Origin of the sequence: Ruegeria arenilitoris (genome assembly GCF_013035315.1) — a bacterium.
GTDB classification, from domain to species: Bacteria; Pseudomonadota; Alphaproteobacteria; order Rhodobacterales; family Rhodobacteraceae; genus Ruegeria; species Ruegeria arenilitoris_D.
In genome coordinates this window covers 340581-398117 of record NZ_WQHP01000003.1, presented here as the reverse complement: position 1 = coordinate 398117, position 57537 = coordinate 340581, and the positions used below count along the sequence as shown (strand labels likewise).

Annotated in this window: 53 protein-coding genes (1 of these 53 cut by a window edge); 37 read left to right on the top strand and 16 right to left on the bottom strand. The window is 59.8% G+C overall.

The features are described 5' to 3' along the window. Window positions 1-381: 381 nt before the first annotated feature. Window positions 382-846, bottom strand: coding sequence for a MaoC family dehydratase (locus GOV53_RS09265; protein WP_170426761.1), 465 nt, complete (start codon window positions 844-846; stop codon window positions 382-384). 143 nt (window positions 847-989) lie between these two features. Here GOV53_RS09265 and GOV53_RS09260 point away from each other — a divergent pair, with 143 nt between their 5' ends. From GOV53_RS09260 to GOV53_RS09240, 5 genes are all read left to right on the top strand, one after another. Further along, window positions 990-1871 (top strand): LysR family transcriptional regulator, encoded by an 882-nt coding sequence (locus GOV53_RS09260; RefSeq protein ID WP_170465648.1) that lies wholly within the window; start codon window positions 990-992, stop codon window positions 1869-1871. An 85-nt stretch (window positions 1872-1956) separates the two neighbouring features. After that, window positions 1957-3660, top strand: a complete 1704-nt coding sequence (locus GOV53_RS09255; RefSeq protein WP_170465645.1) for an NAD(P)H-dependent oxidoreductase subunit E — start codon at window positions 1957-1959, stop codon at window positions 3658-3660. A gap of 13 nt (window positions 3661-3673) precedes the next feature. After that, entirely contained in the window at window positions 3674-6457 is a 2784-nt protein-coding gene (gene fdhF, locus GOV53_RS09250; RefSeq protein ID WP_170465642.1) for a formate dehydrogenase subunit alpha, read from the top strand. A gap of 107 nt (window positions 6458-6564) precedes the next feature. Continuing rightward, entirely contained in the window at window positions 6565-7371 is an 807-nt protein-coding gene (locus GOV53_RS09245; protein ID WP_170465640.1) for a cyclase family protein, read from the top strand. Then, window positions 7355-7885 carry a thioesterase family protein gene (locus GOV53_RS09240; protein WP_254439243.1) on the top strand — a complete coding sequence of 177 codons (531 nt, stop codon included), beginning with the start codon at window positions 7355-7357 and terminating at the stop codon, window positions 7883-7885. Before GOV53_RS09245 ends, GOV53_RS09240 begins: the two co-directional genes overlap by 17 nt. Here the strand turns inward: GOV53_RS09240 and GOV53_RS09235 are convergent. The 3 genes from GOV53_RS09235 to GOV53_RS09225 form a co-directional block, all read right to left on the bottom strand. Then, window positions 7882-11916 carry a translocation/assembly module TamB domain-containing protein gene (locus tag GOV53_RS09235; RefSeq protein ID WP_367648767.1) on the bottom strand — a complete coding sequence of 1345 codons (4035 nt, stop codon included), beginning with the start codon at window positions 11914-11916 and terminating at the stop codon, window positions 7882-7884. The genes GOV53_RS09240 and GOV53_RS09235 overlap by 4 nt on opposite strands. A gap of 41 nt (window positions 11917-11957) precedes the next feature. After that, window positions 11958-13706 carry an autotransporter assembly complex protein TamA gene (locus tag GOV53_RS09230; RefSeq protein WP_254439242.1) on the bottom strand — a complete coding sequence of 583 codons (1749 nt, stop codon included), beginning with the start codon at window positions 13704-13706 and terminating at the stop codon, window positions 11958-11960. Between the two features lie 215 nt (window positions 13707-13921). After that, window positions 13922-15145, bottom strand: a complete 1224-nt coding sequence (locus tag GOV53_RS09225; protein WP_170465633.1) for a urate hydroxylase PuuD — start codon at window positions 15143-15145, stop codon at window positions 13922-13924. A gap of 96 nt (window positions 15146-15241) precedes the next feature. Between GOV53_RS09225 and GOV53_RS09220 the strand changes: the two genes are divergently transcribed. Further along, window positions 15242-16165, top strand: a complete 924-nt coding sequence (locus tag GOV53_RS09220; RefSeq protein ID WP_170465630.1) for a LysR family transcriptional regulator — start codon at window positions 15242-15244, stop codon at window positions 16163-16165. A 206-nt stretch (window positions 16166-16371) separates the two neighbouring features. Here the strand turns inward: GOV53_RS09220 and uraH are convergent, their stop codons facing one another. Then, a complete protein-coding gene (gene uraH, locus GOV53_RS09215) occupies window positions 16372-16728 on the bottom strand; it encodes a hydroxyisourate hydrolase (RefSeq protein WP_170465628.1) in 357 nt (118 codons plus the stop codon). A gap of 161 nt (window positions 16729-16889) precedes the next feature. Here uraH and puuE point away from each other — a divergent pair, with 161 nt between their 5' ends. Continuing rightward, window positions 16890-18308: an allantoinase PuuE gene (gene puuE, locus GOV53_RS09210; RefSeq protein ID WP_170465624.1), complete on the top strand. Its 1419-nt coding sequence runs from the start codon at window positions 16890-16892 to the stop codon at window positions 18306-18308. Then, window positions 18305-18793 (top strand): ureidoglycolate lyase, encoded by a 489-nt coding sequence (locus GOV53_RS09205; protein ID WP_170426751.1) that lies wholly within the window; start codon window positions 18305-18307, stop codon window positions 18791-18793. Before puuE ends, GOV53_RS09205 begins: the two co-directional genes overlap by 4 nt. 93 nt (window positions 18794-18886) lie before the next feature. Here the strand turns inward: GOV53_RS09205 and GOV53_RS09200 are convergent, their stop codons facing one another. The 3 genes from GOV53_RS09200 to GOV53_RS09190 all read right to left on the bottom strand — a co-directional run bounded on the left by GOV53_RS09200 (window position 18887) and on the right by GOV53_RS09190 (window position 21174). Further along, window positions 18887-19873 (bottom strand): type I glyceraldehyde-3-phosphate dehydrogenase, encoded by a 987-nt coding sequence (locus GOV53_RS09200; protein WP_170465620.1) that lies wholly within the window; start codon window positions 19871-19873, stop codon window positions 18887-18889. A gap of 54 nt (window positions 19874-19927) precedes the next feature. Continuing rightward, complete coding sequence (locus GOV53_RS09195) at window positions 19928-20251, bottom strand: hypothetical protein (protein WP_170465617.1); 324 nt, start codon at window positions 20249-20251, stop codon at window positions 19928-19930. Window positions 20252-20340: 89 nt separating this feature from the next. Further along, window positions 20341-21174 carry a bifunctional allantoicase/(S)-ureidoglycine aminohydrolase gene (locus GOV53_RS09190; protein WP_170465615.1) on the bottom strand — a complete coding sequence of 278 codons (834 nt, stop codon included), beginning with the start codon at window positions 21172-21174 and terminating at the stop codon, window positions 20341-20343. 175 nt (window positions 21175-21349) lie between these two features. Here GOV53_RS09190 and GOV53_RS09185 point away from each other — a divergent pair, with 175 nt between their 5' ends. After that, window positions 21350-21706 (top strand): hypothetical protein, encoded by a 357-nt coding sequence (locus GOV53_RS09185; protein ID WP_170426747.1) that lies wholly within the window; start codon window positions 21350-21352, stop codon window positions 21704-21706. A gap of 7 nt (window positions 21707-21713) precedes the next feature. Here GOV53_RS09185 and GOV53_RS09180 read toward each other — a convergent pair whose 3' ends face one another. Continuing rightward, the gene (locus GOV53_RS09180; protein WP_170465612.1) at window positions 21714-22649 is read right to left on the bottom strand and encodes a 2-hydroxyacid dehydrogenase; all 936 of its coding nucleotides are present in this window, start codon (window positions 22647-22649) and stop codon (window positions 21714-21716) included. Window positions 22650-22777: 128 nt separating this feature from the next. On the opposite strand from GOV53_RS09180, the gene GOV53_RS09175 reads away from it, so the two are divergent. From GOV53_RS09175 to GOV53_RS09160, 4 genes are all read left to right on the top strand, one after another. After that, window positions 22778-24013, top strand: coding sequence for an acyl-CoA dehydrogenase family protein (locus GOV53_RS09175; RefSeq protein WP_170465609.1), 1236 nt, complete (start codon window positions 22778-22780; stop codon window positions 24011-24013). Between the two features lie 11 nt (window positions 24014-24024). Continuing rightward, window positions 24025-24828 (top strand): thioesterase family protein, encoded by an 804-nt coding sequence (locus tag GOV53_RS09170; protein WP_367648766.1) that lies wholly within the window; start codon window positions 24025-24027, stop codon window positions 24826-24828. 74 nt (window positions 24829-24902) lie between these two features. Next, complete coding sequence (locus tag GOV53_RS09165; protein WP_170465607.1) at window positions 24903-25550, top strand: DUF1007 family protein; 648 nt, start codon at window positions 24903-24905, stop codon at window positions 25548-25550. Then, complete coding sequence (locus GOV53_RS09160; protein ID WP_170465605.1) at window positions 25535-26482, top strand: nickel/cobalt transporter; 948 nt, start codon at window positions 25535-25537, stop codon at window positions 26480-26482. The genes GOV53_RS09165 and GOV53_RS09160 overlap by 16 nt, the downstream gene beginning before the upstream one ends. On the opposite strand, the gene truA is transcribed toward GOV53_RS09160, so the two are convergent. Beyond that, window positions 26479-27246 carry a tRNA pseudouridine(38-40) synthase TruA gene (gene truA, locus GOV53_RS09155; protein WP_170465603.1) on the bottom strand — a complete coding sequence of 256 codons (768 nt, stop codon included), beginning with the start codon at window positions 27244-27246 and terminating at the stop codon, window positions 26479-26481. The genes GOV53_RS09160 and truA overlap by 4 nt on opposite strands. A 107-nt stretch (window positions 27247-27353) precedes the next feature. Between truA and GOV53_RS09150 the strand changes: the two genes are divergently transcribed. The 8 genes from GOV53_RS09150 (at window position 27354) to GOV53_RS09115 (ending at window position 37975) form a co-directional block, all read left to right on the top strand. Continuing rightward, window positions 27354-28769, top strand: coding sequence for a YcjX family protein (locus tag GOV53_RS09150; RefSeq protein WP_170465601.1), 1416 nt, complete (start codon window positions 27354-27356; stop codon window positions 28767-28769). Then, on the top strand, window positions 28769-29221 hold the full coding sequence (locus tag GOV53_RS09145) for an N-acetyltransferase family protein (RefSeq protein WP_437436792.1): 453 nt from the start codon (window positions 28769-28771) through the stop codon (window positions 29219-29221). The genes GOV53_RS09150 and GOV53_RS09145 overlap by 1 nt, the downstream gene beginning before the upstream one ends. Continuing rightward, window positions 29214-30203: a YcjF family protein gene (locus GOV53_RS09140; protein WP_170465597.1), complete on the top strand. Its 990-nt coding sequence runs from the start codon at window positions 29214-29216 to the stop codon at window positions 30201-30203. Before GOV53_RS09145 ends, GOV53_RS09140 begins: the two co-directional genes overlap by 8 nt. A gap of 54 nt (window positions 30204-30257) precedes the next feature. Then, the gene (locus tag GOV53_RS09135) at window positions 30258-30968 is read left to right on the top strand and encodes a VIT1/CCC1 transporter family protein (RefSeq protein ID WP_170465595.1); all 711 of its coding nucleotides are present in this window, start codon (window positions 30258-30260) and stop codon (window positions 30966-30968) included. Between the two features lie 179 nt (window positions 30969-31147). Next, complete coding sequence (locus GOV53_RS09130) at window positions 31148-33817, top strand: DUF2339 domain-containing protein (protein ID WP_170465593.1); 2670 nt, start codon at window positions 31148-31150, stop codon at window positions 33815-33817. 164 nt (window positions 33818-33981) lie between these two features. Further along, the gene (ileS, locus tag GOV53_RS09125; protein WP_170465592.1) at window positions 33982-36894 is read left to right on the top strand and encodes an isoleucine--tRNA ligase; all 2913 of its coding nucleotides are present in this window, start codon (window positions 33982-33984) and stop codon (window positions 36892-36894) included. 81 nt (window positions 36895-36975) lie between these two features. Further along, entirely contained in the window at window positions 36976-37431 is a 456-nt protein-coding gene (locus tag GOV53_RS09120) for a methylated-DNA--[protein]-cysteine S-methyltransferase (protein WP_170465590.1), read from the top strand. Between the two features lie 76 nt (window positions 37432-37507). Further along, window positions 37508-37975, top strand: a complete 468-nt coding sequence (locus GOV53_RS09115) for a hypothetical protein (RefSeq protein ID WP_170465588.1) — start codon at window positions 37508-37510, stop codon at window positions 37973-37975. Between the two features lie 3 nt (window positions 37976-37978). On the opposite strand, the gene GOV53_RS09110 is transcribed toward GOV53_RS09115, so the two are convergent. From GOV53_RS09110 to fsa, 4 genes are all read right to left on the bottom strand, one after another. Next, a complete protein-coding gene (locus GOV53_RS09110; protein ID WP_170426733.1) occupies window positions 37979-38674 on the bottom strand; it encodes a CDP-alcohol phosphatidyltransferase family protein in 696 nt (231 codons plus the stop codon). Window positions 38675-38760: 86 nt separating this feature from the next. Further along, entirely contained in the window at window positions 38761-39681 is a 921-nt protein-coding gene (locus GOV53_RS09105; protein ID WP_170465586.1) for a tyrosine recombinase XerC, read from the bottom strand. After that, complete coding sequence (locus GOV53_RS09100; RefSeq protein WP_170426731.1) at window positions 39678-40385, bottom strand: DUF484 family protein; 708 nt, start codon at window positions 40383-40385, stop codon at window positions 39678-39680. The genes GOV53_RS09105 and GOV53_RS09100 overlap by 4 nt, the downstream gene beginning before the upstream one ends. Window positions 40386-40579: 194 nt before the next feature. Further along, entirely contained in the window at window positions 40580-41233 is a 654-nt protein-coding gene (gene fsa / locus GOV53_RS09095; protein ID WP_152457215.1) for a fructose-6-phosphate aldolase, read from the bottom strand. 59 nt (window positions 41234-41292) lie between these two features. Here fsa and GOV53_RS09090 point away from each other — a divergent pair, with 59 nt between their 5' ends. From GOV53_RS09090 to GOV53_RS09075, 4 genes are all read left to right on the top strand, one after another. After that, window positions 41293-43518 carry a primosomal protein N' gene (locus GOV53_RS09090; RefSeq protein ID WP_174823387.1) on the top strand — a complete coding sequence of 742 codons (2226 nt, stop codon included), beginning with the start codon at window positions 41293-41295 and terminating at the stop codon, window positions 43516-43518. 79 nt (window positions 43519-43597) lie between these two features. Then, entirely contained in the window at window positions 43598-44830 is a 1233-nt protein-coding gene (locus GOV53_RS09085) for an MFS transporter (protein ID WP_170465584.1), read from the top strand. A 66-nt stretch (window positions 44831-44896) separates the two neighbouring features. Next, complete coding sequence (locus tag GOV53_RS09080; RefSeq protein ID WP_170465582.1) at window positions 44897-45769, top strand: 50S ribosomal protein L11 methyltransferase; 873 nt, start codon at window positions 44897-44899, stop codon at window positions 45767-45769. 103 nt (window positions 45770-45872) lie between these two features. After that, a complete protein-coding gene (locus GOV53_RS09075; protein ID WP_170426728.1) occupies window positions 45873-46217 on the top strand; it encodes a hypothetical protein in 345 nt (114 codons plus the stop codon). A gap of 105 nt (window positions 46218-46322) precedes the next feature. On the opposite strand, the gene GOV53_RS09070 is transcribed toward GOV53_RS09075, so the two are convergent. Then, entirely contained in the window at window positions 46323-46535 is a 213-nt protein-coding gene (locus tag GOV53_RS09070; RefSeq protein WP_170426727.1) for a DUF1127 domain-containing protein, read from the bottom strand. A 333-nt stretch (window positions 46536-46868) separates the two neighbouring features. Here GOV53_RS09070 and ruvC point away from each other — a divergent pair, with 333 nt between their 5' ends. The 4 genes from ruvC (at window position 46869) to GOV53_RS09050 (ending at window position 49751) form a co-directional block, all read left to right on the top strand. Next, a complete protein-coding gene (ruvC, locus tag GOV53_RS09065; RefSeq protein ID WP_170426726.1) occupies window positions 46869-47366 on the top strand; it encodes a crossover junction endodeoxyribonuclease RuvC in 498 nt (165 codons plus the stop codon). Beyond that, the gene (gene ruvA, locus GOV53_RS09060) at window positions 47363-48040 is read left to right on the top strand and encodes a Holliday junction branch migration protein RuvA (RefSeq protein ID WP_170426725.1); all 678 of its coding nucleotides are present in this window, start codon (window positions 47363-47365) and stop codon (window positions 48038-48040) included. The genes ruvC and ruvA overlap by 4 nt, the downstream gene beginning before the upstream one ends. Window positions 48041-48044: 4 nt before the next feature. Next, window positions 48045-49064 carry a Holliday junction branch migration DNA helicase RuvB gene (gene ruvB, locus GOV53_RS09055; protein WP_170465580.1) on the top strand — a complete coding sequence of 340 codons (1020 nt, stop codon included), beginning with the start codon at window positions 48045-48047 and terminating at the stop codon, window positions 49062-49064. A gap of 63 nt (window positions 49065-49127) precedes the next feature. Continuing rightward, window positions 49128-49751 (top strand): hypothetical protein, encoded by a 624-nt coding sequence (locus GOV53_RS09050; protein ID WP_170465578.1) that lies wholly within the window; start codon window positions 49128-49130, stop codon window positions 49749-49751. An 11-nt stretch (window positions 49752-49762) separates the two neighbouring features. Here the strand turns inward: GOV53_RS09050 and GOV53_RS09045 are convergent, their stop codons facing one another. Continuing rightward, on the bottom strand, window positions 49763-51469 hold the full coding sequence (locus tag GOV53_RS09045) for a SulP family inorganic anion transporter (RefSeq protein WP_170465576.1): 1707 nt from the start codon (window positions 51467-51469) through the stop codon (window positions 49763-49765). A 201-nt stretch (window positions 51470-51670) separates the two neighbouring features. Here GOV53_RS09045 and ybgC point away from each other — a divergent pair, with 201 nt between their 5' ends. The 8 genes from ybgC to tilS all read left to right on the top strand — a co-directional run. After that, on the top strand, window positions 51671-52078 hold the full coding sequence (ybgC, locus tag GOV53_RS09040; protein ID WP_170426721.1) for a tol-pal system-associated acyl-CoA thioesterase: 408 nt from the start codon (window positions 51671-51673) through the stop codon (window positions 52076-52078). Between the two features lie 111 nt (window positions 52079-52189). Next, complete coding sequence (gene tolQ, locus GOV53_RS09035) at window positions 52190-52885, top strand: protein TolQ (protein ID WP_170465574.1); 696 nt, start codon at window positions 52190-52192, stop codon at window positions 52883-52885. A 1-nt stretch (window position 52886) separates the two neighbouring features. Then, on the top strand, window positions 52887-53363 hold the full coding sequence (gene tolR / locus GOV53_RS09030) for a protein TolR (RefSeq protein WP_170426719.1): 477 nt from the start codon (window positions 52887-52889) through the stop codon (window positions 53361-53363). Window positions 53364-53372: 9 nt separating this feature from the next. Next, window positions 53373-54473 carry an energy transducer TonB family protein gene (locus GOV53_RS09025; protein WP_170465572.1) on the top strand — a complete coding sequence of 367 codons (1101 nt, stop codon included), beginning with the start codon at window positions 53373-53375 and terminating at the stop codon, window positions 54471-54473. Next, entirely contained in the window at window positions 54470-55789 is a 1320-nt protein-coding gene (tolB, locus tag GOV53_RS09020) for a Tol-Pal system beta propeller repeat protein TolB (protein WP_170465570.1), read from the top strand. Before GOV53_RS09025 ends, tolB begins: the two co-directional genes overlap by 4 nt. 89 nt (window positions 55790-55878) lie before the next feature. Next, window positions 55879-56382, top strand: coding sequence for a peptidoglycan-associated lipoprotein Pal (pal, locus tag GOV53_RS09015; protein ID WP_170465568.1), 504 nt, complete (start codon window positions 55879-55881; stop codon window positions 56380-56382). A gap of 4 nt (window positions 56383-56386) precedes the next feature. Next, the gene (gene ybgF, locus GOV53_RS09010; protein WP_170465933.1) at window positions 56387-57217 is read left to right on the top strand and encodes a tol-pal system protein YbgF; all 831 of its coding nucleotides are present in this window, start codon (window positions 56387-56389) and stop codon (window positions 57215-57217) included. Between the two features lie 17 nt (window positions 57218-57234). Further along, a protein-coding gene (gene tilS / locus GOV53_RS09005) for a tRNA lysidine(34) synthetase TilS (protein WP_254439240.1) crosses the window boundary here: on the top strand, window positions 57235-57537 show its 5' end (the start). It continues 930 nt past the right edge of the window; 303 of the gene's 1233 nt are visible here — the first part of the coding sequence; its start codon is at window positions 57235-57237; the stop codon falls past the right edge of the window.

Below are 57537 nucleotides of genomic sequence, written 5' to 3'. Positions count from 1 at the left end.
GCCCGTTTCGTTCAGACTGCAGTGAGTGATCAGCCAGCTTCCGTCTGGCTGTTCATACAACACGTTAAGCGATGTCCCGTGATCGGCTGCACCCTCGCTGAAACGGGCAAGACACCAGCCAATGTGGCCGTTGATATCGGCCTGTACGACCTCAATGGCTTTGGTCTCCGCCCCTTCGTCGATCCACTCGGCATGCGTCGCTTAGATGGCCTTTCGACCCTTTGCCGCTGGCCCATAAGGTGAGAAGATTTCTGCGTTGTCAGAGAAAAAAAACGCACATCCTGCAGGGTCATTTGATCGATAGCATGCGACATAACCGTCGAACAATTTCTGAAATTCCAATATCGCGGTCATCTTACGTCTTTTGGCCTTCCTGCTGCGTCATGCTGACTCGACGGGTTTCCGTCGCGCCATGACGTGGTCAATGGCGTAGCTGAGCACCTCGACTTCTTTTTGGTTGTATGAACGATAGCGGAATCGGACCGTACCCCTGTCAGGCTTTGAACGGGATGGCTTGATGGATTCGACCGTGACACGTGCGCGGATTGTATCGCCCGAGAAGACTGGAGCGAGCCACCGCACCTCGTCCATACCATGGCCGCCAAGATTTGTGCCGTTCAGCACACCGGTGTCGCGAAACAGCCGGAAGGTCAGAGCAATGGTTTGAAATCCACTTGCGACAAGGCCTCCAAAAATTGACTGCGCCGCTGCGTCTTTATCCACATGGAAGGGTTGTGGGTCGTGTACCAGGGCAAAGTCTACAATTCCGCCCTCGGTGAGTGTGATGCCCCCGGTTTCGAAAGTATCCCCCACAGCCAGATCGTCGAGATATTTGCCGTTCGTCATACTAATACCCGCATAAACTCTGATTTTCACGATACCGTCGCGTAATCCAATAAGATACGGTATGCCGATTTTGGGCAGTGCGCACTTTTATACGCTGAAAAAAGCGATAATCTGACGCCTGCCTTTCAGCTGGACAAATCCAAATGATCGAAATCCGCGACCTTCAATTGCTCAACGCCCTGGCGCGGCATCAGCACTTTGCAAAGGCAGCTGAAGAGTGCGGGATTTCTCAGCCTGCCTTTTCGATGCGCATTCGCAACCTTGAGGATCGTTTGGGCGTCTCGATCGTTCGGCGGGCCAACCGCTTTCAGGGCCTGACGGAAGAGGGCGAGATGATCGTTCAGCGTGCACGGCGTATTCTGGACGACGCCAAAGCGCTTGAGCAGCAAGTGCTTGCTTCAAAAGGTGAAATCACGGGCACATTGATATTGGGAGTGATCCCTACTGCGATTGCCTTCACCGGACGTTTGACCAAACGTTTACGCGATGCGCATCCCCGCATCATTACACGGATCGAAACCATGTCCGCCACGGCAATCCAGCACCGGTTGGACGAGGGCAGTTTGGACGCAGGTATCACGTACGGCGACAGCATCGGGACCGATCTGCGGCAGGTGCAACCGCTTTATGAAGAGACCTACGTGCTGCTGGTTCCGTCTCATATGACCGATGAGACTGGCCCGATCCCTTGGGCGCGCGTGGCAGAGTTTCCGATCAGCCTGCTAGAGCCTCAGATGCAAAACCGGCGCATCCTTGACCGAATCTTTGCCGAACAAGGTCTGCATCCGGATGTTGTCGCCGAAACCAGCGGGTTCACCGCCTCGATGGTCATGGCGCGGGAAGGTTTGGCAGCCACTGTTGTCCCACGTGTACTGGTCCGTGCGCTGGGGGACTTGAAAGGCACGAAGGTGTTGCCGCTGGTCGACCCTGTCGTCAGCAAACCGATCTGCCTGGCAACCCTAAGCCGGGATCCCGAATTGCCGACCGTCAAGGCGCTGCGTGCTGTGATGACGTCTTTACGGTGATAAACTGTCGTTATCGTGTGATTGCGATATGCGATTTGACGATATGCTAATCTGATGAGACACGGAGCCTCAATCGGAGGGCATCATGGCACCACTAGACACCAAGCCATCAGGCGCGCCAAAGGGCGTCTGGAAGTCAGGTAAAGGCAAAGGGCGGCATACGCCCAAGGGCCGTCAGTTCACGGATGAGGCGCAGGCTGAAATCGCTCGCCTGCTGGGCGACCGCCCGCGCCGCCGTGACCTGCTGATCGAATTCCTGCATTTGATTCAGGACGAGCACGGCCATATCAGCGCCGACCACATCGCGGCATTGGCGGTCGAAATGCGGATCGGTCAGGCCGAGATTTACGAGACCGCCACCTTCTATGCCCATTTCGACGTGGTGAAAGAGGGCGAGGCACCTCCGCCCGCGCTGACGATCCGTGTTTGCGATTCCCTGTCCTGCGAAATGGCCGGTGCCCAGCAACTGCAGAAGGCTTTGGAGGACGGTCTGGACCCATCCGAGGTCCGCGTTGTCCGCGCGCCTTGCATGGGCCGCTGCGACACCGCTCCGGTGCTGGAAATTGGCCACAACCACATTAACCACGCGACCCCTGAAAAGGTGCAGGCCGCGATTGCCGCTGGTGACACCCACGCGCATCTGCCCGACTATGAAACTTTTGCCGCCTATGAGGCAAACGGCGGCTACGCCAAACTGAAAGAGCTGCGCGACGGCGGCGATTGGGAGAAGGTGCAGGAGGACGTCCTGTCCTCGGGTCTGCGTGGTCTGGGTGGGGCCGGCTTCCCGTCCGGCAAGAAATGGGGCTTTATTCGCATGAACGAAGGTCCGCGCTACCTGGCCGTTAACGGCGACGAAGGCGAACCGGGCACGTTCAAGGACCGCTACTATCTGGAGCGCACGCCGCATCTCTTCCTCGAAGGGATGCTGATCGCAGCATGGGCGGTCGAGGCGGAAACCTGCTTTATCTACATGCGCGACGAATATCCCGCGGTTCTGGAAATCCTGCGCCGCGAGATTGCGGCGCTGGAACAGACCGGGATTGTCGAGCAGGGTTACATCGACCTGCGCCGGGGTGCCGGTGCATACATCTGCGGTGAAGAATCCGCGATGATCGAGTCGATCGAAGGCAAGAAAGGCCTGCCGCGTCACCGTCCTCCGTTCGTGGCGCAGGTTGGGGTCTTTAATCGCCCGACCTTGGTGCACAATGTTGAGACGCTGTATTGGGTCACCAAGGTTTGCCGTGAGGGGCCGGAATGCCTCAACAGCACCGAAAAGAATGGCCGCAAGGGCCTGCGCAGCTACTCGGTCTCGGGCCGTGTGGCGAAGCCGGGCGTCTACCTGCTGCCTGCAGGCTCGACCATTCTGGACGTGATTGAGGCTGCTGGTGGCATGGCCGAAGGCCAGACCTTTAAGGCCTATCAGCCGGGCGGTCCGTCCTCGGGCCTGTTGCCTGCATCTATGAACGACATCCCGCTGGATTTCGACACGTTGCAACCGCATGGAACCTTCATCGGGTCTGCTGCTGTGGTGGTCCTGTCCGATCAGGACACCGCCCGCGACGCGGCGCTGAACATGCTGCGGTTCTTCGAGGATGAAAGCTGCGGTCAGTGCACCCCCTGCCGGGCGGGCTGCGAAAAGGCCGTGAAACTGATGCAAGCCGACAAATGGGATCAGGACCTCCTGGAGGACCTGTGTCAGGTCATGGGCGATGCCTCGATCTGCGGTCTGGGGCAGGCGGCCCCGAACCCGATCCGCCTGGTCATGAAACATTTCGCTAACGAAATCTGAGGGAGACAGAGCCATGCTTGATGCAAGCCCAAACAAGACCGTCACCTTCAACCTGAACGGCGAAGATGTCACCGTGCCCGAAGGCTGGACCATCTGGGAAGCCGCCAAAGGGCAGGGGTTCACGATCCCGCACCTGTGCCACAAGCCACAGCCGGGGTATAAACCCGACGGCAACTGCCGCGCTTGTATGGTTGAGGTCGAAGGCGAGCGCACTCTGGTCGCCTCGTGCATCCGTCCTGCGGCAGACGGCATGGTGGTGAAAACCGACAGCGACCGTGCCGAGAAATCGCGCGCGATGGTCATGGAACTGCTGGTCGCCGATCAGCCCGAGCAGCCGCACGATGCCTCCAGCCATTTCTGGGATATGGCCAAGCTGAATGAAGTCAGCGACAGCCGCTTCCCGGCGAAAGAGGCCGAGAAAATCCCGCTGCTGGATGACAGCCACGTTGCCATGCGCGTCAATCTGGACGCCTGCATCAACTGCAACCTCTGCGTTCGTGCCTGCCGTGACGTGCAGGTGAATGACGTGATCGGTATGGCCGGACGCGGGCACACCGCACAGGTCGTGTTCGACCAAAACGACCCGATGGGCGATTCGACCTGTGTCGCATGCGGTGAATGTGTTCAGGCCTGCCCAACCGGCGCGCTTATGCCCGCCACCGTGCTGGACGATCAGCAGCACGGGGACAGCAAGGATTACGACTCGGAAACCGAAAGCGTCTGCCCGTTCTGCGGCGTGGGCTGCAAAGTCTCGCTGAAGGTCAAAGACGGCAAGGTCAAATATGTCGAGGGCATTAACGGCCCCGCAAACGAAGGCCGACTGTGTGTCAAAGGGCGCTTCGGCTTTGATTACATCCATCACCCGCACCGCCTGACCAAGCCTCTGATCCGTCGTGAGGATGCGCCTGCGAAGGGTCTGAACGTCGATCCCGGAGACTTGTCGACCCATTTCCGCGAAGCGACATGGGACGAGGCGATGGATCTGGCCGCCACCAAGCTGAAAGCTCTGCGCGACGAAGACCCGCGCAGCGTTGCTGGTTTTGGCTCGGCCAAGTGCACCAACGAAGAAGCCTATCTGTTCCAGAAGTTCATCCGTCAGGGCTTCAAGCACAACAATGTCGACCACTGCACCCGTCTGTGCCATGCGTCGTCGGTTGCGGCTCTGATCGAGAATGTGGGCTCGGGCGCTGTGACCGCGACCTTCAACGAGATTGAAAACGCGGATGTGGCGATCATCATCGGTGCCAACCCGATCGAAAACCACCCCGTTGCGGCTACCTATTTCAAGCAGTTCACCAAACGCGGTGGTAAGCTGATCGTGATGGATCCGCGCGGTGTTGGGATGCGGAAGTTCGCTGACGAAATGCTGCAATTCCGTCCGGGGGCGGATGTCTCGATGCTCAACGCGATCATGAACGTGATCGTCGAGGAAGAGCTTTACGACAGCCAGTATATCCACCGTTGGACCGAGAACTGGGAAGCCGAGAAAGAGCATCTGCGCCAGTTCACGCCCGAGGCGATGGCCCCAATCTGTGGCATCGAGCCGGATCAGCTGCGCCGCGTCGCGCGCACCTTTGCGCAGGCCAAGGCCGGTCTGATCTTCTGGGGCATGGGCGTCAGCCAGCACATCCACGGCACCGACAACTCGCGCTGTTTGATCAGCCTCGCTTTGATGACCGGCAATGTCGGCAAACCCGGCGCGGGTCTGCACCCGTTGCGCGGCCAGAACAACGTGCAGGGGGCCTCGGACGCGGGTCTGATCCCGATGTTCCTGCCAGACTACAAGACGGTCACGGATGACAATATCCGGGCGCAGTTTACGGATGTCTGGGGTTCGGACGATTTCTCGAACGAGAAGGGTCTGACTGTCACCGAGATCATCGACCAGATCTATGCGCGCAACATCAAGGGGATGTACATTCTGGGTGAAAACCCGGCCATGTCCGACCCAGATGTAAACCACGCGCGCGAGGCTTTGGCCAAGCTGGACCTGATGATCGTACAGGACATCTTCCTGACCGAAACGGCGAACTATGCGGATATCATCCTGCCCGCCTCGGCGCTGTACGAAAAGAACGGCACGGTATCGAACACCAACCGTCAGGTACAGCGGGTTCGCCCTGCAGTGACACCTCCGGGTGAGGCGCGCGAGGATTGGGCGATTACGGTCGAACTGGCGCAGCGTATCGGTCTGAACTGGGAGTACACCGATGTCTCGCAGGTCTTTGCAGAGATGAAGTTGACCATGGAGTCGCTGAACAACATCACCTGGGAGCGGCTCGAGACCGAGTCGATCACCTATCCCTCGCTCAGCGAAACCGACCCCGGCCAGTCCATCGTCTTTGGCGATGGCTTCCCGCGCACGGATGGTAAGGCTCGGTTCACCCCGGCCAGCATCATTCCGCCAGACGAGGCACCGGATGAAGATTACCCGATGATCGCCACCACGGGCCGTCAGCTAGAGCATTGGCATACCGGGTCCATGACCCGCCGGTCCAACGTTCTGGATGCGGTTGAGCCTGAGGCGAACTGCTCGATGAACCCGCGGACGCTGAAGCTGATGGGGATTGAGCCGGGTGAAATGATCCGTCTGACCACTCGTCGTGGTTCAATCGAGATCATGGTTCGTGCGGATCGGGCAATTGCCGAAGATATGGTGTTTATCCCCTTCGCTTATGTCGAGGCGGCGGCGAACATCCTGACGAACTCGGCCATCGACCCCTATGGGAAAATCCCCGAGTTCAAGTTCTCGGCGATCCGGGTTGAAAAGATCGAAGACGCCATCGCGGCTGAATAAATCTGCAGACGATATGCAAGATGGGCGGCCCCTGTGGCCGCCTTTTTCTTTGCTTGACAGACGCTTACCTGCAGCCAACCCTAACACCGGTTCTGAAGGAGGTGCATATGGCTCGCCGTTTTGTCGATTTGTCCGTTCCGCTGGAAACCGGGATTGTGTCTGATCCGCCGATCATGCTGCCTCAGATCGAATACCTGACCCATGATCAGACTGCCGAACAAGTGATGTCCTTCTTTCCTGGGCTAAAGAAAGACGATCTGCCGGGCGGCGAGGGCTGGGCCATCGAACGCCTGCAAATCGCTACGCATAATGGCACCCATCTGGACGCGCCTTACCACCACCATTCGACGATGAACAAAGGCGAGCGGGCCATCACAATAGACGAGGTCCCTCTGGAATGGTGCATGAACCCTGGCGTGAAACTGGATTTCCGCCATTTCGACGATGGCTATGTAGCAACCGCCGCGGATGTCGAGGCGGAGTTGAAGCGGATTGGTCACGACCTGCAGGCATTGGACATTGTGGTCGTGAACACCTCGGCCGGGACGCAATACGGGCAGCCGGACTACCTGACTAGGGGCTGCGGTATGGGGCGCGAGGCGACCTTGTACCTGACCGAACGCGGGGTGCGGGTGACCGGAACCGATGCCTGGAGTTGGGACGCACCGTTTCCCTTGACCGCGCAGGAATATGCTGAGACGCAGGACGCATCGATAATCTGGGAAGGGCACCGGGCCTCGATGGAGGTTGGGTATTGTCACATGGAAAAGCTCACAAACCTTGAAACCCTGCCGCCAACGGGGTTCGAGATTTCCTGCTTCCCGTTCAAGATCAAAGGGGCCTCAGCCGGATTTGTCCGCGCGGTGGCGATCTTTGATACCCAACAAGGAGACCCCGATGGAAATGACGCCTGAAACACGCGTTGGCCATGACGGACCATATGATGCGCCTGTCGAGTTTCGCGGGTTCACGGCGCGGCCCGAATGGATCGATTACAACGGCCATATGAACGTTGGTTACTACGGCGTGGCGTTTGACAATGCGCTCGAACTGTTGATGGTCGACCACCTTGGTCTGGGTGAGGCACAGGTCAACGCGATGGGGCAGGGGCCTTACATCCTGCAGTCGCATATGAACTTCCTGCGCGAAGTCCTCGAGGGTGAGGCGTTCAGCATCCGATTTCGTCTGTTGGATGCCGATCACAAACGCGGTCACTATTTTGCGCAGATGGTTTCGGAGAAAGATGGGGTCGTCTGCGCTACGCAAGAAGCGCTATTCATGAATGTCAGCCACACCACGGGGCGATCGGTTCACTACCCGGATTGGGCAGTGACCCGGCTACAGAAAATGGTTCAGGACCATGCCTCACTGGACCTGGCACCAGAAGTTGGGCAACCGATCGGCATTCGAAAAAAGCAGACCGTTTAGTAGTCGCGGGAAAAGAAAACCCCGACCCCGGTTTCACCCCGGCCATCCACCGTGCCTTTGACGGTGAAACTATCGGTCACATCCAGGTTCAGGTTCACTTCGGTGTCGCCCTCGGTATTGACGGTGAAGTCGGTGTAGAGGTTGTCGCTGAGGTAGGCACCGGCCCCGAACCGGCCAGCACCGCCATCGGACACCCCGATATCTACCGTGTCGACCCCCGTTGAATCGCGCAGTCCTTTTGTGGCGTCGCCGCCTGCACCGCTCAACTGGGCCAGCGAGGCCGCCATTTGCGCGATCACAAAGGGCGACAATTCCGAAAAGCGGTTGCCGAACAGCAGCATCGCCAAGGCCTCTTCGGCGGGGCGTTCCGGGTCCGAGAACACGTTGACCTCGGGCGCGTCCAAAGGCCCGGCGATTTCGATGGTGGCCGAACCGTCGGAGGTGCTGGTTGTGGATTCGAACTCGATATACGGGGTCAGGTCGCCCTGCAGCGTCACCAATCCTTTGGTCAGGGCCAGTCTGCGGCCCAGAATGTCGAAATTACCCCGGATCAGCTCAATTTGTCCGGAGGGGATAACCGAAGCTGTCGTGCCGCCGATATTGATCCGTCCGCCCAGTTCCGCATTCACCCCGCGCCCGCGTACAAACACGGCTTTGGGGGCCAGCAGACTGATGTCCAAGGCGATGCGAGAGTTGCTTTTTTGCCCGCCCTCTTTTTCAACCAGGCCCGCACGTTCACGGGTCAGGAAGCCCGCGCTGGTTTCGTTCACGTGCTGGATCTCGGGGATGGGTGCAGCCCCCAAAGCACCGGTTGCGGCTGCAAGGTTGATGTTGGTTTCGTCGAACGTGATCTGACCGGCGATTGAGCTGTTTCCGGCCAGCGCGCCGGTCATCGCAACCTGGCCGTTCAGCGTCGTTTCAAACAGCAGTTTATCCGTCAGAACCAGACTATTGAGCGCGGCAACGATGTTCGCGTTGAATGGCGGCTTAAGGTCAACTGGACCGTTGACGGTGAAGTTGCCACCGGCACGGGGACCACCGCTGAGCGATATCGTGGCGCGGCTTTGCGCCAGTTCGACGGAGCCGCTGATGCCGGTGAACGTTTGTCCCACGTCGGGTAGGGCCAGAGATGTGCCAGAGGTGGTGATCGAGCCGGACAGTGACTCAAGCGCGGGTTTTCCGGACAATTTCAGGTCATAGCGGGCGGTGCCATCAATCTTGTTGGGGGTTATGAACAGGTTGGCGATGCCCAGATTGACGCCGCCGGTTGCGGCCAGGTCTGCTTCACCGCTGCCTTCATCGAAGGTACCTGAGATGCTGCTGCTGATCTCTGCCGGGCCTTCGGCCTGCGTGTCGATTGTCCAGACACCCTTGTTGCGCTTGGCCGTGCCCGTGGCGGCGATGGTGCCGGGAAACTCGGGCGCGAACCGTTCGATCCGGTTGAACTTGGCATCAAAATCCAGATCGGCCGTCCCGTCGCTGTCTACTGTGCCCTCAAGCTTGGCATAGGAACTATCAGGGCCGTTCAGGTTCACGGTGCCCTCCAACCCGGAAGAGGTCGGGGCCACATTTCCGTCCAATGTCAGCGGGCCGGAGAGGGTGTTCAGAATGCGCGCCAGATCATCCAGCCGGACCGAGTAATCCAGCCCGCCGGACTGGCGGTCCAGTTTGCCAGAGGCGGTTGCGGTTAGGGCTGTTCCGTTCAGGCGGAAGGTTCGAATGTCGATAACCTGCGCCTCGTTCGCGGCATCGATATCCAGGGTTGTGCGACCTTGGATTAGCTTGTCGACAATCTCGATGCCGGTCTGAATGTTGTTGGCGTCCAAGTCGCCTTGAACGTCGAATTCCTTGCTGGACAGGGTGCCGTTACCCTTCACATTGGCCGAAACCGATCCGGCCAGATCACGTCCGGCCAAGCCGGATAACAGGGACAGGTTCGGCACGTTCAGTTGCGCCTGTCCATAGGCCGACAGATCACTGGTCGGGTCATCCACCACGGCCTGCAGCTGCGCAGTCAGCGCGCGGCCATTGACCGAGGCATTACGAATGTCGATGCGATCCGCGGTTCTGGCACCGTCCCATTCGATCTGCGTGCGCCCCGTCAGCAGGGGATCAATGTCGGTCAAACCGGTTTCTATGTTCTGGCCGATGACACTGGCCGTGCCATCAAATTCCAGCGTTTGTACCGTGCCTTTGCCTTGCGCGGTGGCCTGAACCGAACCGCTCAGCTCGCGCTTTGCCAGACCTGAGAAGACGGACAAATCCGACGCGCTGACCCGCGCTTGGCCGTCGATGGTCAGGTTGCCATCTGGCGTGGTCACAACACCACTGGCGACGGCCTTGGCGGCCTCACTATCCAGATCAAACTCGCGGATGGTGATGCCGTCTGTACCCCGGCTACCGTCCAATGTGATCGTGGTCTTTCCGGTGATCACGGGGTCGATATCGTCGCGGCCCGTGGACAAATCGCGACCCTCAACGATGACTTTACCGTCAAAGCTCTGCTCCAGGGGCGAGCCCTTGCCGGTTACGCTGGCTGAAACCTGTCCGGCAAGGTCCAGCTTGGCCAGATCCGAAAATCGCGACAGATCGGTGGCGTCCAGTTTGGCCGTTCCGTCAACCGTCAAACCGCTGGTTAGCCCGGCGATCAACGCGTCCAACGCCAGCGTGTAATCTGATCCCACAAGTTCGAACCCAGACAGGTTCAGCGACTGGTCGCTGCTGTATTCAAACTGACCGTCCAGCGTGATGCGCTGGCCCAACGCCGTCGTCAACGCCTGATCCGCCATGTCTATGCCGTCGACTGCAACCTGAACGTCACCATCAACGGTCAGAACCTCGCCTTGATCCAAGGTGCCTTGCGCTGTGATCCTTGCATCGTCCAAATTAGCCTGCGGGGATTCAAAATCGTTCGCAGTCAGGCTTAGATCCCAAAGGTTGCCGTTCTGGCGATCGAACAAAGCGGACAGTTGCGCCGACTGAATCGAGGTATCGCCACCCGCAACCGGCAGGACGACCGCCTCGCCATCCGGTGGCGTAATACGTCCCTGCAGGGCCGCTAGTTGCAGCGCCCCGCCTTCCGCCAACTGCAGTTCACCCTTCAGGTCCAATGCTTGTGTGGTGAGCTCAAGGTCTGAGATGTCCAACGCGCCTTCGGGCTTGGTTTGGCCGTCGACGAAGAGCCGGGATTTGGGTCCGAAGAAGGGGTCGATCTCAGGGCCTAGAAACGGGGTCAGATCACCATTCAAATCTGTCGTAAAGGCAATGCCGTCCGCCGCGCCGCCTTCGGCAGCTTGAAGTCGCACCTGCCCGGTGACGCGCATCTGGTCGTCACTGCTGAGGCCGATGTCGGCCGTGAAGTCCGTCAATGGCCCCGCGCCTTGGGCGGTCAGGCCGATCGGAGGACTGTCGGGAATGTTCAGCGCAGTAGAGATAAGCCCGCCCGAGGCCTCATTCACCTGCAGATCCAGATTGATCTCGCGCGAGGTGTTTTGAAACCCGGCTGTCAGTTTGATCTCATCGCCTGCGCGGTCCAACCGGATGATGTCCAGATTGGTGTCCAGCGCCCCGTCCGCCAAAGAAAGGTTGCCCGTTACATTGAGGTCTGCGGCGACACCAATCAGCGGCTCGCCCAGTGACAGTTCATCCACACGGATTTCGCCGATTTCGATAGAGACCGGTAGCTCGGGCAGCTGAAACGGTTGTGTTTCGACGGAAGCGGGCGGCTCTTCCTTGGTGGTTGTGCCAGGCGCGCGGGCAATGTCGATTTCCTGCGCTGTCAGAGAATTTACCGAAAATCGCCCCCGGATCAGCGCGAGGCGGTTCCAATCCAGTTCGGCATCCTTGATGGTCAGCCAGACGCCTTCGTCATCCGCCACGGTAATCTCAGCGATAGTCGCGCGGGCGCTTAGGGCACCTTGCAGACCCGTTACAGTGACGTTCTGGTCGTCCCCTGACAGCGTATCCTGCAGAAAACGCTCAAGCATGCTGCCGCCTTCTTCCTGCGCGGCAAGCGGCAGGGGGGCGGTCACGACCAGACCCGAAATCAACCAAGGATATGCGCGACGTCCAATCAAAATGCCTGTCCGATCCCGATATAGAACTGCAACCCGTTGCCCGTATCGCCCTGCACCGGGACGGCGAGGTCAAGTCTTAGCGGGCCAAATCCGCCCAGATCGTACCGGACCCCAAGCCCGGCACCCGAATGGTATTCTGCCCCGCTGCCGATGAACGAGGAGGTGTCGACCGTACCGTAATCGTAAAACCCGACCAGCGATATGGCTTCCGTGATTTTGCCTCGCACCTCGGCGGACAGTCCAAGGAACGATTTCCCGCCCGCCACGCCTGTGCCGACCGGAATCCCAAGGCTTTCATAAGGCTGACCACGCACCGTTCCGGCACCGCCTGAGAAAAACAGAAAATCCGGGGTCACACCATCGGGCGAGGGGCCTAGTACCGACCCCAGCTGGACGCGGCCAGCCAGAACCAACCTGTCACTGGATCCAACGCGCGTATATCCGCGCCCATCAAAGAACAGCCGGATGCCGCTTTCGGTTTCAGATAATCCTGCAAAAGGTGTGACCTGCGAGTCGAGGTAAAATCCGCGTGTGGCGCTGACTTTGCTGTCCCGTTGGTCCCATTCCGAACGGAACGGCAGGACGAAATAGCGGAATCGGCGGTCGTCGCCATAGGCGTCATCTGCGCTCGACCATTGGAAGCCAGCTGATGCCTCTGCGTACAGACGGTCAGAGAACGTTCTTCGTGCGCCATAACCCAGAGAGGCCACCGTCACGTTGTAGTTCTCGGTATTTCGGCGCTCTAGCAGGGCGCTCCAGAAGGTGTTGTCATCCGGGCCCAGCCGGTCGGGTTGATCCAGACGCAGGCCGATCCTGCCGTCAATGTCCTCGGCTCCGCCAATGTTGCGGATGGCGGCCTCGAAACGCAAGCGCTCTGCGCGGCGGAACACGTTGCGGTGGGTCCATGTTGCGGTCAGGTCGAGCCCGTCGCGCGATGCCAGTTCAAGCCCAAAGGTCAGTTGACGTTTTGGCATATCTTCAAACGTGGCATCGAAATCCAGCGTACCGTCGGGATTGGATGTTTCACGCTCTTCAATAGCGACAACGTTAAAGGTACCGGTCCGCCGCAGCCGGGTGCCGACCTTCTGAATTTTCTCGGGAGAATAAACTTCGCCCGCAGGAAAACCGGCGATTTTTTCGATCGATCTATGGCGCACATCCGTGTCGCCCTGGATGATCATTTTGCCAAACCGCAGGCGCGGCCCCGGGGCAAGATCAATCTGCGCATCCAGTTTGTCTTGCGCATGGCGCGCGATGACCTTTTGGCTACCGACTTCCGCCTTGGCGTGCCCGGCGTTGCGCCAGCCCTGCACACCCGCCGATGCGGCCTGCTGAATGGCACCGGTTGTGGCCACTTTGCCGACCGCAAATTCTTCGGGCAACTCTGTCTCAGGTGTAACCGGCTGAACGATTGCCTCGCCAAAGGTGAACTTGGGACCGGTCTGCACCGTTATCACCGCGCGGTTGATCTGCGCTGGTACGCTGAGCGAGCTTATCTCGGCGGCCTCTATCCCATCCAGCTTGATGCTGACGACAGGGCCAAAGTAGCCCTCATCATAAAGGATCTGCACCATTGTGCGGTAATCTGACAGCGCGGCCGACAGGATTTCCAGCGGCGTATCCAAGCCACGGGATTCAGCGGTCGCAACTGATGAGTTTTCTTCAAGCCGCTCTACAAGCTCTTTTGACCCACCCGGAGCGGTCAGTGTCGTTTCCAGCGCGGCCAAAGTGGTCGGCAAGGACATAGCAAACGCGCCGAGAAGGCAAGTCGTCAAAAAGGCGCGTGGCCTGCTCCCCGGCATGTGATAGCTCCAACTGCCCCAAGTCGAAATCTCTTTGGCCGTCTTATGGATAGCGACGGCTGCTAATATTCATGTTAGAGCATCAGAGACGTCGCAGGAAAAGAGATTATCTTGTGCCGGGAGAATTTTGCAGCGTGTGTGGTGGATCGGTCTCGGGATCAGGATCCGGCGTTGCGGAACCAGCGGATGATGGCCTCGCGGTCTTCGGGTTCCATATAGGTGACATTGGCGGGCGGCATGGCGTGGCTGACGCCGGCCTGCAGATAGATTTGCTGCGCATTTCGGGCGATGTCACCTTCGGTTTCTAATAGAACACCTTTAGGGGCCCACAGGATGCCCTCCCACACGGGTTCTCGCGCGTGGCACATGGAGCAGCGCCCCAGAACAACGTCATGCGCCTGTTCAAACCCATCCGCAGCGGCGAACTTCTGTTCGTAAGGCGTCAGCGGCTGCGCCTCGGCCTCTTCCAATGGTTTGTACATCGGGGCAGTGGACAACCACATGATCGCGATGAACAACAGCGCAGTCACAAGCCAGGTCCAGGTTGGATCCCCGGCCCGAGCGTGGCGCGTGTTGAAATAGTGCCGGATGGTTACGCCCATCAGGAAGACAAGCGCAGCGATAATCCAGTTGTATTCGGTGGCAAATGCCAGCGGGTAGTGGTTCGACAGCATCAGGAACACGACCGGCAGCGTGAGGTAGTTGTTGTGGGTCGAACGCAGCTTGGCAATCTTGCCGTATTTCGGATCAGGCGTTCGGCCGCTCTTCAGATCATCCACCACGATCCGTTGGTTCGGCATGATGATGAAGAACACGTTTGCCGTCATAATGGTGGCCGTGAAAGCCCCGAGATGCAGCATCATCGCGCGCCCGGTGAAGATCTGGTTATACCCCCAACCCATTGCCACCAGCAGCACAAACAACAGCACCATCAGCAGCGTGGGGCGTTCGCCAAGCCCCGATTTGCACAGGAAGTCATAGACCAGCCAGCCGACAGTCAGCGAGGCTGCCGAGATCAGAATACCCTGCCACAGTGCCAGATCGGCCTTTTGTGCATCAATCAGATACAGCTCTCCGCCAACCCAGTAGACGATCATCAGCAAGGCCGCCCCGCTGAGCCATGTCGCATAGCTTTCCCATTTGAACCAGGTCAGGTGGTCCGGCATGCGCTCTGGCGCGACCAGATATTTCTGGATGTGGTAGAAGCCACCGCCATGCACCTGCCATTCTTCGCCATCCGCAGGGCCTGGGACGTCGCGATTCAGGCCAAGGTCCAGCGCGATGAAGTAAAAGGATGATCCGATCCAGGCGATAGCGGTGATGACGTGCAGCCAGCGCACGGCAAAAGCCATCCAATCCCAGAACACGGCAAAGTCGTACATGCGAAAGCTCTCCGGTTGGTTGCTGCCACACTAGGCAACGGGCACTTTCTTCGGTATTCCCGGATATTGTCAAACTGTGTCAAAAAAAACGAAAAGATGTCCTACCTCGACAATATCCGAACCTTTGTCCGTGTCTATGATCTGGGCAGCATGTCCGCGGCGGGGCGTGACCTGCGAATCTCGCCCGCAGTGACGTCGGCGCGGATTTCTCAACTCGAGGACCACTTGGGTGTTCGGTTGTTCCAAAGAACAACTCGCAACCTCAGTCCGACCGAGCAGGGACGCGCGTTTTATCCCGGTGCGGTGGCGGTTTTGGATGCGGTGGATGAGGCCGAGGCGCAGGTCGTCCATCTGACCGAAGCCCCGCGTGGGTCGTTGTTCGTGGCGGCTCCGCTGGGTGTTGGTCGAAGATTGTTGGCCCCGCATGTGCCTGACTTTCTGGCGGAATACCCCGAGATCGATGTGCGCTTGCGGTTGACTGACCGATCCGTCGACCTAACCACCGAGGGGTTGGATCTGGCCTTCTTCATTGGCCAGCCCGAAGATAGTACCTTGCGTATCCGCAAGATTGCCGACTGCCCGCGCGTATTGTGCGCGGCCCCGGCCTATGTCGAACGCAGGGGGATGCCGGTGACCGGGGCCGATCTGGTCTCGCAACGGCATGAGTGCCTGAACCTGAGGTTCCCAGGCGCAACTGAGTTTCAGTGGCAATTGGAAACGCCTGACGGCCCCAAACGGTTCGCAGTGTCTGGCCGGTTCGAATGTGACGACGGTGACGTGCTGACGGATTGGGCGCTGTCAGGGCAGGGGATCGCGATGAAGCCGGTTTTTGAGGTGGCCGAGCACCTGAGTTCCGGGCGTTTGGTGCCGGTTGCGGTCGAAACGCCGCCTGTTTCGGTGCAAATGGCGTGCCTTTATACCCATCGCCGCCATCAGGACCCCAAAGCGCGGCTGTTCATGGACTTCATGATTGAACGGATCAGCAAAGTCGTGCGCGCCTCGGAAACCTCTGACTCGTAAAGCTCCCGTCGTTGTTTGCGCCCTTCGGGCGCTACACAACCTTGGGCCGGGCACCGCGGCACAGCCGCGCTGCGTTAGTGTGGTTTCAGGCGAAACGAAAATATCTGAGCGACCGCGCCACACCCGACAGGGGGTGGCGCTTGGCCCAACCGGAGGAGCCCCGTCAGGGGTGAAGGACGGGCGGGAGCCTTGCCTGACAGCTCGGGTCAGCTGCCTCGATAGGTCGAATACCCAAATGGCGATAGCAGCAGCGGAACGTGGTAATGCGCGTCCGGTTCGGACATGCCGAAGCGAATGGGCACCTGATCCAGAAACAGCGGGTCTTCATCAACCTGTCCGGTTGCGCGTAGGTAGTCCCCGGCGAAGAAAACCAACTCATAAGAGCCGGTTTCAAACGACTCCTGCGGCAGGATCGGGCTGTTGGTACGACCGTCTGCATTGGTTTCCGTTTCTGTGATCTTACGATGAGAATTCCCGGACACGCGGTAGAGTGCAATTTTTAACCCCTCAGCCGGGCAGCCGCGCGCCGTGTCCAAAACATGGGTTGTCAGATAACCAGCCACGGAGGTCTCCTTTGATTTGTCTTTTGCTTTGTTACAGTCTGGCGCAAAGTTCGAAACAGTTGAAATGCCGAAAGAACCGGAAACAGCGTTCGGATTGATTTGATAATCATTGACGCGCTTCTGGGCTAAAGCTGTTCTGAAGCACAAGAATGGAAGAAGCCATGCAGCCCCCTCGTTATACTCGTGACATGATCGGCTACGGTGCCAACCCGCCGGACGCAAAATGGCCCGGCAATGCCAAGCTGGCTGTTCAGATCGTGTTGAACTACGAAGAGGGCGGCGAGAATTGCGTGCTACATGGCGATGCCGCGTCCGAGGCGTTTTTGTCGGAAATCGTTGGGGCTGCGCAGTGGCCCGGCCAGCGTCACTGGAACATGGAGTCGATCTATGAATACGGATCGCGTGCGGGGTTCTGGCGCTTGCACCGGTTGATGCAGGATTTGCCGATCACCGTCTATGGCGTTGCCACAGCGCTTGCACGCTCACCCGACCAGGTCGCCGCGATGAAAGCGGCAGGATGGGAGATTGCCAGCCATGGGCTGAAATGGGTGGAACACAAGGACATGCCCGAGGACGAAGAGCGCTCGCAGGTCGCCGAGGCAATCCGCCTGCATACCGAGGTCGTCGGTGAACGCCCCCGCGGCTGGTATACGGGTCGGTGTTCAGAAAACACCGTGCGGCTGGTGGCCGAAGAGGGCGGCTTTGCTTACGTCGCCGACACTTATGCGGATGATCTGCCGTATTGGATGCAGGCAGGTGGTCGGGATCAGTTGATCGTGCCCTATACGCTGGACTGCAACGATATGCGGTTTGCCACACCGCAGGGGTTCAACTCAGGCGATCAGTTTTATTCATATCTCAAAGACAGTTTTGATGCGCTGTATGCCGAGGGAGAGGTGGGCGCGCCCAAGATGCTGTCGATCGGCTTGCACTGCCGCCTGATCGGGCGGCCGGGCCGGGTGATGGCCTTGAAGCGGTTTTTGGACTACGCGCGCGGCTTTTCCGATGTCTGGTTTGCCACGCGGTTGCAGATCGCCCAGCACTGGGCCGAAACGCATCCACCTGCGCAGTATCCGAAACCTTCGCAGTTGGCGCGGGATGAATTTGTGGCGGCCTATGGAGGTATTTTTGAACACTCGGCCTGGATCGCCGAAAGGGCCTATGATCTGGAATTGGGTCCTGCGCATGACACGGCGGGTGGAATGCATAACGCTCTGACCCGCATGTTCCGGTCCGCTTCTCAGGAGGAGCGGTTGGGTGTGTTGACCGCGCACCCTGATCTGGCTGGAAAGCTGGCACAGGCGAAGCGGTTGACGCAGGAAAGCACGTCCGAACAGGCGTCGGCGAGGCTGGATGCTTTGACGGATGACGAGCGCGCGGCGTTCACTGATTTGAACCAACGGTACACCGAGAAGTTCGGCTTTCCGTTCATCATCGCCGTTCGGGATCACGACAAAGCGTCGATCCTTCAGGCGTTCCAGCGGCGCATCGAGCAGGACCGCGACACCGAATTTGCCGAGGCCTGCCGTCAGGTTGAACGGATTGCCGAGTTTCGTTTGCGGGACATTTTGCCCTCATGAGTGTTCGGATCAAGACCGCGCCTTTGACAGCTGAGGCTTTTGCCCCGTTCGGGGACGTGCTGGAGGTGGCGGGCGACCCCGACAAGATCATCAATCAGGGCCAGTGCGGCCGGTATCATGATCTAGCACGGCTGGATTTCGCGGACGGGCGGGCGGGGATAAGCTTGTTTAACGCCAACCCAAGGGCGTTGCCGTATGAGCTGGACATGGTCGAACGGCATCCTGAGGGCAGTCAGGCATTCATACCGATGACACATCAGCCTTTTTTGGTCATCGTGGCCGCTGACGAGGGTGGTGGACCGGGGCAGCCGAAAGCGTTTGTCACCAAACCCGGGCAGGGTGTGAACTATTTTCGCGGCACTTGGCACGGGGTGCTGACGCCGTTGCATGGGCCGGGCTTGTTTGCCGTGATCGACCGGATTGGAGTGGGCAGCAATCTCGAGGAATACTGGTTCGAAACCCCGTTTGAGGTTGCCGAAGGCTAGGGTTCTCCCGCCCAGTCCCGGCGCATCAAAGATGCTTGTGACCCGTTGGGCTGGGCAGCGCGCGGGCAAGCCCGCCCGCTGCGGTACCGCGGGTCAATGCTGTGTCATCAGGCGGGCAACGTCCAACATGCGGGCGGAAAAGCCCCATTCATTATCATACCAGCCAAAAACCCGGATTTGATGATCCCCGACCATGCGTGTTTCGGGGCCTGCGATCACAAGTGACTCAGGCCGGGTGCGTAGGTCGGACGAGACCAGCGGCTGATCGGTCCAGCCCAGAATGGGTGATGCCAGAGCAGCAGCCCGCAGTTTTGCCTGAAACGATTCTGCTGGCATACCACGCTCTAGCGTCGCCACTAGATCGATGGCCGACACGCTGGCGGTTGGGACGCGCACTGCCGCGCCTGTGATGCGACCGGCCAGATGGGGAATGACTTCGTCTATCAGATGCGTCGCGCTGGAGGTGGTGGGTACCATCGACAACGCTCCCGCTCGGGATCGGGCCAAATCACCGCGAGGGGCGTCCACCATCGGTTGGCTGTTTGTATAGCAGTGGATCGTCGTCATATGCGCTGAGGCGATGCCGCCGATCTGGTCCAGCACCTTGACCAGAGGCGCAAGTCCGTTCGTCGTGCATGAGGCATTGGACACGATACGTGCATTGCCCAGTTGATCTTCGTTGGCACCCAGAACAACGGTGATTTCGGTCGCGGGCGAGGGGCCAGAGATCAGCACCTTGCCGGCCCCGGCGGTCAACCCTTGGCTGGCCACATCCGAGGTGCGCGCGACGCCGGTGCAATCCATCAGAACATCGACGCCTGAAAGATCGACATGCGCCAGGTTGGGGCTGTGCGTCATTGGAAACGAACGCCCATCGACGACCAAGACCCCGTCGCCTTGTTCAACGGTGCCCGGATAGGGGCCAAACGTGCTGTCGTATTTGAAAAGGTAGGCGCAGGTCTCAAGCGGGGCGATATCGTTGATCAGCACCAACTCGATATCTGCGCCCTGCGGCATAGCCAACAGCTGCCGCAAGATCGTGCGGCCGATGCGGCCGAATCCGTTGATTGCAAGTTTCATGCGCAAGCTATGGCAGCGCGCTGCCAATAGCTCAATGCCCGTTCTGACCTATGGTCAGTTGCAGCTGACCTGCGAGAAGAACTGGCCGGAAATGTTCTGATACATACTGGCCACAATGGGGCGGCATCCGGTCGCTTGCTGAATGGCAGCGATAGCCTGAAGGGTGCGCAGTCGCGGTGGCGGGCCAAACGGGTTCAGATTGTTGTTGTCGCGCGTCGCACGGTACACAACCGGAGCGTCCGAGACCTGCGTCACCGCCCAGGTGCGGCTCATGACGAACACCTGTTTGGTTTCTTCCTTTGCGGCGACAGGCGTTGCATCAAATGCTGTCAAACCAATTCCTGCTGCAAGTGCCAGCATCGTTACGCGCAGTACCATTGAACAATCTCCAGTGCTAAAAACCGCTGTTATTTCACCAGATTCAGGGGCTTCTGTGAAGCCCAGCGTGAAAAAAAGCGCTTAAAAGCCTAGCGTTTGGGCAACGTCAGCGGCATGTGCCGGTTCACATCCTTGTAAAGCAGGTACCTAAACCGCCCCGGTCCACCCGCATAACAAGCCTGCGGGCAAAACGCGCGCAGCCACATATAGTCACCGGCCTCGACCTCGACCCAGTCCTGATTCAGGCGATAAACCGCTTTGCCTTCCAGCACGTAAAGCCCGTGTTCCATCACATGAGTTTCGGCGAAGGGAATTACGCCTCCGGGTTCGAAATTGACGATGTTGACGTGCATGTCATGGCGCAAATCCTGCGGATCGGCGAAGCGAGTCGTGGACCAGCGGCCTTCGGTGCCGGGCATTTCGTTCGGTGTGACGTCGCGCTCATTTGTGATGATCGGATCGGGTGCGGGCAGCCCGGGCACAGCTTCGTAAGCTTTGCGAACCCAATGAAAGCGCGCGGTTTTTTCGGCTCGATTGTGCAAAGTCCAGTCCGATTCCGGTGGGATGTAAGCGTATCCGCCGGTGTCCAGAACATGGACCTGACCGTTCAACGTCAGGGTCACCTCGCCCTCGACCACAAACAGAACGCCTTGTGCTTGGGGGTCTGTTTCCGGGCGGTCGCTGCCGCCGCTGGGCTGAACCTCCATGATGTACTGTGAAAACGTCTCGGCGAACCCGCTGAGAGGGCGGGACAGAACCCAGAGCCGGGTGCCCTCCCAAAATGGCAGGAAGCTGGTGACGATGTCGCGCATCGTGCCTTTGGGGATCACCGCATAGGCGTCAGTGAACATGGCGCGGTCGGTCAGAAGTTGGTCTTGTCCGGGATGTCCGCCTGTCGGCGCATAGTAGGTCGGCTGTGCCATTTGATGCCTCTGGTTCGTTGTTCGGGTACTATGAGGGGATTGATCGGGCGCTCCTAGCGGCCGAGTCGCGATAGGTTTGTTCGGTATTATTTGAAGGTCGGGCGGCAGGGCTTGGCCGCAGTTCGCCCGCGGTATAGTCTTGAGGTCAAACTTATTTCAGCAAGGCGAGAAGATCATGAAAGCCTGGATTTCACCCCTGTTTGCTGCCGCCATTCTGGTCGGCGCAGGTTCACTGGCGCAAGCCAAGCCAATTTCGAGAATCATTGCCGAGATGGGCTTGACCCCCGAGGACTTCAGCGTCGTGAACGCGACAACCACCGAGATACTTGCTGGCGGAATGCCCCAGGTCGGGACCGAGCGGAACTGGTCAAATGCAGACACCGGATCAAAGGGTACGGTGCGCGTGCGTGAGGTTCGCGACAACTGCGTGCATTTTCAGCATTTCATCCAACCCGCAGGGGCCGAGCAACCGCGCGAGGTAAGAACCCGCAACTGTCGGGATGCCAGTGGCAACTGGGTTCTGGCTCCTTGATCGAAGCTCAATAGCCGCGCGTGCGATCGACCTCGTGCAGCAGCGGTGCGCCTGAGGACAAGCGACGGAAGTTCTCGGCCACGTCAGCCAAGGCCTCGCCCAGATGCCAGCCCGAGACGTGAGGCGTGATCGTGACGCCGGGATGTGCCCATAGCGGGCTGTCCGCGGGCAGCGGCTCTTTGTTGGTCACGTCCAGAACGGCGCGACCGGGCGTTCCGCGGTCCAAAGCTTCGATCAGAGCAGATTCGTCGATCAGATCTCCGCGTCCTGCGTTCAGCAATTGGCTGCCGGGTTTCATGGCCGCCAGCATGTCAGCGTCGAACAAACCAATGGTTTGCGGGGTGGATGGCAGAATGGCGCAGACATGGTCGCATTGCCCCAAGACTTTTGGCAGCGCGTCGTCCCCATGCAGGCAGGTGACGCCTTCGATTTCCTTCGGGGAACGGCTCCAACCGACGACCTGAAACCCGATGGCGCGCAGCATCCGCGCGCTGCGGGCACCGATATGGCCCAAACCCAACACGCCAACCACGGTGTCAGGTGAGAATCCCGGAGCTTTGGGCAACCATTCGGACTTGCGCTGGGCGGCTTCGTGAAACGCCATGTTGCGCTGACGATGCAGGATGTAGGCCACGAACCACTCGGCAATGCCCTGCGCCGGTGCGTCGGGCTTGAGGCGGGCGATGCGGACGTGATCGGGCAGGTTCGGGTTGCTGACAATCGTTTCGACCCCGGCACCCAGTTTCTGCACCAGTTTCAGGTTCGGCAGCCTTTTCGGGTGGTCATTCTGCAGCCCGACAACCGCGACCATCGTGATCTCGCCTGCGTCACCGATCGTGTCGGGTGTGCGTACATCCGTATCGGGGTGCATTTTTCGGATTTCATTGGCGATGTCATCGTCACTCATCCAGTCGGACAGCCCGGTTTCGATCAACAGCGCCATAACTCATCCCCCGTAGTTTCATTTTGATTGAGTTGACGTCCCGTCACACAGCTAGACATCACGTCCGCAGCTAAGTCATTCTCTGCTCAAAGGTAAAGCCCGGTCTTTGGGCCTGAGGAGGGAAACTCATGAACATGTCATTCGGCCTGCGCGAAGAAAACCGCGCTCTGCTGCAACGCGTTGCAGATATGATCCGGGACGAGATCATGCCGCTGGAAGAGGAATATCAGGCCGAAATCGACAAGGGTGACCGCTGGCAATACACCGAGCGTCAGGCAGAGATTCTGGAAGGGTTGAAAGCCAAGGCCAAAGCCGCAGGGTTGTGGAATTTCTGGCTGACGGACAGCGACAAGGGTTTTGGACTGAGCACGGTTGAATATGCCTATTTCGCCGAAGAGATGGGCAAGACGCCCCTCGGCGCCGAGGTCTTCAACTGCTCGGCCCCCGATACCGGCAACATGGAAGTGTTCGAGCGGTATGGCTCGGACAAAATGAAAGAACAGTGGCTGAAGCCGCTGCTCAACGGCGAAATCCGGTCGGCCTATCTGATGACGGAGCCGGATGTGGCGTCTTCGGATGCGACGAATGTATCGATGTCCTGCGTGCGGGACGGGGAAGACTATGTTCTGAACGGCGAAAAATGGTGGTCGTCCGGTGCGGGCGATCCGCGCTGCAAGGTTTATATCGTCATGGTCAAGACAGCAGGTGACGAGCAGCCCAAGCACAAGCGTCAATCGATGATCGTGGTCCCAGCTGATGCGCCAGGTATCGAAATTCTGCGTCCCATGCAGGTTTATGGCCACGATGACGCCCCACACGGCCACATGCACATCCGATTTACCAACGTCCGGGTCCCGGCCGACAGCATCCTGTTGGGCGAAGGGCGCGGGTTCGAGATTGCCCAAGGCCGTCTGGGGCCGGGCCGTATCCACCACTGCATGCGCGCGATTGGTCAGGCCGAGTCGGCGCTGGAACAGATGTGCAAACGCGCGTTGCAGCGCGAAGCGTTCGGCAAGAAACTGGCACAACTGGGCGCGAACTACGATATCATCGCCGAGTGCCGGATGGAGATCGAGATGGCCCGCCTGCTGTGCCTGAAAGCCGCCTGGTACATGGATCAGGGGGACGCCCGTGCGGCGGCCCCTTGGATCAGCCAGATCAAGGTCGTCGCTCCGCGCGTCGCGTTAAAGGTCATCGATGAGGCCGTGCAAATGTTTGGCGGGCAGGGGGTCAGTCAGGATACTCCGTTGGCTACGGCTTGGACCCATGTGCGGACGTTGCGGTTGGCCGATGGGCCGGACGCGGTGCACCGCCGTCAGGTGGCCCGGGCCGAGTTGAAGAAACATACTCAGGAAAAAGTCTGAGGGATACGACCGTGTTGAAACCGGATCCAAGCGAACAGACCTATTTCCACATCCGGGCAGATGGAGCCTTCATAGGCAATGATCCAGCACGGGGGCCGTGGTCTGCAGATCACTGCCATGCCGGGCCAGTCAGCGGCTTGATCGTTCGCGCAGCAGAGACCGAGGTCGGGCCGGAGAAGATGCTGACCCGGTTGACGGTGGACCTGCTGCGGCCGCTCCCGCTTAGCGGTCTGCGGGTGGCCGCTGAGACCACGCGCCATACCAAGACGCTGGCGACGACTCGTGTCACGGTCCACGATCAGGACGACACCTTGTGCGCCACGGCCACGACCATGCATATGGCGCGCCGCGATTTGGGGCCTGTTCCAAATGTCTCTCTGCCAGCCCCATTGCTGGATGACGCGGTAACGGGGCCTTTCCCGATTGGCGAGGTGCGTCATGGTCTGCCGGGTTTTGCGAACCACTCGGACATCCTCTACCCCAAGGGGGGCAATCAGAAGGCCGGGCCAAAGACGGTTTGGATGCGTACGCCACCCTTGCTGGAAGGCGAGGCGCAATCTCCGATCCAGTCGCTGTGCCCGCTTGCAGATTGCGGCAACGGCATATCGTGGAATGCGCCAACGTCTGAAATGGGGTTCATGAACACCGATCTGACCGTGCAAATTCACCGAGAGCCTATTTCAGACTGGCTGGCCTCGCAGTCCGTGTCACATTGGCAACCATCGGGAATAGGGATGTCGCAATCGGTTCTGTTCGATACCGAAGGACCGGTCGGAACGGCCCTGCAGACCCTGGTATTGTTCCCGCCCGCGTGAAGCGCTTAGCCAGTTCCTGCGCGGCGGCATCGAAACGCATTGCCGGGCACCGGGCAAAAGCCTATCTTTCACCTATGCGCTGGCTTGTAACCATACTGTCCTGCTGTCTGCCGATCCCTGCATTGGCTCACCCGCATGTCTTTATCGACACCGGATTGGAGTTTGTTGTGGATGACGCAGGCCAGCTGACCCACGTCCGGGTGACTTGGGCCTATGACGAGCTGTATTCGCTGTTCCAGCTTGAGGAAATGAAGCTGGACCAGGATTTTGACGGAGTTCTGACGGAAAGCGAAAAGAAGTTCCTGTCAGGTTTCGATGCCGAATGGGTCGAAGGGTATAACGGCGATCTCGTGGTCTATGCGGACGGCGCGCCAGTGTCTCTGTCCGGCCCGATGGAGGCGCAGGCCACGACCGAGGATGGCCGCATCGTCACCACCCATCTGCGCGAAGTCGCCGGGGGTGGGGTGCCTGCCAATGCCATCACGGCGAAAGCTTTTGATGAGACTTACTACACCGCCTACGAGGTGACACGCCCGGTGACCGTTTCCGGGCCTTCGTCGTGCCAGATCAGCAGGATCGACCCAGATATTGATGGCCAGCTGGCCCAAATGCAGGCTTTTTTACGCACCCTAGACGCAGATCTCGACCTTGAAGAAAATGATATCCCGCTTGTCGGGGAGAGCTTTGCGACCGAGATTTTCGTTTCATGTCCAAATACCTGATTGTCCCTGTCGCCATCGCTATCGGTCTGTTGCTGTGGTTTTGGGGCAGCGGCGGGTTTGACCAACTGGCCGCCTGGGCCGCTGGTGAGCAACGCGAGTTCCAGAACCAGATTGCCCGCTCTTTGCGCGCCGCCCGCGCGGAACAGCCCGAGGCCGTGGCAACGCTGCTTACCGTCTGTTTTGCCTATGGCTTTTTCCATGCGGTTGGACCGGGGCACGGAAAGGTCCTGATCGGTGGCTACGGCCTGGGTCGGAATGTGGCCTTCCTGCGCTTGTCGGCGATCAGCGTGCTGTCCAGTCTGGGGCAGGCGGTGACTGCGATTGTACTGGTTTATGCCGGGGTGCTGGTGTTTCAGATGTCCCGCGACAGCCTTGTTGGTGCAACCGAGCAAGTCATGGCCCCGATCAGCTATGGGGCGATTGCGGCGATCGGAGTATGGCTGATCTTTCGCGCTGTGCGCAGTTTTGCGCGTCGGTACCGCACCGAAAAGGCGCACCACCACGATCATGATCACCACCACGATCACGGACACAATCATCACGACCATCACCATGATGATGACGTCTGCGCGGATTGCGGACACCGCCACGGCCCCACCGCCGAAGAGGTGGCACAGGTTGGAAGCCTGCGCGAAGCCGCCGTTCTGATCGCAGGAATTGCCGCGCGCCCCTGTACAGGTGCCTTGTTCGTTCTGATCCTGACCTGGCAGATGGGCATCGCCATGGTGGGCATTGCCGGAGTCTTCGCAATGGCGCTGGGCACTGCAACCGTTACGACATTGGTTGGGTGGACCTCATTCGGGTTGCGCGGGGGGCTGCTTGCCTCGGCTTCGGCTACGCGTTTTGCCGCGGTTTTGGCCCCAACGATCGAACTGGTCGCCGGGCTGGTGATCGCAGTTGTGGCCGGTGGCCTATTGCTGCGTGCGCTTTAGTCGAAAACTGGCGCAGGATAGCCGACACGCGCCAGATACAATCCTTGCGGCGGGCAGACCGGACCGCAAGCGGCGCGGTCGGTAGCCTCCAGAGCATCCCGCACATCTTCCGGTGACCACGCCCCCGCGCCGACGCGTTCGAGGGTGCCGACAAAACTGCGAACCTGATTGTGCAGAAAGGACCGCGCGCGAACGCGAAAGTGGATTTCGGGGCCTGAGAACCCCTGAATCTGTTCAACCCGCAGCTCATCCAGAGTTTTCACCGGGCTGGCGGCCTGGCAGATCGAGGACCGGAAGGTCGTAAAGTCATGCCGCCCGATCAGCATATCCGCGCCCGCCTGCATTGCATCAACGTCCAGCTGATGATTGATCTGCCAGACTTGTCCGGCGTCATGGGTGGCAGGCGCGCGACGCATGAGGATGCGGAACAGGTACTGCCGCTCCAACGCTGAAAACCGCGCGTGCCAGTCGTCGTCCACCCGCGCGGCTTTGACAATGGCCACCGGCTGCGGCTTGAGGTGGTAGTTCAACGCCTCGGACAGGCGAAAGGGGTCCCAGTCTTTGTCCAGATCACAATGGGCCACCTGACCCAGCGCATGCACGCCCGCATCCGTCCGTCCGGCTGCGGCGATGGTATGCTCACCGGGTTGCAGCCGCGACAAGGCCTGTTCGATTGCACCTTGAACAGACGGCTGATCCTTTTGCCGTTGCCATCCGGCAAACGGCTCCCCTTGGTATTCGACTTTGAGCGCGTATCTGGGCATGGGCTGCTGGTAGCGCGCCCTGCATGAGGGGGCAAGGGTGGGAAACCACTGGTATGTCCGACAACCGCTACTTATCTTGGACCAAACGATAAAAGCGGGGCGACGGTTTGGTCATCTCTTCTCTGGCAGACAGTCTTGTGCGCGGCGTCGAGTCCATTGGCGACAGCGTGTCCGAGACTTTTTTCGAGCCGGTGATCCGTCTTGGCGTCACCGGCTTGGCCCGGTCGGGTAAGACGGTTTTCATCACGTCGCTGGTGGCGAACCTCTTGGACCGCGGGCGGATGCCGGGCCTTGTTGCGCAGCAAGAGGGGCGGATCAGTGCCGCATATCTGCAGCCGCAACCGGACGACACCGTGCCCCGCTTCGACTATGAAAACCATCTGGCCGCACTGACCGGTCCGGAACCCCATTGGCCGGACAGCACTCGCGCGGTGTCTGAGCTACGCCTGTCGTTCAAGGCGCGGCCTTCTGGCTTGTTGTCGGGATTGCAGGGTCCACGAACCGTCCACCTGGATATCGTGGATTACCCGGGCGAATGGCTGCTGGATCTGGCTTTACTGGATAAGTCCTATAAGGTTTGGTCGCAGGAAACGTTGGAGCGCATTGCCAACCGGACCCAAGCCAATGCATTTCTTTCTTTGGCTCAGGGCATTGATCCAGCCGAAAAGCATGACGAACCCAAAGCGCAATCGCTGGCCAAAGAATTTGCCGCATACTTGAATGTTGCACGCGATGCCGGGTTCTATGATTGTACGCCGGGGCGGTTCCTGCTGCCGGGCGATCTGGCCGGATCACCGGTTCTTACCTTCGCGCCGTTGCCGGTCGACGGGCACAGTCCGCGTCGCAGCCTGCATCGCGAGATGGAGCGGCGCTACGAGGCCTATAAATCCCAGGTGGTGAAACCGTTTTTTCGAGACCACTTTGCGCGCATAGACCGGCAGGTCGTATTGGTCGACGCACTGGGCGCGATACACAACGGCCCGCAAGCGGTCGAAGACATGCGGCGCGCGATGGCGGATATCCTGGCAGCGTTCCGACCGGGACGGAATGCTTGGCTTAGCCAGTTGCTGCTGGGAAAACGGGTCGAACGCATTCTGTTTGCAGCCACCAAGGCCGACCATTTGCACCACACACAACACCCCCGCCTGACCAATATAATGGAAGCGCTGACGCGTGACGCGCGTGACCGCGCCAGCTTTGCCGGGGCCGAAACGGCGGCCTTATCGCTTGCTTCTCTGCGGGCCACGACCGAGGAAATTCGCGACCACGACGGTACTGAGTTGCCCTGCGTTCGCGGCACGCTTTTGGACAGCGGCAAACAGGCGGCTTTCTACCCCGGCGATCTGCCCAAAGACCCATCCCATCTGCTGGGCCCGGCGCGCAACGGGTCCGACAGTTGGCTGGGTGAGGATTATGGGTTCATGGCCTTTGCACCCGCGCATCTGACCTTGCGCCCAGGGGATGGCCCGCCACATATCCGGCTTGATCGGGCCGCTCAATTCCTGATCGGTGACCGGTTTTGATGGTCAAACTCCGCCCCGCCCGCAGCACGGATGCCGGTGCAACCGGCGAGATTTTGCACGGGTTCACCCGCGAACATGACTGGATGCCCGAACTTCATACTCGGGCGGAAACCATCGCCTTTTGTGGTCGGATGATCGAGCTTGACTGGATGACTGTGGCTGAAACGGATCTGGGGGTGGTGGGATTTCTGTCGCTCAACGAGGATGAAGTGCACTCACTCTACCTTGCGCCCAACGCGCGGGGGCAGGGAATTGGTCAGCGGTTGCTGGACCATGCCAAGGCGCGCCGGTCCGAATTGTCCTTGTTTGCGTTTCAGGCAAACCATGGGGCACTGCGGTTTTACGAACGCAACGGTTTCGTCGAAACGGGGCGCAGCGATGGTGCCGACAACGACGAAAATCTCCCGGACATCAAATTTGTTTGGGCCAGCAAAGGAGCAGCCGATGGCTAAAGGCCCGGTTCTGATAGATCTGGACGGGGATGAGCCCGCCGCCGACGTAGCACAGGCCCCTCCGGTCCCGGATATCGCGATGCCACAAGGGCAGGCGATGCAGAGCGCGGCACGCCTTGCCGCCCGCAAACCCTCGGCCCTGTCGCGCTGGTTCTGGGGATTGGCGCTGGCCGTGGTCGGGGCTGTGGTGTCCGTGGCAGCGTGGGACTTTGTCAATTCTCTGCTGTTACGCGCCCCAATCCTGGGATGGATCGTAACAGGGCTGTTCGCGGCTCTGGTATTGGTTGCATTCATCATTGCCGTGCGAGAGCTGGCCGCCATCGGGCGCTTGTCCCGCGTAGACGGGATGCGTCACGCAGCGGATACGGCCTTGGCCGAAGAAGATCTAGCTCAGGCCCGCGCGGTCACGACCCGTTTGCTGGCGTTCTACAAAGGGCGCGAGGATACCGAATGGGGCCGCGATCGACTGTCCGAGCGGATGGGCGAACAGTTTGATGCCTCAGGATTGCTGACATTGGCAGAGGATGAGTTGCTGGCCCCGCTGGACGCCGCCGCCAGCCGCGAGGTCGAGGCCGCCGCCCGACAGGTTGCAACCGTGACGGCCCTTGTCCCTCTGGCGCTGGCGGATGTGGCCACGGCGCTTGCGGCGTCGTTGCGTATGATCCGGCGCATCGCCGAAATCTATGGCGGGCGCGCCGGGTTTCTGGGTAGCTGGCGGCTGACACGGGCTGTCTTCGTGCATCTGGTGGCAACCGGGGCCGTGGCCGTCGGGGACGATCTGCTGGAGCCCGTGCTGGGCGGATCCGTCCTGAGCAAACTGTCCCGCCGTTTTGGCGAAGGGCTTGTGAACGGTGCGCTCAGCGCCCGCGTCGGCGTCGCTGCGATGGAGGTCTGCCGTCCGCTGCCTTTCTCGGACCGGCACAAACCGTCGACCCGGAGCATCATCAAACGCGCCTTGGCCGGGTTGTTTTCGAAAACTTGACCTGACGCAAAGTCATGCGGTCTGGCGGCGCGCATAGTGGTGCCAGAGCCAGCCATGACCGATCACGGACACAGCCAGCAAGAGATTGCCGCCCGCATCAACGCTCCTCCGGGGCGGGGGGTGCTGCGGGATGTTGTGTATGGGGGGATCGACGGGTCGGTCACCACCTTTGCGATCGTGGCCGGTGTTGCGGGGGCGGGTCTGTCCCCTTTCATCATCGTGGCACTGGGGCTTGCCAACGTGCTGGCGGACGGGTTTTCCATGGCGGCTGGAAACTACTCTGGCACCAAGGCAGAGCTGGACAATATCCGGCGCATCCGCGCGGTCGAGGAACGCCATATCCGATTGTATCCCAAGGGCGAACGGGCCGAGGTGCGCGAGATTCTGTCACAAAAGGGTCTGTCCGGGCAGGTGCTGGAAGACGCCACAGATGCCATTACCGCCAATCGCGACAACTGGATCAATTTGATGATCGAAGGCGAATACGGTCTGGGCAGCGTCGATCCACACCCGCTCAAGGCGGCGATGGCGACGTTTTTGGCCTTCCTTGTAGCTGGCATGGTTCCGTTGCTGCCGTTCCTGCTGTCGATGGACCGGGCTTTCGAAACTTCGGCAGCAATGACCATGGCGGTCTTTTTTGCAATTGGAGCCCTGAAAAGCCGATGGTCGCTGTCGCCCTGGTGGCGATCCGGGCTTGAAACCTTTGCGATCGGCGGGGCCGCGGCGTTGATGGCCTATTTGGTGGGCTCGTTGTTTCATCCATAGGGACCGAATTTGTTCCCTTGAAACGAAGCGTGGACCCTTGAAGCGCCGCTCCGGGTACTCTTCGCTGCAATTTACCAAACCCAGCTTGAACTTAGACTCGCGCAAGTTCATGACTTTTCGGACTGTTACGTGGATCAGCACCCGGGTAGCCTGACCGAACACCGTCGCGGAGTCTTCACTTGGAATCCCTGTTTGTACTTGTTGGATTGATTGTCCTCGCCATCCCGGTGGGCGTTGTCGTTCTATTTGTGCTTCACCTGCGCCTGCGCCGCAGGGTCGAGCAACTGGAACAGCGGGTTCTGGAATTGGGCGGTGACGTCCCGGTGGAAGAGGTCACGCCCGAGGCTCCGACACCGCCCGTAGAAAAACCTTCTCCTTGGCCGTCCGTCAAAGCGCCCGAGGATCCACCAGTAGAGGTCGAACCCTCTCCGGTTGTTCCGAAACCGGACCGATTTGCCGCGTTCGGTGGCTGGTTGCGTGAAAACTGGTTCTACGCGGTCTCGGCTCTATCTCTGGCGTTGGCCGGTATTTTCCTTGTGCAATACGGGGTCGAAAGCGGCGTGCTTTCGCCCGCAATGCGCGTCATTGCAGCTTTGGTCTTTGGAGCGGCGCTGATTGGTGCAGGAGAAGTGATCCGGCGCAGGTACGGGGATGATGAATCTTCGGCCACGGCCTATCTGCCATCGGTCTTTTCAGGGGCCGGGCTGGTGGCCCTCTTCGGCGGGCTTTTGGCCGCACGGCAGCTTTATGATCTGATTGGCCCGGAAACGGCGCTTGGTGCGATGATCGCCGTGGCGCTTGTGGGCCTTGTTCTGGGCTGGTTTCACGGGCCTTTGCTGGCCGCAGTCGGTTTGATCGGCGCTTTTGCGGCGCCCTTTGTGGTGGGCGGGGCCTCGAAAGATCCTGACTGGGTTTATGGATATTTCTTTGTGATCGCAGTGCTTGGGCTGGGGATCGATACCGTGCGCCGTTGGGCCTGGATATCCGTTCTGACCCTTGTCGGGGCGTACACCGCCTGCCTGTTACTGGTGCTGTCCGCACCTCGAACTGAGCCAGCCTACCTTGTCATTGTGACTGCGCTGGCGTTGATCGCGATTGCGATCCCGGTACGCAGGCTTTGGCCGGATCATGGCGGACGGATGATGACCGAGGTCATCGCTTTCAAAAAGGGGCTTCAATGGCCCGAGTTTCCGACCCGCCTTGCCTTTGGCGCGGTGGCGGTCAGCTCGGTCATCCTGTCGGTGCACTGGGCGGATTCAGCGGCCGAGTTCTGGTTGGGGATTGTCCTGTTGTCCGGCCTGACACTGGCGTTGATCGTTTGGGCCCATCAGGCGCGTGCGTTGCAGGACGCCACTTTGTTACCTGCCGCCGGTCTGATCTGGTTCGTTTTGGTCCACGGGTTGGATAACGGTGCCGTCGCGCGCCAGTTCGCGGCGACCTATGCTGAAACCGCCGAAGCAGATTATCCCTGGTCCGTGACCCTGTTGGTGGGTTTGGGGGCCGTGATCTCGGCGCTTGCGGCCTGGCGGTCGATTCGAGCAACCAGTCATGCGGCTGCATGGGCTGCGGGGGCCGCGATTTTTGCACCGGGACTGGCCATTGCGCTGGATCTGGGGTGGCACCCAGCCGAGGTTATCGGAGCTTATCCTTGGGCACTGCATGCGATTGCCTTGGCGGTGCTGATGGTCGTTCTGGCCGGGCGGTTTGCCCAGGTCGACGGTGAAAATCGCTTGCGGGCGGCCTTGGTGACCTTGTCCGCCCTGTCCAGCCTGGCTTTTGCCTGCGTGATCGTCCTCAGCTCGGCCGCGTTGACCGTTGCGTTTATTGTTTTGGTCGTCGCTGCCGCCGTTTTGGACCGGCGGTTCAATCTTCCTCCCATGGGATGGTTCATCTGGGTCGGAGTGTTCACGGTGACTATTCGCCTTGTACTGAACCCCGGTCTGGATTGGTCAACAGAAGCGCCTATCGGGGAAATGACGCTGGTTTATGCTGCCGCTGTCGCAGGGTTTCTGGCCGCCTGGATCATCCTTCGCCCGCTGGATCGTCCGGTCGTTGCATTGTTGCTGGAAAGCGCGGCCTGGGCGACCTCAGGTATCCTGCTGTCCCTGCTGTTGCTGCGCTGGCTCGAAGGGTTTGGCGAGGGCGGGGCGCACGACAGTCACTGGGGCCTTGGCCTGTTTTCCGTGATCTGGTTGCTGTTGGCCTGTGCGCAGGTGCGGCGGTTCGAGCTGGGCGGAAAGCTGACCTATGCGCGCTATGGGCTGGCATTGTTCTTTGCCGCGCATGGGTTGGTGCGTCTAGGTCAAGCACTGACCGAGGCGAACCCCCTACTGAATGCCCAAACGGACCCGGTGTTAGGAGTGCCAGTCCTCAACACCCTTGCGATAGCCTACCTTGTCCCTGCGGTCCTTTTGGCCGTATCGGCAGCTTGGTTGCCCGCACTGCATCCACGTTTGCGTCAGGCGTGTTTCGGTTTGGCGGCCGCGGTGGGTGCGGTGTGGTTGGGGCTGACCATTCGCCATGTCTGGCAGGGAGCGGGCGGTATGTATGAGGGCAATGGGGTCTCTCAGCCCGAGCTCTACACCTACACGATGGCGTTGCTGGTGGTCGGCGCTGCGCTGTTTTACCAATCGCTTGCCCAACGGTCCGACCTGATGCGCAAAGCGGGTCTGGTGGTCATTGGGCTGGCCGTAGCCAAGGTGTTCCTGGTCGATATCTCAGGTCTTGGCGGTCTGATCCGGGTGTTCTCGCTGCTTGCACTTGGCCTCGCGCTGGCTGGTCTGGCCTGGCTGAACCGCTGGGCCAAGCTGCGCCATTCGCCGCAGCAGGCGGAACCTCTGGACCATTAGGCGCGGGCGTCCTATAAGCGCGGCCATGTATGACCGGACGGCCATCATTATTCGAATTATATCCCCGGCGCTCTGACCCTCTGAGACGCCGGGCAAAGGTGTTTGAGACTTCGCACCGACCGCTTCGATCCTAGTACGACCAGATCATCCAAAGGACGCCCCCAATGTGCGCCGACACGATCCAGACACCTGATTACAAAGACACGCTGAACCTGCCCAAAACTGACTTTCCCATGCGCGCTGGCCTGCCCAAGCGCGAGCCTGCTTGGCTGGAACGCTGGGAAAAGATCGGCGTCTACGACCGCTTGCGTGAGAAAGAGGGCCGCACGCCCTTTACTCTGCACGATGGTCCCCCCTATGCGAACGGCCACCTGCATATCGGCCACGCGCTGAACAAGACCATCAAGGACATGATCGTGCGGTCTCATCAGATGATGGGCCATGACGCGCGTTACGTGCCGGGTTGGGACTGTCACGGCCTGCCCATCGAATGGAAGATCGAGGAGCAGTACCGCAAGAAGGGCAAGAACAAAGACGAGGTGAACATCGTTGACTTCCGTCAGGAATGCCGAAAGTTCGCTGAAGGCTGGATCGACATCCAGCGCGAAGAGTTCAAGCGTCTGGGCATCACCGGCAACTGGCCCGATCCCTACATCACCATGGACTATCACGCCGAGGCCGTGATCGCCGACGAGTTCATGAAGTTCCTGATGAACGGCACACTCTATCAGGGCTCCAAGCCCGTGATGTGGTCGCCCATCGAGAAAACCGCTCTGGCCGAGGCCGAGGTCGAGTATCACGATAAGGAAAGCTTCACCATCTGGGTGAAGTTCAAGGTCGTGAATGCCGGTGATTTGGATGACGCGTTTGTTGTGATCTGGACGACGACCCCGTGGACCATGCCGTCGAACAAGGCGGTCGTGTATGGCAAGGATATCTCCTACGGCCTATACGAAGTCACCGGCGCGCCTGAGGAATGCTGGGCCAATGTAGGAGACAAATTCCTGCTGGCCGACAATCTGGCCGCCGACGTTCTGGGCCGTGCGCGTCTGAGCGACGATCAGTGGACCCGCGTCCGTGACGTGACCACCGATGAGCTCGAGGGCGTGCAACTGACCCACCCGCTGGCCGGAGCCGAGGGCGGCAATGGCGAATGGGACGACATCCGCGACTTCCGCGCCGCTGAGTTCGTAACTGATACCGAAGGGACCGGTTTCGTCCACTGCGCGCCGTCGCACGGTATGGAAGAATTCGAGCTGTACCGCGATCTGGGCATGCTCGAGCAGGTCATCACCTATAACGTGATGGACGACGGCTCGTTCCGTGCCGATCTGCCGTTCTTTGGTGGCAAATACATCCTGTCCCGCAAAGGTGGCGAGGGTGACGCGAACAAGGCCGTGATCGACAAGCTGGTCGAGGTCGGCGGGCTGTTGGCGCGCGGCAAGATCAAGCACAGCTATCCCCATTCGTGGCGCTCGAAGGCTCCGATCATCTATCGCAACACGCCGCAGTGGTTTGCGTCCGTTGACCGCAAGCTGAACGATGGTATGGGCGAGATGGGCGATACCATCCGCGAACGTGCGCTGCGGTCTATCGATGAACTGGTAAAATGGACGCCACAGACCGGTCGTAACCGTCTGTATTCCATGATCGAAGCGCGCCCGGACTGGGTTCTGTCGCGCCAGCGCGCATGGGGTGTGCCGCTGACCTGCTTTACCAAAAAGGGCGCTCTGCCCACCGACACGGATTACCTGCTGCGCAACGCAGACCTGAACGCCCGCATCAAGGCCGCGTTCGAGAAGGACGGTGCGGATATCTGGTACACCGATGGCTTCAAGGCTCAGGTGCTGGACGGCATCGCCAACCCGGACGACTACGATCAGGTGTTCGACGTGCTCGACGTTTGGTTCGACTCGGGTTCGACCCACGCGTTCGTTCTGCGCGACCGCGAGGATGGCACCGAGGACGGCATCGCCGACGTCTACATGGAAGGCACCGACCAGCACCGTGGGTGGTTCCACTCGTCGATGCTGCAAGCCTGCGGCACCAAGGGCCGCGCGCCGTATCGTAACGTGGTGACCCATGGCTTCACGCTGGATGCCAAAGGCAACAAGATGTCCAAGTCGCTGGGCAACACCATCGTGCCGGAAGAGGTCGTCAAGCAATATGGCGCCGATATTCTGCGTCTTTGGGTGGCCCAGACCGACTATACCGCCGATCAGCGGATTGGGCCGGAAATCCTGAAGGGCACCGCCGACAGCTATCGCCGTCTGCGCAACACCATGCGGTTCATGCTGGGCTCGCTGGCCGACTTCACCGAGGCTGACCGGGTTGATCCGCAAGATATGCCGCGACTGGAACGCTGGGTGCTCAGTCGTTTGGCCGATCTGGATAGCCAAGTCCGCAAGGGCTATGCCGCGTTCGACTTCCAGGGCGTGTTCAGCGCCGTGTTCAACTTTGCCACGGTCGATCTGTCGTCGTTCTATTTCGACGTCCGTAAGGATGCGCTGTATTGCGACGGAGACAACCTGCGCCGCCGCTCGGCCCGCACCGTGTTGGACATCCTATTCCACCGCCTGACCACATGGCTGGCCCCGGTTCTGGTGTTCACCATGGAAGAGGTCTGGCTGGAGCGGTTCCCGGGCGATGACAGCTCGGTCCATCTGGTGGACTTCCCCGACACGCCCGCCGACTGGCGCGACGCCGAGCTTGAGGCCAACATGGCCAAGGTCCGCCGTGTCCGCCGCGCCGTCACCGCCGCGCTTGAGGTGCAGCGTCAGGATAAGGTCATCGGCTCGAGCCTTGAGGCCGCACCGATCGTGCATGTCGACGATGCCGAGACGCGCGACCTGCTGGCGACCTTCGACGTGGATGATATGTGCATCACGTCCGGCCTGACCGTCACCGGCGATCCGGCCCCGGCCGAGGCGTTCCGCGTGCCCGAGATCGAAGGCGTCGCGGTGGTCTTTGAAAAGGCCGACGGTGAGAAATGCCAGCGCTGCTGGAAAATCTTGCCCGACGTCGGGCTGCACGCCCATCCGGGCGTTTGCGGTCGCTGTAACGACGCGTTGGGATAAACAAACAGCCCCCGGCCAGATTGGTCGGGGGTTTTTCGTTCCAAGCTTGCGTGCCGGTCGTCGATCTGAAACGCTGCTTACATGTCGATGATTGCCGTTGAAACTCAGTTTGGCCGCCTTGGGGTTGAAGAAACCGACGGGGCCATCACGCGCCTTGTCTGGAATGGCCGTAACGAAGACCCAACCACGCCGCTGTTGCAAGAGGCTGCCGCCCAGTTGACCGCCTATGATCAGGGGCGACTGGATGCGTTCGACCTGCCGTATCGCGTTGGCGGATCAGAGTTTCAGAGGCGGGTCTGCGACCTGATGTTCGCGATTCCGTTGGGTGAAACGCGAACCTATGGGGACATCGCCAAAGAACTGGGCCAGCCCCCACAACCGGTGGGGCAGGCCTGTGGTGCGAACCCCATTCCCGTGATTATTCCCTGCCACCGGGTACTGTCTGCGACAGGGCTAGGCGGCTTTTCCGGCGAGGGCGGGGTCGAGACCAAAGTGGCCCTTCTGCGCCATGAACGCGCTGCGGGGCTGCTGATCTGAGTGGTGAAAACCGGTTGCAATCCCGCTGATTGAGGCCCAACCTATATCAGTTACTGAATTTGAAGGACCGCATTGCATGACTGCCCATACTGACCCGGCCGCCCGCAAAAAGGCCATCATTGACCGCCTGATGTCGCTGGAAGAACAGGAACTGGCGACTGCGCAAGCGCATTACGACGCATTTCTGAAGGACTCGCAACTGGATGACCGCGAAGGGCATGACAAGGACGATATTGCCGCCTCGCGCGAGAACGCCGATCTGGCGGCGGCGTTTGACGCACCGGTTCACGCCCATCACGCAAAGATCGACGTGATCGAAAACACGGATTTCAGCCTAACGGACCGGGTTCAGCCGGGCGCTGTGGTCAAGTTCAATAACCGCCGTTTTGTCGTTTGCGTTTCCACGACCCGATTTGAGGTTGAAGGCAAGACCTATATGGGAATCTCAACCCAAAGCCCGATCTACCTTGCCATGACGGGTCTGCAGGAAGGTGACGTTTTCACCCATAACGGGACCGAGTTCGAGGTGCAGGAAATCCTGTAGGTGTCAACCTTTGCGCGGCGGGACAATCTGCTGCGCAATTCCGGCCAGCGCCAGATAGAGGCTTGTCACCACCAGCCCCCAATGCGCCCAGCTTTCGGGGTGGAAATCGACCCAGGCAGCCCAACCGGCAAAGAAGGTCCAGGCGAATGCCATGGGCAGCGAGACGTTGCGCCAGCGTTCCGTACGCACCGGATGAATGAACTTGAGCGGCAGGAACATCGCCAGCGACAGCAACGAAACCAGCATCAGGATCACCCAGAAATTCGGCTCGAGCGCGAAGATCACGATGACAAACATGTTCCAACAGCCCGGAAAGCCCGAGAACGAGTTGTCTTTGGTCTTCATCCGCGTATCGGCAAAGTACATGGCGCTGGCGAAGGTGATCACGATGATGGCAAACCACCCAGTCCAGCCGTCCATCAATCCTGATTTGAACAACGCAAAGGCCGGAATGAACACATAGGTCAGATAGTCGATGATCAGGTCCAGCAATACGCCGTCGAATTCCGGGGCGTTCTTTTTGACATGATAGTGGCGCGCAAGTGGGCCATCGATACCATCCACGATGAACGAGATCACAAGCCACAGATACATCAGGCTCCATTTCTCTTCGACGGCGGCCAGCATGGCCAACATCGCGAAAACGGCACCGGTGGCGGTAAACAGATGTACGGAAAGGGCTTTGAGTCTAAGTGTCATTTATGTCTCTTGGACGATGCGCGCTGCAGATGCAAACTAAAAGCCAGCTTGGTGAAAAAACCCTGACGTCACTGTGCGATCCGGGGTCAGGCTTTGGGGTGCGCGCGGTTGTAGACTTCCATCAATCGGGCCGTATCGACGGCCGTGTAAGTCTGGGTTGTGGACAGGGAGGCATGGCCCAGCAATTCCTGAATCGCACGCAGGTCACCGCCGGCCGACAGAAGGTGGGTAGCAAAGCTGTGTCGCATGGCATGCGGAGTTGCGGTCGCAGGCAGACCCAGTTGCATACGTGCCTTGGCCATCACGCCCTGAATTGCTCGTGGGTTGAGGGCACCGCCACGTACGCCACGGAATAGCGCCTTGTCATGGGCTTTCGGATGCGGGCAAAGCTGCAGGTACCGATCCACAGCGGTACGCGCAGCTGGAAGCACCGGGACGATCCGTTCCTTGCCACCTTTGCCGAGAATGCGCAGGCTGTCTGGCAGCGGGGCGTCTGCTCCGGTCAAAGACAGCGCTTCGGAGATGCGCAGGCCGCAGCCATACAAAAGCGTGACAACCGCAACGTCGCGGGCCGCAACCCAATCGTTGGCTGACTGCAGTTCGACCGTGTCGATCATGGCGCGTGCGGCGTCTTCGGCCAATGGACGGGGCAGTTTCTTGGTAAATTTTGGCGCCCGGGTGGACAGGACGGCGGTCGGCTCAAACCCCTGGCGCTCGGCCAGCCAGCGGTAGAAGCTTTTGACCGCCGACAGCTTGCGTGCCAGAGATCGCGCGCCCACACCCGAACTTCGTTGGTCCGCCATCCAGGCACGCATGTCCGAAACAGAAATACGCGCCAGAGCGGCCAGTCCTTGTTGTTCGCTGTGGTGCAGCGTCATAAATGACAGGAATTCAGTGACATCGCCCCGATAGGCGGTTTGAGTGTTTTCTGATCGCCCGGCCAACGCGCTCAGACTGTCCAACCAATGCTGTAACGCGTCGCGGCAGGCAGTAGAGATCAGGCTCACGACAGCCAGTGGCGCATTGAACGTTCGAAAACCCCGGCGAAGAAGGACAGAAGATCTGTACCCAATTGCGGTGAGAAATGATTGCGGTCTTTGGCGCTCATCACGATCATGCCGGGCAGGCGGCCATCGCCCAGATCCAGCCGCAGGCAGGCCTCGGACCGAAGGTGCTCAGCGTTTGGGCCAAAGATGCGATGCGTGGGGTGCAAAATTTCACGCAGTACCACGTCGCGCGCAGGGCCGCTGCGGTCGAAGGTCAGATAGTTGTCCACGAAGCCAGGCTCGACCACGGACAGAACGCCGTCCAGCGTATCGATAGCCGGATCTTCTTGCGTGGCCGTGGATTCAAGCACCAGAGTGATCCGATCGACGCGCAGAATTTCGGCAACGTCCGTGCCGAGCGTGCGCAGGAAATCCTCGAAATCGGCTGGTTCCAGCAGACGGATGATGGCGCGATGCACCTGATTGGTGCCGGCGAGGTTTTCGTAGGCAGCTGCGATGACTGACCGATGAGTGTCTTCCAATCTGTCCAGCCGTTGCTCGAGCCGCTGCATGGCGATGCCGCGCAGGTCGATTACATTGTCCCCGCGCGCCTGTTCGTTAGCTGTAACAAGGGCTTGCATCAGATCCTTGTCGTCCAGCACAGCGTCTGGTTCAGCCAGAATCGCGGCGCGCAGATTATCCTGGAGTTTGGTGTTGCTGCTCATGTCCCGTCCGGTCTTTTTTTGTTGAGGGGCTTATAACATGAGTTGCAAGGTTTTCCTTGGAAAAAATGCACGAAAGCCGGATTTCATTCCGGCTGTGGCCAGGGGCTCCCGCCTGCAAAACCCTGATCAAAGATCAGCGCTTGGCAGTTGGGCCGGGCGCGGCACCTTGCGGTGCCGCGCGGCTGAGTAATGGATCAGAGGATTTTCTGACCAGTCTTGGCCCAGTCAGCCAGGAAAGTTTCCAGGCCCTTGTCGGTCAGCGGGTGGTCGGCCAGCTTTTTGATCACAGCGGGGGGTGCGGTGATCACGTCCGCACCAATGCGGGCGCTGTCCGTCACGTGGTTCACGGTGCGGATCGAGGCGGCAAGGATTTCGGTCTCGAAACCATAGTTGTCATAGACCTGACGGATGTCGGCGATCAGGTCCATGCCGTCGAGGTTGATGTCGTCCAGGCGACCAATGAAGGGTGAGATGAAGGTTGCGCCTGCTTTGGCCGCCAGAATGGCCTGATTGGTCGAGAAGCACAGGGTCACGTTGACCATCTGGCCTTCGTCGCTGAGCGTTTTACAGGTTTTCAGGCCCGCCCATGTCAGCGGCACTTTGACGGCGATGTTCGGTGCGATCTTGGCCAGCTTGCGGCCTTCGGCGATCATGTCGTCGGCCTCGGTGGCGACCACTTCGGCTGAAACCGGGCCGTCGACCAGATCACAGATTTCCTTGGTCACTTCCAGAATGTCGCGACCGGATTTCAGGATCAGCGATGGGTTGGTGGTTACGCCGTCCACCATGCCCAGATCGTTCAGTTCGGCGATGGCGTCGATCTCGGCTGTGTCTACGAAGAATTTCATGAGGGCAGTCCTTTGATGGGTTGGCCTTGGTCGCGGATGCCTTTACCTCAAAGAGACCCATGCTGAAACCCCCTGACCAAGGATATGCGGTGAGCGCTCAGGAGTATTTTGATCAAGGTGAGCTGGTGGCGGTGCTGACAACGCAGCCGCTGGACCGGACGCTCGATTACAAAGCGCCCGAGGGAGGGTGCTTTCTGGGGGCATTTGTCGAGGTGCCGTTGGGTCCGCGCAAGGTTCTGGGTGTTGTCTGGGGACCAGGGCAGGGCGGATTCGATCTGAGTAAGGCCCGGTCTGTGATACGGGTGCTGGAGGTCGCGCCCATGCGCGAAGAGATGCGCGTGTTTCTGGGGAAGGTGGCTGACTATACGCTGACGCCGATGCCTGCGATGTTGCGCTTGGCGACCCGCGCGCCGGGCTTGGGTGATCCGCCGTCAATGCGCAAGATCTATCGTCTGGGCGAGGCGCAGCCGGATCGTATGACCGATGCGCGAACCCGAGTGTTGGAAGTTTTGCGCGACTACGGTGGATTGGCGTTCACGCTGAAGGAATTGGCCGAGCAGGCGGGAGTAACCTCCTCCGTTATCAAAGGGTTGGTCAAGCAGGGCGCGGTGCGCGAGGAGGACAGCCCACGCGATCTGCCCTACCCGCATCTGGACCCAAATCTGCCTGGCAAGGAGTTGACCGACGATCAGGCAGCGGCGGTTGCGCGGCTGCAGGCAGGGCAACGCACGGGTGACTACGGCACGACATTGCTGAAAGGGGTGACGGGCTCTGGCAAGACCGAAGTGTACCTTGAGGCCGTGGCCGAAGCGTTGCGCATGGGACGACAAGCGCTAGTGCTTTTGCCAGAGATCGCCCTGACGGCCGAGTTCCTGACGCGGGTTGAGGCTCGGTTTGGCGCGCGCCCTGCCGAATGGCACTCGGGTGCGACCATGACCGAGCGTCGGCGGGTCTGGCGGATGGTGGGGCAGGGCGATGCGCAGCTGGTCGTCGGTGCGCGCTCGGCTCTGTTTCTGCCGTTTCGCGATCTTGGCCTGGTAGTGGTCGATGAAGAGCACGACACCTCTTACAAGCAAGAAGACGGGGTACATTACAGTGCGCGCGACATGGCTGTTCTTCGGTCGGCAATTTGTGGCGCGCGGGTGATTCTGGCCAGTGCGACTCCGTCGCTGGAAAGCTGGGCCAATGCCGAGGCTGGCAAGTACGAGCGGGTTGATCTGACCTCGCGCTTTGGCGCGGCAGTGCTGCCGGAAATGAAGCCGATAGACATGCGCGCCGAACAGATGCAGCCGGGAACCTGGATTTCGCCGTCCCTGCGACAAGCGGTACGGCAGCGGATCGAAAGGAGTGAACAGTCGCTGCTGTTCATCAATCGCCGCGGCTATGCTCCGGTGACTTTGTGCCGGGCCTGTGGGGAACAGATTGCCTGCGATCATTGCGATGCGCGGATGGTTGAACACCGGTTCCTGAAACGCCTGATGTGCCACCAATGCGGGGAAACCAAACCGATGCCCGAGGCCTGCCCCTCCTGTGGGGTCGAGGGCAAACTGGCCCCGGTCGGGCCGGGGATCGAGCGATTGGCCGAAGAGGCTGAGGCGACTTTCCCCGAGGCGAAGATCGCGATGCTGAGTTCCGATTTGTTCGGATCGGCGCGCGCGTTGAAAGCCAAGATCGAAGAGATTGCCGAAGGCGATGCGGATATCATCATCGGCACGCAACTGGTTGCCAAGGGGCATAACTTTCCCAAGCTGACTTTGGTTGGTGTGATCGACGCAGACCTAAGCCTACATGGAGCCGATTTGCGCGCCGCCGAGCGGACTTTTCAACTGATGCGGCAGGTGGCAGGCCGGGCTGGGCGGGCCGACAAGCCGGGGCAGGCCTTGTTGCAGACATTTCAGCCGGAACACCCCGTGATCCGCGCTATTCTGTCAGGCGACGAAGAGGGTTTCTGGAAGGCCGAAGCCGCCGGGCGGCAGGCCGCAGGCGTTCCGCCTTACGGTCGAATGGCCGGGATCGTCTTGTCGGGGCCCGAAGTGGGGCCTGTCTTTGATCTGGGCAACGCTATGGCTCGCAATGATGCGCCTCTGCGCGAGGTCGGCGCGCAGGTGTTCGGGCCAGCCCCGGCACCCATCGCGCGCATTCGCGGGCGTCATCGGGTACGCTTGCTGGTCAAAGCCCCGAAAGGCGCACCCATTCAGGACGCAATCGCTCGTTGGATAGCGCCATTGCGCCTGAAGGGCGACCTGCGCCTGACGGTGGATATTGATCCGCAAAACTTCTACTGACCTCTGCATCAACGCAGGGTGACTGTGCGCGGGTGGCTTCCCTCTCGCCAAACCAAAAAAATGGGCGTAGAGGAGTCCCATGCTGAAACCAATGCCCCTGTCCGAGGCACAGAGCCTTCCGTTCTGGCGCCGTCCTGTGACCCTCTTGTTCATGATGGCGCTGACCATGCCCATTGCGTTCAACGGGTGGAGCGCGCTGCTGAACAACTTCGTTATCGAGGTGGCGAATTTTGACGGGGCCGATATTGGCTTGTTGCACACGGTTCGGGAGATCCCCGGTTTCCTGGCTGTTGGCGTGATCGCGGTCATCATTTTTGTGCGCGAGCAGGTGCTGGCGATGATTTCGCTGATGATGCTGGGCGTCGCAACGGCGGTGACCGCCTGGTTCCCAAGTCTGGGTGGATTGCTGTTTGTTACGCTCTTTAGCTCGATCGGGTTCCACTACTACGAAACGGTGAACCAGTCGCTTCAATTGCAATGGCTGCCCAAGGATCGTGCGCCCCAGGTGCTGGGATGGCTTGTGGCCATGGGCTCGGCAGCTACGGCAGTGGTTTATGGATTGATCGTTCTGACTTGGGACCGGTTTGACCTGTCCTACAATACCGTTTTCATGGCCGCAGGGGGCGTGACCGCGCTGCTGGCGCTGTTCTGCCTGCTGGCCTACCCGCAATTCGATGCACCAACGCCACAGACCAAAAAGCTGGTGCTGCGCAAACGGTACTGGCTGTATTACGCGCTGCAGTTCATGGCCGGGGCACGCAGGCAGATCTTTGTGGTTTTTGCAGGCTTCATGATGGTTGAGAAATTCGGCTTTGAAGTGCATGAGCTGACCAGTCTCTATTTGATCAACCTTGTGATCAACATGGCCGCGGCCCCGATGCTGGGTAAAGCAGTGGCTGTGTTCGGAGAGCGGAGGACCCTGATCTTCGAATATGCCGGTTTGGCCATCGTCTTTGCGGCCTACGGCGGGATTTACTGGTTTGGCTGGGGCGTAGTTCTGGCGGCGATCCTGTATGTGATCGACCATGTTCTGTTTGCATTGGCGCTGGCTCTGAAAACTTATTTCCAGAAAATCGCGGACCCGGCCGACATTGCACCGACTGCGGCGGTCGCTTTCACCATCAACCACATTGCCGCTGTGTTCCTGCCCGCGCTTCTCGGCCTGCTTTGGGTCGTTTCGCCCGGAGCGGTTTTTGCATTGGCTGCCGCAATGGCGATGATTTCTCTGTTGTTGTCACTGCTGATCCCTCGACACCCTGAGCCGGGCAATGAGACGATCCTGGCGAAATACGCGCCTGCGCCCGCCGAATAAGCGCCGATACTTGACCTTGGCGGGCCATCGCCATAGGCGCTGTGTCAACTGATACAGGAGGCCCCCATGCCCACATTCACCGCGCTGACCACTCTGACCGGTAAGAAAGCTGCCGAAGGGCTGGGCGAAGCCATGGAGCGCCTTGAGCCGGAACCCACTGGCGTTGGCGTGTTTGAAGTCGAGGACGGCTCGGGTCTGTGGGAGGTCGGCGGCTATTTCACCGAGACTCCGGACGAAACCGCGCTGGCCGTTTTGGCCGCCGCGTTCGAGGCCAAACCGTTTGTGGTCTCGGTACTGCCCGAAACCGATTGGGTTGCCCATGTACGCCGCGAGCTGGCCCCCGTCGAGGCCGGGCGGTTCTTTGTCTACGGCAGCCACGACGCAGACAAGCTGCCGGAAGGGCGCATCCCGCTGCTGATCGAGGCTGCAATGGCCTTTGGCACCGGCCACCACGGCACCACACTGGGCTGCCTGAAGGCGCTGGACCATCTGCTGAACCAAGGGTTCACGGCCAGCAAAGTGGCCGATATCGGTTGCGGAACGGCCGTTTTGGCCATGGCCGCCGCGCGGGTTTGGGACGGCGACATTATCGCCAGTGACATTGACGAAGTGGCCGTTGACGTGGCCGAAGCCAACCTGAAGGCCAACGGGATGGCTGGTCAGGTCCGTTGTGTCGAAGCGGCAGGGTTCGATCACCCCGAACTGAAGGCCCTTGCGCCCTATGATCTGATTTTCGCCAACATCCTCAAGGGTCCGCTGGTGGCTCTGTCCCCGGAAATCGCCGCGAATCTGCGAGTCGGTGGATACGCCATCCTGTCGGGAATCCTTAACGAGCAGGCCGATGATGTGGTTTCCGTTTATTTGCAAAACGGGTTCAATCTGGACAAAACCAACCAGATTGGTGAATGGACGACGCTAATATTAAGCAAACAGGGCTAAATCTGGACCATTTGCAGGAGCTTTCTAGTGTTTTGCCTCGATTTTGTCGCATTCTGTTTCTACCGTCTTAACGTGGAATCGGGGGCGGTTTGTGGAGGCTGCCATGACGGGAAAACAACTAGAGTTTGATCAGCGCGTTCATCGTCTGAACAAAAAGCACGCCAAGCTGAGCCGTGGATACCGCGCGACCATGCGCAAGGACGGGCTTGTTGTGATGAAACCGCAGCGGGTGAAATCTGCTTTGCCTGCCAAGGTTCTGGTGATGTGTCTGCTCGGCTTGTTTGCGTTCAAGACGTTCTTGCTGACCAGCTTGGGCACTTCCGGCTATCAGTACAGGGTCGACGCTTTGGCCGAGGGTACTTCGGTGGAAAAGGCCGGGGCCTGGGTGATGCAGATTGATCCGGTGTCGCAACTGCTTGCGGAACAACTGAACAAGCTTTTGCCCTGACAATTGGTCATTTGAATCAGAAACGCCGCGCATGAACTTGCGCGGCGTTCTGTTTTGCCCCCCGAGGGAGATAAGGGGCATATGAGTGGTGGGGTGTGCTAAACCTTAGCGACGACCTTCAGCCACGACGTCAATATCGCCACGGCACAGTCCGATATCTTCCAGTTCGCGATCCGTCAGACCGCTCAGCGCGTTGCGGGTGACGCGGGCGTCGTTCCATTCGATAACGGCGTTTACGGCCGAAGCGAATGTTGCGCCGATACGGCCAACGAGGCCGAACGAGCCAGTGGTGGTGCGGGTGGTGTCCAGTGCAGCCATATCCTGTTTCCTTCTGGTTTAAGTTAACGTTTGATCGTCTGATCTGAGCGGCATCTAGTGCTGCCAAATCGGCTATGCAAGTGCGGAATTTGCAACTGTCCTATGCAATTTTTGCAGAGCTTGAATTTCATGAAAGTCCCTTAATTTATTGGTCATTTTCGCCTCATGAAACGTGTCGATTTCAGACTTTTCGCTGTCGCAAACGGGCCGATCTGTCGCCCTTGAAACAGGTCTGTCGTTTTTGAGCGCTGGCGCAATTCGCTTGGAAAATGTTCACGCTTCGTGCTAATTCGAAAGAAAGATCACAAAAACCCGAGCAGGCCGAGGCGAAACATGCGGATTTTGGGCATTGATCCGGGGCTCAGGACCCTGGGATGGGGCGTCATCGAATCGCATGGCAGCCGCCTGAGCCACGTTGCCAACGGGTTATGCAAGTCAGATGGGGACGATCTGGGTGAGCGATTGTTGTCGCTTCATAACCAGATTGTCGAGGTCATAGCCGAGCATCAGCCGGATCAGGCGGCCATCGAACAGACCTTCGTCAACAAGGACGGGGCCGGGACGTTGAAACTCGGCCAGGCCCGTGGCGTGGCGTTGCTGACATTGGCGCAGGCAGGGCTGCCTGTAGGGGAGTACGCACCCAACCGGGTCAAAAAGACGGTGGTGGGCGTTGGGCATGCTGAAAAAGAGCAGGTTCTTCATATGGTCAAACTGCAACTGCCGGGCTGCCAGCCCAAAGGGGCGGATGCGGCAGATGCGCTGGCGATAGCCATCTGTCATTCCTATTACGGCACAGCGCCACAGGCGCGCTTGAAAGAGGTACGGGCATGATCGGAAAGCTGACAGGGCGCCTGGACTATCGCGCGGCGGATCACGTTCTGATCGACGTGAGGGGGGTTGGCTACATCGTCTACTGTTCGGACCGGACCATGGCGGCACTGCCGGGTGTGGGCGAGGCCGTCTCGATCTACACCGACATGGTTGTGCGCGAAGATCTGATGCAGCTGTATGGGTTCCTTTCGCTGGTCGAAAAGGAATGGCACCGGTTGCTTTGCTCGGTTCAGGGCGTCGGGGCCAAGGTCTCTCTGGCCATCCTGTCAGCGCTGGGACCGGACGGGGTCAGCCGCGCGATTGCCTTGGGGGACTGGGGCGCAGTCAAAGCAGCCAAGGGCGTCGGGCCCAAAACGGCGCAGCGGATCGTGTTGGACCTCAAGGACAAGGCGCCCGGCGTGATGGCGATGGGCGGTACGGTGACCGAGGCGACGGATGGCCCCGAGTTAGAAGTTGTTGAGCACGTCGAAGCGACACCCGCACCGAAACGGACGGTCAAACCAGCCTCGGGTTCTGCCGCCGCGTCGGCGGGTGCGTTGTCGGCGCTGTCCAATCTGGGATATGGCCCGTCCGAGGCGGCCTCGGCCGTTGCTGAAGCGGCTGCCAACCTGCCCGAGGCGGGCGAGGCCGAGTTGATCCGGGCCGCGCTCAAGCTGTTGGCACCGAAAGGGTAGATGAATGGTCGACGCTGATCCCACGCTGCGCCCCGAACCAATGCCCGAGGACAATGATCGCGCCTTGCGTCCGCAGGGGTTGGATGAATTCATCGGTCAAGCCGAAGCGCGGGCCAATCTGCGCATCTTTATCCAGTCGGCGCGTCAGCGCGGCGAGGCGATGGACCACACGCTGTTCCATGGTCCTCCGGGTTTGGGGAAAACCACCCTGGCGCAGATCATGGCGCGTGAGCTTGGGGTGAATTTCCGTATGACCTCTGGTCCGGTTCTGGCCAAGGCGGGCGATCTGGCGGCAATTCTGACCAATCTGGAGTCGCGGGACGTTCTGTTTATCGACGAAATCCATCGGTTGAATCCGGCGGTCGAAGAGGTGCTGTATCCGGCGATGGAAGATTTTGAGCTGGACCTCGTGATTGGCGAGGGTCCGGCGGCGCGGACGGTGCGGATCGAACTGCAGCCGTTTACGTTGGTTGGAGCTACGACGCGGATGGGTCTGCTGACGACGCCGCTGCGCGACCGGTTCGGCATTCCAACCCGGCTGCAATTCTACACGGTGGACGAACTGCATGAGATCGTCACCCGCAACGCCCGCAAACTGGGCGCGCCTACTGATGACGAAGGCGCGCGTGAAATTGCGCGCCGGTCCCGAGGGACGCCGCGGATCGCGGGCCGATTGCTGCGCCGGGTGGTGGACTTCGCCATTGTCGAGGGCGACGGGCGGATCACGCGCGAGCTGGCGGACGGGGCTTTGACGCGACTGGGCGTCGACAATCTGGGCCTTGATGGTGCCGACCGTCGGTACTTGAAGCTGATCGCCGAGAACTATGCAGGAGGTCCGGTTGGGATCGAAACGCTGTCGGCTGCTCTGTCGGAAAGCCGGGACTCGCTAGAAGAAGTGATCGAGCCATATTTGCTGCAGCAAGGTCTGATTCAGCGCACTCCACGCGGAAGGATGTTGGCACAGAAGGCCTGGACGCATCTGGGTATGGCTGCGCCAAAGGGCCAAAGCGATCTGTTTGGTTGAAGCTGCGCGGCTTAGATTTTATGCCTGCGGTCGAAGAAGCTGAAAAACGATGAAGGACTGCGCGTGAATCCGGACGAAATCGAGGCCCTGTTCACCCGCGAAAGCGGCGAGTTTCTGTTTGCCCGTTGGGGCCGGCCCATCGTGCCCATCGTCTTTGGCGTCGAAGATGAGACGCTTGCGACCGTAAAAGGTGCGTTTGAAGCTGTTGTGAGCCTCGCAGATCACAAGATGGCCGAAACCGACCCGGAACTGGGTGCAAACTGCATGGTGTTTTTCTTCAGGGATTGGAAAGAACTGTTGGAGGTCCCCGATCTGGATCGGCTGATCCCTGATCTTGGTCCGTTGGTTGATCGACTTATCGCAGCGGATGCCAACCAGTACCGCGTGTTCCGGTTCGAAGAGGACGGTGCGATCCGAGCGGCCTTTGTGTTCTTGCGGATGGACAAAGAACTATCGAAGGTTCCGGCCGAGACGCTGGCGCTTAGTCAGGTCGTGCAGACAATCCTGTTGTGGTCGGACACGGCGTTCCGAACGCAGTCCCCTTTGGCGGTTGCTGGGGATTCAACCATACTGCGTCCGGACATTGCCGGGCTGATCCGCGTGGCCTATGATCCGGTGTTGCCTGGCTCTGCTCAGGATCCGGCGCATGCGCTGCGCTTGTTTGCCCGCCTGCAGCAGCCGCAGTGATCCGGGTGCGTTCACGATCCGGATGAGGTGCTGCGTTTGTATGCGTCCAGCAAATCTTCTCCGGTGTGGAAAAAGGCGTCCTCGCCGACCAGATCTGTCACGCCGTACCGGTCCAGTTCTGATCGCACATGCGGTTCGACCATGAGGAAGACCAGCTTGATGTTCTTGTCCTTCAGCAGTTTGAGAACGTTGCGCAGGGTGTAACCTGCGGTGAAATCGACATCATCGATGGCAGTAGCCTCAATGCAGAACCATTGAACCGGGGTCTCTTGGTCTGTCGTGAGTTCTGCAATTTCATCTGAAAGCCGTTGCGTGTTTGCGTAATACAGGCTGTGTGAAAAGCGATAAATCACAAGGCCGGGTTCGAACTGGCTGGGGCTTGAGACAGGCTTGGAGTGCCAACCGCCGCCTGCAGTTCTGACGATCACTGCGTTTTTGGGGCGGTATCCCCGGCGCGTGTGGTCGATCAGGGACAGGACCATGGCAAAGATGATGCCTTGTTCGACACCCACAAAGACAACGACGGCCGCCGTGGCCACAGCGATCCAGAATTCGGACCGCGCTTGTTTGTAGATGGCGGTCAGACCCTTCAGGTCGATCAGCTTCAGACCGATCAAGAAAACGACCGCGGACAAGGCCGCGTTTGGCAGATAGGCCAAGGGGCCTGTCAGGAACAAAATGACCACCAGTACAATCGCGACGGTTGTCAGTTGGGCAATTTGGCTGCGCCCGCCAGCGCTGGCTACCATTTCGGTCTTTGTCGGGCTGCCGTTAACAACAAAGGTGCCTGAAAAGGCTGCGCCAAGATTGGCAAGGCCCAACCCAACGAGGTCAGTATTCTCGCTGAACTTCTCATCATATCGGGCCGCATATGCACGCGAGGTTGCAGCGCTTTGGGCCAGGATCACGACAAAGATCGACAAGGCTGTTGGCAGCAATTGTTTGAACAGCGTCCAGCTCCAATCGACATTGGGGATCGACAGGGCGGGCAAGCCGCCGGGAACCGGACCTAAAACCGCGATGCCGGACGCGCTGAACGTAAAGGCCCAGCTGCACAGGATAACGCCCAGTATCGCGAATAGAGGGCCGGGCAGTTTTGGTGATAGCCTTCTGCATCCAACCACCACCAAGAGGACCGCCAGTGACACGCCCAATGTGGGCCAACTGGTCTGGCCGATGTTTTGAAATGTTGCCTGCAGTTTGGCAATCGTTCCGTGTCCATCGCTTTGGATGCCCAGCAAACCGGGGATCTCGCCGGTTGCGACCTGAATTCCGACACCCGTCAGAAACCCAACAAGTACGGTCCGTGACAGGAAATCCGCCAGAAACCCAAGCCCGATGACCCGCGCAGCAATCAGTAGAACCGCTGCCATCAGCGCCAGCAGGGATGCCAGGGCAAGATACTCGGAGGATCCCGAAACGGCCATACCCGCAAGGGCCGAAGCGGTGATCGCTGCGGTGGCAGAATCCGCCCCCACAACCAGATGCCGAGACGATCCGAACAGGGCGAACAGGGCCATGGGGATAAGGATCGTATAAAGGCCCGTGACCACCGGCGTGCCCGCGATCTTCGTGTAGCCCATGACCTCGGGGATCGCGAGGCAGGCAAAGGTGAGGCCCGCCAAAACCTCGGCGGGCAAAGTCGCGCGGTTGAACGGCAGAACGCCCTGAAGGATCGGAAGAGTGCGCTTCCTTTCTTCCTGTTGTGGCTTAGCCATTGAAACTCCTGTCGGATTCACGCGGGTTGTCGGAAAGATTAGACGGCAAATCGTTGAAATTCGACACTTTACATCTGGGGTCATGCAAAATGCCCGCGCGAAGGGATTGCAGGACTCGCATCAACAATGCATCTGTTTGACAGAAGGACGTACCAAGCGCCAGATTTGAAGGCGCCCTCGAGAAGGACCGGACCTGACACAATGGCCAACACCGCGGACGCGCCCCACAAACACATCTTTCCGATCCGGGTCTATTATGAAGACACGGATATGGGTGGGGTGGTCTATCACGCGAACTATCTGAAATACATCGAACGCGCGCGGTCAGACTATGTCCGTGGTCTGGGCAATGATCAGAACGCCATGCGCGATGGTGGGATCGTCTGGGTTATCCGACGGATCGAGGCCGATTATCTGACGCCGGCAAAGTTCGACGATGAGCTGATCGTTGAATCCTGGGTGTCATCCATTTCGGGCGTGCGGCTCACGATGGGGCAGCTGGTCAAACGTGGAGAGACCGAGGTTTTTCGTGCTTCGGTGACCGCCGTCTGCATGAACCAAGAAGGCAAACCGGTGCGCCTTCCGGCAGAGATTCGCGCATTGATGTAACAATTTGTCGGTCTGGGGTGGTTATGTTGGCTTTTCGTGACCAACTGCGTTAGCGTTTGGCAAAACAAGGCCAAATAAACGGCCGTCAGGCAAAAAACAAAGAGCAGGTTCATGGAAGCTGAAACGCTGGCGCTGGCGCAGGAGATCGATTTCTCCATGTGGGGGCTGTATGCCCGCGCGACCTTTATCGTCAAACTGGTGATGTTGATGCTGATCGGCGCATCCATCTGGTCCTGGGCGATTATCATTCAGAAGCTGATCAACTACCGCGCCGCCCGCCGCGAGGCGCAGGCGTTTGACGAGTCTTTCTGGTCCGGCAACCCTTTGGATGAGCTGTTCGAACAGATGGGCGCCCAACCTGACGGCAGTTCGGAAAAGATCTTCGCCGCCGGTATGATCGAGTGGCGCCGCTCTCATCGCTCGGATGGCGGGCTGATCGCCGGGGCGACCGCGCGGATCGACCGTTCAATGGACGTGGCGATCGCGAAAGAGGCTGAGGGGCTTCAAAAAGGCCTGTCTATTCTGGCCACAGTCGGCTCGACCGCGCCGTTTATCGGGCTGTTCGGCACTGTCTGGGGCATCATGAACGCCTTTATCGAGATTGCCGAGCAGCAGAACACCAACCTGGCCGTTGTGGCACCCGGTATCGCCGAGGCTCTGCTGGCCACGGGTCTGGGCTTGTTGGCGGCGATCCCGGCGGTGATTTTCTACAATAAGCTCAGCGCGGACAGTGACCGGATCGTCGGCGGCTATGAGGCCTTTGCCGACGAATTCGCCACCATCCTGTCGCGTCAATTGGACAGCTAAAATGGGCGCGGCGGTTCAGCAGAACGGAGGCGGAAACGGACGCAGGCGCGGTCGCCGTCGCGGTCGCGCGCAGCCGATGGCCGAGATCAACGTGACGCCTTTTGTGGATGTCATGCTGGTGTTGCTGATTATCTTTATGGTTGCCGCGCCGTTGCTGACCGTTGGTGTTCCGGTGGACCTGCCAAAGACCGCTGCAAGTGCGTTGCCAGGCGATAATGAAGAGCCGCTGACAGTGACAATGACCGCAGATGGACGGGTTCAAATCCAGACGACAGACGTCGCGCGCGAAGAGTTGATTGGTAAACTGCGTGCTATTGCGGCAGAGCGGAGTAGTGACCGCGTGTTCCTGCGTGCCGATGGTGCGATCCCCTATGCGCAGGTGATGCAGGTCATGGGCGCGCTGAATGCGGGTGGGTTTTCCAATGTGGGGCTTGTGACAGATACCGGCGGCCCCGCGCTGGACGAAGGTGGAGAGTGAGGCCGCGCGGTGGATACCGGCACCAAGATCTCGGCAATAGCCCATGTCAGTTTGATTTCCTGGGCTCTGTTTGGCGGCACCTTCCGGTCCGAACCCTTGCCTATGCCTGTTCAGGATGTCTCGGTCATTTCGGCCGAGCAGTTTGCGGCAATGACCGCGCAGCGGGAGGCTCCTGAAGTGCCGACGCCTGCAGCCCTGCAGCAACCCGAAGCACCCACAGAAGACGTGCCCACGCCAGACCCGGTCGAGGAAGAGCCTCCGACCCCGGAAGTTTCCGAACCGACCGAACCAGAGCCAGAGCTTCAGCCCGAACTGCTGGCTCCACCGCCTGAGCCGATCGAGATCGAACAGCCCCCTGAACTTGAGGCCCCTGAGCCCGAAGCCACCCTCTTGCCCGTGCCGCCAGGTCCCGAGGCGCAGCCGCGCCCTGCCGACAAGGTCGCGCCGGAACCTGTTGCGCCGCCACCGCCGGAGGCTGCGCCGGACGACATCGAAACCCCGGCCGTTTCGCTGGATGAGGGGGCCGAGACCCAACAAGAGCAGCAAGACCAGACTGCGCCTGAAGAGGCCACCGATGAAATTGTGACTGAGGCGGAAGAGGCCAAGGAATACGCGCCGCGTAGCTCTCCTCGCCCGCCACTACGCCCGAGCCGACCGACCCCACCAGCAGAGCCCGAAGTGGCCGAAGTTGAAGAGCCGACGCCGACGCAGCCCGAATCCAGTAGTGAGGCTGCTATTGAAGATGCGCTAACCAAAGCTCTGGCACAGGGCAATGAGCCGTCTGGCCCACCATTAACCGCCGGCGAAAAGGACGCCATGCGGTTGGCCGTATCCAAGTGCTGGAACGTCGGCTCATTGTCGACAGACGCTTTGCAAACGGTTGTGGTGGTTGGCTTCTCGCTGACCCCGGACGGCAAAGTGATTGGCGGCAGCCTGCGGATGCTTGACAGTTCCGGCGGGACAGCGACGTCGGCCAACCAGGCCTATGAGGCCGCCCGGCGAGCGATTTTGCGCTGTGGGGCCAAAGGATACACCCTGCCTACTGACAAATATGATCAATGGCGGGATATTGAGATTACATTCAATCCCGAGAGGATGCGGATCAAATGATGAGATTTCTGACCAGCCTGTTGCTTGGCCTGACCCTATTGGCAGTGCCGGTGCATGCCCAAAACGGACCGCTGCGTCTGGAACTGGATCAGGGGATCATCGAACCCTTGCCGTTTGCGGTGCCGAACTTCGTACCGAACGGACAGGCCGCTGCGCAATACGCCAATGACATCTCGCGGGTGATCGCGGCGGATCTCACCGGCACCGGGTTGTTTCGCGAAATCTCGTCGGATGCGTTCATCAGCCGGGTCAGCAGCTTTGAAGCACCCGTGCAGTTCGCGGACTGGAAAGCGATCAATGCCGAGGCTTTGGTGACCGGGGCCGTGAGCGTCTCTGGCAAACGGCTGACCGTTCAGTTTCGGGTCTGGGACGTGTTTTCCGGGCAAGAGTTGGGCAACGGCCTGCAGTTTTCAGGCACGACTGATGGTTGGCGCCGCATGGCGCATAAAGTGGCCGATCAGGTCTATAGTCGGGTGACAGGCGAAGGCGGGTATTTTGACAGCCGCGTTGCATTCGTTTCGGAAAGCGGGCCCAAGGATCAGCGTCTGAAACGCTTGGCGATCATGGATTATGACGGGGCTAATGTTCAGTACCTGACCGACAGCTCGGCCATTGTTCTGGCCCCGCGCTTTTCGCCGACCGGCGATCGCTTGCTCTATACCAGTTACGAGACCGGCCAGCCGCGGATTTATGTTCTGGACGTCGACCGCGTGCGGCGGACTGAGTTGAACACGCAGGGCGGCACCATGAGCTTCTCTCCGCGTTTTTCGCCAGATGGCCAATCAATCGTCTATTCGTTGATTGAGGGCGGCAACACCGACCTGTGGAAGATGGATCTGGCCTCGGGTCAAAGTGTGCGCCTGACAAACACACCCGCGATCGAAACCGCGCCCAGCTATTCGCCGGACGGCTCGCAAATCGTGTTCGAAAGTGACCGCTCGGGCACGCCGCAGCTGTACATCATGCCCGCAAACGGGGGCGAGGCGACGCGTATTAGCTTTGGTCAGGGGCGCTATGGCACCCCGGTCTGGTCACCGCGCGGAGATTTGGTCGCGTTCACCAAGCAAAACAAGGGCCGCTTCCATATCGGTGTCATGCGCACGGATGGCAGCGAAGAGCGCCTGCTGACCTCATCCTTCCTGGACGAAGGACCGACCTGGTCACCGAACGGTCGCGTTATTATGTTCACCCGCGAAACACAGGGGGCAAGCGGTCGGGCGACACTGTATTCGGTTGATATCTCGGGCCGTAACCTGCGCCCGGTGCGGACACCGGACGGGGGCAGTGACCCATCCTGGGGACCGCTGCAGAATTGATTGGGGCAGGGGATTGGAAAAGTTCACAAATTTCCTGCACTGTGATAACGAAGACGGCAATAAAGCGATAAAACCACGAGGCACCTGAAATGAATGTATTGGGCAAAGTCATAGCATTGGGCGCGCTGGGCGTAATGGCCGCCTGTACCAACAACGACCCTTCGGGGCTGGGCGGTGGAGCGGGCGGAAACGGCTCGATCGTGCCGGGTTCACCCAGCGATCCGCGCTCGCCTGCGTATTTCCAGCAAACCGTCGGTGACCGTGTGTTGTTTGCAGTGGATCAGTCGACCCTTAGCCCGCAGGCTCAAACGGTACTTCAGGGGCAGGCCGACTGGCTGTTGGCCAACCCGGATTTCGTAGCCACCATCGAAGGCCATGCTGACGAACAGGGCACCCGCGAATACAACCTGGGCCTTGGGGCCAAGCGGGCGAATGCTGCGCGAGAGTTTCTGATTTCTCGTGGCGTTGCGGGCAACCGCCTGACCACTGTCAGCTATGGCAAGGAGCGCCCGATCGAGATTTGCAGCACCGAGGACTGCTATTCCAAAAACCGCCGCGCGGTGACGGTGCTGACCGGTTCAACTTTGGGGTAATATGATGCGAGTTGCAGGATGGGTTCTGGCGGCAGTCGTGGCGACCGCTGGCGTGGCAAATGCACAGGATCAGCAAACGCTGGCAGATATTCGTCAGGAACTGACGGTCCTGCACGTTGAAATTCAGCGTTTAAAGCGTGAATTCTCGACCACTGGTACGCCAGCCCCCAATCTGGCTGGCAGTTCCGTTCTCGAGCGTGTCGACGCAATCGAAGCCGAGCTGCAGCGCCTGACCCGCCAGACCGAGCAGTTGAACCAGCGGGTGCAGAATATCGTCACCGACGGGACCAACCGCATCGGCGACCTTGAGTTCCGGTTGGTCGAATTGGAAGGCGGCGATCTCAGCACCTTGGGTGAGACCTCGACCCTCGGCGGCGACAGCGACATCGCGGCGGCGGCGCCTGCGACGATTGCTCCGGCAGAACCTGCGCAGATCGAACAAGGTGAACTGGCTGTCGGAGAAAGAGCCGATTTTGACACCGCGTCTCAGGCCTTGGCGGATGGCAATTTCCAAGCTGCGGCCGAACAATTCGCAACCTTCGAAACCTCGTATCCCGGCAGCCCGCTGGCCCCGGAAGCCAACCTGAAACGCGGTCAAGCCCTGGTAGGCCTCGGTGACACGCGCGAGGCTGCGCGGGCGTTCCTGGCCAGCTTTACCGGCGACTCCGAGGGAACATTCGCCCCCGAGGCGCTGTTCCAACTGGGTTCGGCCCTGGGGCGTCTGGGTCAAACCGATCAGGCCTGCATCACTCTGAGCGAAGTGGGCGTGCGGTTCCCGGGATCGGCCTCGGCAACAAATGCCACTCAGGAAATGGCAAGCCTGGGCTGTTCTTGACCGAACAGGCGGAGAGATTGCGCGCTGAGATTCGGGCGCGTTTACCTAAAGTCTTACCGGCGCGACTGGGCGTCGCCGTTTCAGGCGGCGGCGATTCAGTTGCGTTGCTTTTGTTGATGGGCGAGATCGCCCAAAGGGAACAGGTGGCACTGTTCGCGGCCACCGTCGATCACGGGCTGCGCCCCGGAGCGGCGGACGAAGCGCAATACGTCAGCGCCCTTGCGGGGCGTCTGGGCATTCCGCATGAAACGCTTGTCTGGACGGGGTGGGATGGTGACGGCAACCTGCAGGACCAGGCGCGGCAGGCGCGGTATAGGCTA

Coding starts and splice junctions, on each gene's coding strand:
- GOV53_RS09265 (WP_170426761.1), bottom strand. CDS start 846: ATGACGAACGGCAAATATCTCGACGATCTGGCTGTGGGGGATACTTTC.
- GOV53_RS09260 (WP_170465648.1), top strand. CDS start 990: ATGATCGAAATCCGCGACCTTCAATTGCTCAACGCCCTGGCGCGGCAT.
- GOV53_RS09255 (WP_170465645.1), top strand. CDS start 1,957: ATGGCACCACTAGACACCAAGCCATCAGGCGCGCCAAAGGGCGTCTGG.
- fdhF (WP_170465642.1), top strand. CDS start 3,674: ATGCTTGATGCAAGCCCAAACAAGACCGTCACCTTCAACCTGAACGGC.
- GOV53_RS09245 (WP_170465640.1), top strand. CDS start 6,565: ATGGCTCGCCGTTTTGTCGATTTGTCCGTTCCGCTGGAAACCGGGATT.
- GOV53_RS09240 (WP_254439243.1), top strand. CDS start 7,355: ATGGAAATGACGCCTGAAACACGCGTTGGCCATGACGGACCATATGAT.
- GOV53_RS09230 (WP_254439242.1), bottom strand. CDS start 13,706: ATGTCCTTGCCGACCACTTTGGCCGCGCTGGAAACGACACTGACCGCT.
- GOV53_RS09225 (WP_170465633.1), bottom strand. CDS start 15,145: ATGTACGACTTTGCCGTGTTCTGGGATTGGATGGCTTTTGCCGTGCGC.
- GOV53_RS09220 (WP_170465630.1), top strand. CDS start 15,242: ATGTCCTACCTCGACAATATCCGAACCTTTGTCCGTGTCTATGATCTG.
- puuE (WP_170465624.1), top strand. CDS start 16,890: ATGCAGCCCCCTCGTTATACTCGTGACATGATCGGCTACGGTGCCAAC.
- GOV53_RS09205 (WP_170426751.1), top strand. CDS start 18,305: ATGAGTGTTCGGATCAAGACCGCGCCTTTGACAGCTGAGGCTTTTGCC.
- GOV53_RS09200 (WP_170465620.1), bottom strand. CDS start 19,873: ATGAAACTTGCAATCAACGGATTCGGCCGCATCGGCCGCACGATCTTG.
- GOV53_RS09195 (WP_170465617.1), bottom strand. CDS start 20,251: ATGGTACTGCGCGTAACGATGCTGGCACTTGCAGCAGGAATTGGTTTG.
- GOV53_RS09190 (WP_170465615.1), bottom strand. CDS start 21,174: ATGGCACAGCCGACCTACTATGCGCCGACAGGCGGACATCCCGGACAA.
- GOV53_RS09185 (WP_170426747.1), top strand. CDS start 21,350: ATGAAAGCCTGGATTTCACCCCTGTTTGCTGCCGCCATTCTGGTCGGC.
- GOV53_RS09180 (WP_170465612.1), bottom strand. CDS start 22,649: ATGGCGCTGTTGATCGAAACCGGGCTGTCCGACTGGATGAGTGACGAT.
- GOV53_RS09175 (WP_170465609.1), top strand. CDS start 22,778: ATGAACATGTCATTCGGCCTGCGCGAAGAAAACCGCGCTCTGCTGCAA.
- GOV53_RS09165 (WP_170465607.1), top strand. CDS start 24,903: ATGCGCTGGCTTGTAACCATACTGTCCTGCTGTCTGCCGATCCCTGCA.
- GOV53_RS09160 (WP_170465605.1), top strand. CDS start 25,535: ATGTCCAAATACCTGATTGTCCCTGTCGCCATCGCTATCGGTCTGTTG.
- truA (WP_170465603.1), bottom strand. CDS start 27,246: ATGCCCAGATACGCGCTCAAAGTCGAATACCAAGGGGAGCCGTTTGCC.
- GOV53_RS09145 (WP_437436792.1), top strand. CDS start 28,769: ATGGTCAAACTCCGCCCCGCCCGCAGCACGGATGCCGGTGCAACCGGC.
- GOV53_RS09140 (WP_170465597.1), top strand. CDS start 29,214: ATGGCTAAAGGCCCGGTTCTGATAGATCTGGACGGGGATGAGCCCGCC.
- GOV53_RS09135 (WP_170465595.1), top strand. CDS start 30,258: ATGACCGATCACGGACACAGCCAGCAAGAGATTGCCGCCCGCATCAAC.
- ileS (WP_170465592.1), top strand. CDS start 33,982: ATGTGCGCCGACACGATCCAGACACCTGATTACAAAGACACGCTGAAC.
- GOV53_RS09120 (WP_170465590.1), top strand. CDS start 36,976: ATGTCGATGATTGCCGTTGAAACTCAGTTTGGCCGCCTTGGGGTTGAA.
- GOV53_RS09115 (WP_170465588.1), top strand. CDS start 37,508: ATGACTGCCCATACTGACCCGGCCGCCCGCAAAAAGGCCATCATTGAC.
- GOV53_RS09110 (WP_170426733.1), bottom strand. CDS start 38,674: ATGACACTTAGACTCAAAGCCCTTTCCGTACATCTGTTTACCGCCACC.
- GOV53_RS09100 (WP_170426731.1), bottom strand. CDS start 40,385: ATGAGCAGCAACACCAAACTCCAGGATAATCTGCGCGCCGCGATTCTG.
- fsa (WP_152457215.1), bottom strand. CDS start 41,233: ATGAAATTCTTCGTAGACACAGCCGAGATCGACGCCATCGCCGAACTG.
- GOV53_RS09090 (WP_174823387.1), top strand. CDS start 41,293: ATGCTGAAACCCCCTGACCAAGGATATGCGGTGAGCGCTCAGGAGTAT.
- GOV53_RS09085 (WP_170465584.1), top strand. CDS start 43,598: ATGCTGAAACCAATGCCCCTGTCCGAGGCACAGAGCCTTCCGTTCTGG.
- GOV53_RS09080 (WP_170465582.1), top strand. CDS start 44,897: ATGCCCACATTCACCGCGCTGACCACTCTGACCGGTAAGAAAGCTGCC.
- GOV53_RS09075 (WP_170426728.1), top strand. CDS start 45,873: ATGACGGGAAAACAACTAGAGTTTGATCAGCGCGTTCATCGTCTGAAC.
- GOV53_RS09070 (WP_170426727.1), bottom strand. CDS start 46,535: ATGGCTGCACTGGACACCACCCGCACCACCACTGGCTCGTTCGGCCTC.
- ruvC (WP_170426726.1), top strand. CDS start 46,869: ATGCGGATTTTGGGCATTGATCCGGGGCTCAGGACCCTGGGATGGGGC.
- ruvA (WP_170426725.1), top strand. CDS start 47,363: ATGATCGGAAAGCTGACAGGGCGCCTGGACTATCGCGCGGCGGATCAC.
- ruvB (WP_170465580.1), top strand. CDS start 48,045: ATGGTCGACGCTGATCCCACGCTGCGCCCCGAACCAATGCCCGAGGAC.
- GOV53_RS09045 (WP_170465576.1), bottom strand. CDS start 51,469: ATGGCTAAGCCACAACAGGAAGAAAGGAAGCGCACTCTTCCGATCCTT.
- ybgC (WP_170426721.1), top strand. CDS start 51,671: ATGGCCAACACCGCGGACGCGCCCCACAAACACATCTTTCCGATCCGG.
- tolQ (WP_170465574.1), top strand. CDS start 52,190: ATGGAAGCTGAAACGCTGGCGCTGGCGCAGGAGATCGATTTCTCCATG.
- tolR (WP_170426719.1), top strand. CDS start 52,887: ATGGGCGCGGCGGTTCAGCAGAACGGAGGCGGAAACGGACGCAGGCGC.
- tolB (WP_170465570.1), top strand. CDS start 54,470: ATGATGAGATTTCTGACCAGCCTGTTGCTTGGCCTGACCCTATTGGCA.
- pal (WP_170465568.1), top strand. CDS start 55,879: ATGAATGTATTGGGCAAAGTCATAGCATTGGGCGCGCTGGGCGTAATG.
- ybgF (WP_170465933.1), top strand. CDS start 56,387: ATGCGAGTTGCAGGATGGGTTCTGGCGGCAGTCGTGGCGACCGCTGGC.